Raw genomic sequence first — 49927 nt, 5'->3', positions numbered from 1 at the left:
GCTTACATTACCTGTATTCGTAACCGTCAACTCGTAAGTAATCTGCTCACCTGCCGCGCTGTACGTAGTAGGTGTCGCTACCTTGCTCAACGATATGCCTGGGCTTTGAATCGCAACGACAGATTTAGAAGCGTAATCTACTACTGTTTGCTTTTTAGGAGATTCACCACTAGCAGTTGCTGTATTATGAATAATTCCAGCATCTACATCCTGCTGAGTAACCGAATAAACTGCAGTCACAGTTTGAGTGTCACCTGGAGCCATAGAACCAAGCCCCTGTCCTAGGTTGGTCAATGGATCAACAATGTTAACCTTATCCAAGGTTACATTTCCTGTATTTTGAACAACTAGGGTATAGGTTATTGCCTCGCCAGCTGTAGTGTAAGTTTGTTTGTCTGCAGTTTTGGTCAATTCAATATCTGGACGACGTACAGATAGTAGAGTGACATCATCTGAATCCGTGATTGACTTGCTAGAAGGGTCTAGACCTTCAACATTTGCAGTATTTATCAAACTACCATTATCGACATCTGCTTGAGTGACATCATAAGTAGTACTATAAACATTTACATCCCCAGGATCCATATCCCCAGCATTTACAGTAAATGAAGTCAATGGATCAGTCACAATTACATCAGTAAGGGTGACATTTCCAGAGTTAGTTACGGTCAAAGTGAAGGTTGCTGTCTGATTGGCCACATTATATGTAGCGATATCAGATTTCTTGACAATAGTAATATCAGGATTTTGAACAGTCGTCACGGTGACTGTTCCGGTATCCTGAACTACATTATTGTTAGGATCTTCACCCACAACAGTGGCTGTATTTACTATGGAGCCAGCATTCAAATCAACTTGCGTTGCTTGATAGGTTTCTGACTTAGTAACCACCTCGCCTGGTTTCATGGTACCAATAGTGAGGGACAGGTTGGTAAGCGGATCGGTCAACACCACATTCGTCAAGGTCACATTACCCGTATTCGTAGCAACTAGTGTGTAATTAATTGCATCGCCATCCGCACTCACCTGATTCACATCTGAAGTTTTCTCCAGTTTAATATCAGGATTTTGATTAGCGTTAATAGTAACACTTGCCTGTCCATTCACTGAAGTTCCCTGAGGAGAGAATCCAGTCACTGTAGCAATATTAGTCAAAGACCCAGCATCCAATTCGGCCTGAGTGATCGCATGAGTAGCTGTATACACCCAAACTTCACCTGGAATCAATCCTGCTTTAACTTGAACAATTGGTATCTGCTTATCTACCAGGGTAACTCCTATCAGTGAAGTATTTCCTGTGTTAGTTACTGTTAAAGTGTATTCAATTAGGTCTCCTACATTTTGATAAGAAGCAACATTAGCTGTCTTAGTTATTCCAATGGCCGGTGAACTAGATGCTGTGATTCTCTCAGTATCGATAGCTCTGAAATCCTTGCCTTTTGGTCCTGTACCTACTGCTGTAGCTTCATTTAAGATATAGCCCCTGTTCAAATCTAGTAGCGTAACAGAATAAGTTGCGGTAGTAGTAACTGATTGTCCCGGTGCCAAAGTGCCCAAATTTTGATTCAAGGAAAGTGAGGCATCGGAAAGCATAATTGGATCCAAAGTCACATTACCTGTATTCTCTATTACGAAAGTATAGGTCACTACTTCACCTGGAACCGCATAAACCTGAGGGTTTGCAGTTTTGGTTAGAGAGATATCTCCACTCTGAATCACTGCAACTGTCGCATCGTCTGTATCATTTCTAGCTATACCATAATCTGTCACACCTTCGGCTGTAGCCACATTATGAATACTACCAGCATCTATATCTGCCTGAGTAGTAGTATAAGTAGTAGTGTAAGAAATACTAGCACCCGGAACCATAGACAGTTCATATTCACTTAGACCTGTCATTGGGTCATCTGTAGTCACATCATTCAGCGTAAGGTTGCCAATATTCGTCACTGTCAAGGTGTAAGTAATCACTTCACCGGCCATAGTGACGGAGGCCAGGTCTGCAGTTTTAACCAATTCAATGGCGCCATTTCTCTGGACAGTAACCAATGCTCTATCGTTAGCAGAGATTGATTTCTGATTAGGATCAGTAGCACTAACACGGGCAACATTTAGTATAAAGCCTCTATCTACATCAGCTTGAGTAGACTGATATACCTCCGTAATCACATTGGAATCTCCTGGATCAAGTGAGAAAGGAGCAGGACTAAATCCTGGCAGCATAGTATCTACTAGCTGAGCATCAGTCAAGGTTACATTTCCAGTATTTGTAATTGTAAATGTGTAAGTCAAATCAACACCAGGTGCTGCAATCACATCAGGACTCACTTCTTTTACTAACTCAATCTGCGGGTTCTGAGACGCCGATACAACAGCAGTTCCTGAATCAGATTGTTGCTTATTGTTGGAATCTGTACCTATTACGGTAGCAGAATTACTAATTGAACCTGCATCAATGTCAGCCTGATTCACTGAATAGCTTGCTGTGTACACCACAGTTTGCTGAGGAGCCATAGTTCCTACTAACTGCGTATAATTTAGTCTTGTATCTGTTAACTCTACATTGTCAATAGTCAGTGAACCTATGTTGGTAATGGTAAACTCGTATTCGATTACCTCATTCACCTGAGAATAAGTACCTGCAAGAGCTTTTTTGGTCAGCTGGATACCACCTTTACCATTTGAAACGGCAATGGCATCATCCTGCCCAGACACCTTACTTAGATCTGGTTTGACAGCCTCAGCTTGTACCACATTTCTAAACAAGCCATTGTCTACATCTTGTTGGGTAACAACATAAGTGGTAGTATATGTCAAGGTAGCTCCTGGAGCCAAAGTCGGCTCAGATTCAGCTAATCCTGTCTTAGGATCCTCGGTCTTAACTAGACTAAGCGTGACATTACCATTATTGATGACTAATATATCATAGGACAATACGTCTCCGGCGTTATCATAAATCACCGGACTTACAGTCTTCTCCACATCCAAAGCACTATACTGAATTGCAGTAGCAGTCCAAGAATCCGAGGCAGTCAAAGCAGGTCCAGAAGGTTGGCTTGCTCCTACTTTTGCAGTATTGACATAAGATCCTCTATCCAAATCAGCTTGAACAATTGTATGCGAACCTGTGTAGGTGAAAGTTTCACCAGGCTGCAGGGTGCCAGTCTCTGATATACCTAGTTGAGTATCTGTAGTATTGACATTGGTAAGTGTTACGTTGCCGGTATTTTCTACCACAATCGTATAGTCTATCGTTGCTCCTAACTGCGTGTAGTAAGCTGTACTACCCGTCTTAGTAAGTGTTATTCTAGCATCTTGGTCAACATCAACTGTCACCTGATCATCATCAGTTATAGTATGACCACTAGGATCTTCTCCAGTTACAGTGACTTTATTTACGATAGATCCACTATTAATATCATCCTGGCTTACCATATAAGTCGTAGTGTAGGAAACCGTAGCTCCAGGCAGCATCTGACCTATTGCCTGATTATATGAAATCCTAGGATCATCAAAGGCAACATTTTCCAAGGTAACATTACCCGTATTTTCTACTTCAAACGTATAAGTCACCACATCACCAGCATTGTACACCAACTTGGTGTCAGCTGACTTGCGAATTTCTATTCCTGGATTTTGTACTGCAACAGACTCTTCTTTATCTGTATCCGTTACTGTCACAGCGTTTGGATCAACACCTGTCACTGTAGCAATATTTGGAACTGAACCAGCATCCAAATCTGCTTGAGTAACCGTGTAAGAAGCTGTGGTAGTATAAGTATCCCCACCATCTAATGGTCCAACAGCTACATCCAGTGAAGTAAGCGGATCAACCAGTCTTACCGGATCCAAGGTCACATTGCCTGTATTTTCAACTATCAGTACATAGTTCAATACTTCGTTCAATGAATCATAAGAAACTGGACTAACGGTCTTGGTCACCTTGATTTTTGCATCCTGAACTGCTGTGACAGTAACCAAATTGGTCAATGCTCTAATATCTACATTGTTGACATCCACTCCATCCACAGTTGCAATATTTAATATTTGCCCTGTATTGATATCTGCTTGAGTCACCTGATGACTTGCAGAAACATTGGCTGTCTGACCTGGTATCAAGGTAGCAATAGGGCTACCAGAGTTCACCGTCGCATTTGCATCTGTTGTCACCAAATTGCTCAGGGTAACATTTCCAGTATTAGTCACTTCGATCAGATAATGAACAATCTCACCTACAGTACTGTAAGTTTGTACAGGAGATGATTTCACTGCAGCTAGGTTAGGGGTTTGAACCGCCGCCAGAACAACTGTATTAGAAATCGCTGAAGTCTGCTTGTTATTAGGGTCTTTGCCCTGAGCAGTCGCGACATTCACAATAGTTCCAGAATCCAGATCAGCCTGTGTTACTGTATGAGTAGCAGTCACCGTTCTTACATCCATAGGATCTAGTACAAAAGAATTACCCGCAACCACGGTATTTGCATCAATTACTTTCGTGTCGCTTATGGTAACATTTCCTGTATTAGTGACAACAAATTCATAATTGATCACCTCATTCAAGCTAGTATAAGTAGACTGTCCTGCACTTTTCACAATAGTCAAGCTAGGACTCTGAATGGCTGGAACTGTTACTTGATTAGAATTTCTAGAAACTACCTTGCTATTCGTATCAGTCGCTTTCGCAGATGCTGAATTATCGTATTGACCTGCATTAAGGTCAGCTTGTGTTACTACATGCTCTGCTGTGATAGTTCCTGTTTGTCCTGGGGCAAGAGTTGCAATAGGATTACCTGCAGTAATCTGAGCTTTTGGATCTGTTAAGCTCACATTTGTCAATGTCACATTTCCAGTATTCTCGACTACAAAAGTATAATCAATCACATCTCCTACGGCATCATAATCTGTTGTAGAGCTTGCCTTCGTCACTGTATAATCAGGAGTTTGGATGGCAGGAACTCTTACTTGATTGGTCTGTTTAGTGATTTTAGTACCATCTGGCTCAGTAGCTGTGACAGTAGCCGTATTCAGGTATTTTCCAGCGTCGATATCAGCCTGAACTACCACATGTTCGGCATCCACTATCACGGTCTGACCAGGGGCAATGGATGGGATAGGCAGAGTACTCGTAAAGGTCACTTGCGCATCCTCTACGATTACATCAGTTAATGTAAGGTTTCCAGGGTTCTTGATTGAAATATGATATTCAATCACGTCTCCTACCGCAGCGTAATTTTGGGTAGGGCTAGATTTAGAAACGACCATCTTAGGATCTGGAGTTCCTATCAGCAGTTTCGAATCTTGAGCAGTAAGTGCAAAATTGTTAAAGTCATGACCCTCTGCCGAAGCGATGTTTGTAATACTTCCAAGATCCACATCTGCCTGAGTGACCGTATAGTCTACTTCAAATTTGGCAAGTTCTAGTGGAGCGAATACAGCTATGGTAGTATCCAAGCCTACTTTATTATCCTGAACCCGCAGGTCGAAAATATTAATGTTACCAGGATTCTGAACATATATGGTATAATTCACCACTTCACCAGCTTGGTAGAAGCCGCTTTGTAGCACATCCTTGAATAGATTTAATCCTGGAGTTTGCGCTCCATTGATATTCTCAGTGGCATTAGTTACAATTGTCGAATTATCCGGTCTAGTCCCTGTAGCTGTAGCGATATTTTCAATGTGTCCTCGATCGATATCAGTCTGCGTTACTATATAACTTTCTTGGTAAGATTGGCTATCGCCTGGATTCATTACGGCTATCACATCAGAAAGACCTGTGTTAGGATCTTCTACCAGCACATCTGTCAATGTGATATTACTAGCATTTTTCACCTCGATCGTATAATCCAATATCTCTCCTACCTTATTGTAACCATTTTGAGCAACAGTCTTAATCAATTCTAATATGGCAGTCTGAACAGCTGGAATAATCTCATTATCAGTAGCAGGAGCAAGAGTACCACCTGCAGGTGTGCCTGTCGCTGTAGCTATATTTTCATATTCCCCTGCATCAATATCAGCTTGGCTAGTTGTATAGCCTGCAGTATATGTCCAGGATTCTGTTACCTCCAGCACCTTGTTATTATTCAGATCACCAGATCTGTAGGTAGGTGCTGCAGTAGCTGTTGGGTCCGTAACATCAACTGATCTAATACTTACGTTTCCAGTATTTTGAACATAAATATTGTAAGTAAGTCCCTGGCCTACCTTGTTGTAAGAATTCGGAACAGTAGTACTCACCTTAGATAGAGTCCAACTTGGAGTTTGATCTCCTTGAACAGTCTCAGAACCAGTAGCATTTGGGATGTTTCCAGAGCTTAGTTTACCAGCTGCAGTAGCCGTATTGGTAAATGATCCTTTATCCAAGTCAGTCTGCGTCACGGTATGATCAGCAGTATAGGTCCAAGTTTCAGTCAGATCTAGTAATTGATCATTATTAGTATCACCCGAAACATAGCTTGGCGCAGCATCAGCGTTTGGATCCGTTACGGTTACGGAGTTCACTCGGACATTTCCTGTGTTAGCTACCAAAATTTGATAAGAAAGCACATCTCCTACTGCATTATAGTTACCTGGGTTAGTGACAGACTTGTCAAGTGTCCAGCTTGCTGTTATATCAGATGGCACTTTGACCTTGGTATTATCCGATACATTGCCTGCAGTGGAAGTGGTTCCTGTAGCAGTAGCATCATTGGTAAATCCTCCATTATCCACATCACCTTGAGTGACTGCATAGGAGGTAGTGTAAATCCAAGTCTCACCTGGAGACATGATATTATCTGCATTTGTATCACCAGAAACATAAGTTGGTGCAGCAGTCTTCGGATCAGCTACATCAAGATTCTCAACTGTAATATTACCTGTATTCTCTACTTCAATGGAGTAATTGATTACATCACCAGCTGTGTCGAAAGAACTCACATCTGGAGTCTTAGTGATCACAATTTTAGGTTTCTGAGTTACTACAGTGGTAGTAGAAGAATTCTTATTGTAAGTATTTCCATTAACATCAGAAGCATCAAGCGCAGCTGCATTTACAATTTTCCCAGCATCCAAATCAGCCTGAGTGACAGTGTAAGTGGATGTATAAACTTGAACCTGTTTAGGATCAAGTTGGGCTATATTCTCATCCAGCTGAACCAAAGGATCAGTCACATGTACGTTCAGAAGTGAAACATTTCCTGTGTTGAGTATTCTGATGGTGTAATTGATTACATCTCCAACTGCATTCACCACTTTAGGAGTAGAGGTTTTCACAAAGACTACAGAAGGGTTTTGAGCTGCATCGACCACTGCATTATCCTGCGAGAAGACGCGCTGTCCCTTTGGACCTGTAGCTTCAGCTTGAGCAGTATTGGTAATAGCTCCTGTATTGATATCATCCTGAGTCACCGTATAAGAAACAACTCTAGTGATGGTGGCTCCAGGTGCCATATCTGGTACCACAATCGGAGTGGCACTGATCAATGGATCATTTACCCGGACATTGCTAAGAGTGACATTCCCTGTATTTACCAGTGTAAATTCATACTCCACAAGTTCCCCAGCTGTACTATAGCCTGTCGTTATTGCCCGCTTATTCAATTCGATTTTCGGAGACTGACTTCCGATGAGCAATTCATTATCAGCATCGGAAACAGTTACCCCCAAGCCAGTTTCGGTACCGTAAGCAGAAGCCAAATTTGATATTTCGCCTAGATCCACATCCTGTTGGGTAACGATATAGGTCAGGTTGAAACTTCTTCTTTCACCTGGATCAAGCGTACCTATCGCATTTTGGAAACTCAGTTTAGAGTCTGTAACATTCACATTATCCAATGTGGTATTTCCATTGTTGATTACCACTATGGAATAATTGATCACCTCTCCTGCATAGGAATAGCCATTCACCGTTGCATTTTTCTCTACCTGAATTCTCGGAGTAGGATTACTGTCAATCCAGTTGGTATCTGTATCATCCACATCAGTTCCACTTGGATCTTGACCTGTAGCCGTAGCAGTATTGGTGATTTGTCCATTATTGACATCATCCTGGGTCACAGTATAAGTGGCCGTTACGGTTGCCGACTCACCTGGATCCAGATCGCCTATATCAATTGTGGACGGAGTAGTCATTGGATCTTCTATTTCTACATCGTAAATAGTGAGGTTGCCCGTATTGGCAACTACAAACTGATACTGGACTACATCTCCGACTGCCGTAGGTGTATTCACATTGGTTTTTTCCAAGGTCAGCTCTGGATTTTGAGCTCCGCTTAGAGTATCATCATCTATATCTTCTACATCTCCACCATTTGGATCAAGTGCTTCTGCAGTGGCAGTATTAGTGATGGTGCCGTTATTGACATCATCCTGTGTAATGGTGTAATGGACAGTATAGGAAACCGACTGTCCTGGTGCCAAATTACCTACGGTAATATCATCTCCTGTCAAAGGATCTATGACTTCCACATCAGATAAATTGACGTTTCCAGAATTTTCTACCACCAATACATAATCCACCACATCTCCCGCCTGATCATAACCGGTGTTGAGCACAGTCTTATTGATATCAATAGCAGGTGTAAATGAACCATTAATCGTGATATCAGAGGTATCATCTACATGCATCCCATCGGGTGCAATAGCATCAATTTCTGCTGTGTTCGTAATTGAGCCGTTATCCACATCCTGCTGGGTGACTGTATACGTGGTATGTAAGGTATAAACTTGATTAGGAGCAAGTGTTGCTGTTCTAGTTGTATCAAGACCAGTCATTTGATCCGTAGCATGCAAATCACTTAAGGTTACATTACCATTGTTTACGATGATAAGTGTAAAGTCTATCACATCACCAGCATTGTCGTAGCCAGTAGAGGTACTTGTTTTTTGGATCGTTATATCTGGATTCTGATCAGCGTTCGCTATTACAGAAGTATTGTCATCTACGGTGTTGCCGTCAGGATCAGTACCAGTGGCAGTAAGCGTATTACTTAGTGTTCCATTATCAATATCTGCCTGAGTGACTGTATATGTTCCAGTAACAGATCTGGTTTGATCTGGGGCAAGAGAAGGAATGGTCACTGAATAGTTGATCTCAGGATCAGTTACCATAATACTCGAAAGTGTCATGTTTCCTGTATTCGTAACCTCTAGCTTATAGGTAATTACTTCACCAGGAGTATCGTAGGTTGTCGGTGTGACAGTTTTCTTAACAGCAATATCTGAGTTTTTATCCGCAGTGATCACTTCATCATCCGTCGCAGGTGTGATGGTACCCGTTGGTGGAGTACCAGAGGCTGTTGCGCTGTTGGTAAATGTACCGCTATCTATATCAGACTGCTGAATATCATAAGTAGCTGTATAAGTCCAAGTTTCTGAAGGCTCTAGTTTATTATTACTATTCGTGTCTCCACTTTGCAAAGTAGGGCCAGAAGTCAGATTCGGATCTGTGAGAATAACATTCGAGATCGTGACGTTGCCTGTGTTTTCTAATACAAAAGTGTACGTAATGGTCTGGTTAGCCTGATCATAAGTAGGCTGAGAAGCAGATTTATCCAGTGTCCAGCTTGGTGCGCTTGTAGCAGGAACCGTGATATCATCATCATTCTCTGGCATTGGGCCTACCACAGAGGTACCCTCGATAGTTGCAGAGTTGGTAAATCCACCAGCATCCACATCCGCCTGAGTCGCGGTATAGGTAACGAGATAAGTCCAGGATTCACCTACATCCAGAACTCCTGTGTTTGCAATATCCCCAGAATCATAAGTAGGTCCAGTACTTGCCTGTGGATCATACACATTTACTGTAGGTATAGAAATATTACCTGTGTTAGTTACTACTATATCATAGGTCAATACATCGCCAGCATTAGTGAATTCACTAGGCGTATTCGTATTTATTTTTTCTACATCCCAATCAGGAGTTTGATCACCAGGTGTGTCTACAGTAGATGTTTCTGGAGATAAAGTACCAGCCGCCGGTGTACCATCTGCTGTGGCAGTATTGCTGTAACTTCCAGCATCTACATCTGCTTGAGTAGTCACATAAGTAGCCTCATATGTCCATACTTCTCCCACATCCAGCACTCCTGTATTTGCCAGGTCTCCTGAAACGTAAGTTGGTCCGGTAGTCGCTCCAGAGTCAGTGACTACAGGATTATTGATGGTGATATTACCTGTGTTTTCTACAACTATAGTATAGGTAATCGTCTCCCCTGCCCCAGTGAACTGCGCTGTAGTAGTAGTCTTATCAATTGATACTCTTGGTGTCTGAGCTGCATTGATCACTAAGTCGTCTCCTTTTTCCAAGAGGTTTCCATTCGGATCTGTACCCGAAACGCTAGCTACATTGTCGATGCTACCAGAATCAATATCCGCTTGTGTCACGGTATAGGTGACAGTATACGTCTGGGTTTCACCTGGGGTAATGCTAGGGACATTAAAGGTATCCCCAGTATTCACATCCTCCACGGTAAACCCGTTGAGTGTCACATTACCTGAGTTATTAATATTGATGTAGTATTCAATAGTCTCACCGGCCGTCGCATAACCCGTCTTATTCGCAGTTTTAACCAAATTGATATTTGGATTAAGAACTGCATTGATCGTATTGCTTCCATCTGCAGGAACCAAGGTACCTGAAGCAGGATCACCATCTGCTGTTGCAGTATTTAGGATAGAACCAGCATCCAAGTCAGCTTGCGTTACCTGATGTGTCAACGTATAAACCCAGGTCTCACCTGGAGACATCACATCATCAGAACCTGTATCACCAGATACATAGGTAGGACCAGTAGTAGCCAATGGATCCGTTACTACTATATTGGAAACTGAAACATTACCGGTATTCTCCACCTCCACGGTATACGGTATAGAACTTCCCACCTGGCTATAGGTTGGATTCTGGCCGGTGGCAGACTTGTCCACCGTAAGCTCTGGGCTAGGAACGGCATCTACCGTCACCTCATTAGAGTTTTCGGGACTTGGCAGCGTGCCTGAAGGATCAGTACCTGTAGCCGTAGCGGTGTTACTATAGCTTCCTGCATCTATATCTGCTTGGGTAACCACATGCGTTGCTGTGTAAATCCAAGTCTCGCCTACATCTAATGTGCCAGTAGGAGCATTATCTCCGCTAGTGAGGGTAATTCCTGTAGTATTTGGATCAGTAAGAGCTATGCCAGAAATACTCACATTTCCAGTATTGGCAACCTCTATGGTATAGTCAATCACATCCCCTACTGCATCATAATCCGCAGTAGAACTGGATTTTGTGACAGTCCAAGATGGCATTTGATCTGCAGTGGAAGTAGCTGAACCAGTAGCATCTGCCAGACTTCCTCCTGCTGGAGTTCCAGAGGCTGTGGCAGTATTCGTAAAGCTTCCTGCATCGATGTCTGCCTGAGTAACTACATGCGTAGCTGTATAAGTCCAAGTTTCGCCAACATCCAAAGTGCCTACAGGAGCAGAATCGCCTGTAATAGTTCCAGATACCGCAGCATCAGGGTCTGTTACAGTTACCCCAGTGATGCTCACGTTTCCAGTGTTCACTACAACTATATCATAAGTAATGTCATCCCCTACTGCAGCGTAATTTCCTGAAGTATTTGTTTTTGTAAGCGTCCAAGATGGCAATTGATCTGCATTGGAAGTAACTGAACCAGTAGCATCTGCCAGACTTCCACCTGCTGGAGTTCCAGAGGCTGTGGCAGTATTCGTAAAGCTTCCTGCATCGATGTCTGCCTGAGTAACTACATGCGTAGCTGTATAAGTCCAAGTTTCGCCAACATCCAAAGTGCCTACAGGAGCAGAATCGCCTGTAATCGTTCCAGATACCGTAGCATCAGGGTCTGTTACAGTTACCCCAGTGATGCTCACGTTTCCAGTGTTCTCTACAACTATATCATAAGTAATGTCATCTCCTATTGCAGCGTAATTTCCTGAAGTGTTTGTTTTTGTAAGCGTCCAAGATGGCAGTTGATCAGCATTGACAGTTTCTGTATCTGTCTCATCTGGCAAAGATCCTCCTGACGAGGTCCCAGAGGCTGTGGCAGTATTCGTAAAGCTTCCTGCATCAATATCTGCCTGTGTCACTATATGCGTAGCAGTATAAGTCCATGCCTCACCCACGTCCAGCGTTCCTAAAGGAGCAGAATCGCCAGTAAACGTAGTAGATACCGTAGCATCTGGATCTGTTACAGTGACACCCGTGATACTCACATTTCCAGTGTTTGTAACTACGATATCGTAATCAATCACATCGCCTACTGCAGCATAATTTCCTGAAGTGTTGGTTTTAGTCACGGTCCAGGACGGTACAGAAGGACCTGTAGCAAAAGTCAGTACAGCTCCATTAGGCAGGTTCACCCCATTGATAATCAACTTAGGAGAACCGAAAGAGTTTGGCGTGATCTCTTGAATAGTACCTGTCGTGAAATCCCCATCTCCATCATCGTCAACGAGTAAGCGAAAATTAGAAATGTCAGTGGATCCACCTGTTACTGCCAATCCATTAAAATCAAACTCTAAATCCACAGTTCCTGGATCTCCAGTTCTTTGGACTTTCCACTCCCTTCCAATTCTAACTAGACCTAGCCCTGTGGGAATATCAGTGTCTTGCTCTGTCAATGCTCCTGCGTCGTGGCCTAGCATTAAAAAATCTCCATCATCGAGAGAAGATGGGTTTTTAATCAGAATATTCCCTTTTCCAGATTGGCCAGCTCCATCCCCAGAACCTGTATTTATACTATTAGAAGAAACTTGGTTCAGTTTATTTGCATCATCTTTCCCGACTCCAAACACATCATTCCAATAAGTAGTACTATTCCATACCGGATTACCAGAGGAATTGACATAGTTTGTAACTGAAGGGTCGAGGGTTATACCATATTTAATGGCAAGGTAACTAAGTACAACATTCCTCTCGGCTGATGTCAGGCTACTTGGATAAGTTAATATTTCTGCAACATCTCCATCAAACTGCCTCCATCTATTTCCATTACTAGCTGATTCATTATTTGTACCACCGATCCATGGAGTCAGGCTAATGCTATTGAATGCTGTATTTGTAGGACTCAGTGCTGAACCTAATCCATTTAAGAAGGCTTGAGCAGCTGTACCACCTGTGGATAAATTAGCATCTACAATAGTAGTGCTACCAGGTGCCAATAAGGGTGAGGTAGCGGAATAATATTGAGCTAAAGTACCCTCACTAACATAGAGGTCATTGCCATTGAATCCTCCTAAAACCTGTTTCCCGTTACCTCCTGAACTCACTACACTGCTTCCAAGCAGAGCCCCGCTATTATCATTTGCCTTTTTATAAACAGCAATTGCTTCTACCACATTTATAGGTGTAGAACCTTCTAGGTAATTTGTAGGATTAACAACTGGTGCATTACTAATAGAAACGACAGGGTTGAAATTGATGCTACTGTCTGAAACAGTGGCCGTTCCAACCATTGAAAAGTTATTTATTCCAGATTGATCAGTCCAGCCAGTAAGATTTGATCCATTCGTTGAAACTCCTTCATTCGCTTTCAGCCAAAGGTTCGCATTGAATAATCCTGATGGTGGTGCCGATGAAGTCAATAATGTAAAAACAGCTCCATCTGGCAATTGAATCCCTGTAAAATGCAGTACATTATTTATAATATTGCCTGCATTCACTTTAACAACCATGCCGTCTCCGAAGTCACCGTTTCCGTCAGTGTCAACTAGTAGGGTATAGTTGGAAGCAGTAGTGCCACCTGCTAGAGAAAGTCCAGTCAAGTCAAAACTCAGATTAACCGTTCCTACAGTACCTGTATGTTTCACTTTCCACTCACGTGAAATACGAGTACTATTCGGTAAATCAAAAGGCAAATCTGTTGTTTGTTCAGTTAGTGAGCCATTATCATGACCTGCCATTAAAAAATCTCCGTTTCCAAGCGAGGAGGCATTGCTTAGCACAACGTTTCCCTTACCAGATATCCCTACCCCATGGCCAGTTCCAGAATTAATACTATAAGATTCTATTTGATTTAATCCACTAGCATCATCCTTAGCTATACCAAAAACATCATTCCAATGTGCAGTATCGTTCCAAATAACGGATCCAGCGGAATTGACATAGTTAGTTACCGTAGGATCCAGGGTAATCCCATACTTAACTGCTAAGTAGGATTGAATTTTCAGCTTATCCATACTTGGCAAGGACTGTGGATAAAGAATTATTTCCGTCACTTGACCTCTGAAATGTTTCCACCCACTGGATGCTTGATTGCCTCCGTCGTTATTGATTCCTCCAATCATAGGGGTTAAAGATATGGATGAAAAATCCCCCCCGCCGCCATTGGCAACTGTCTGAACAGCTCCATTATAGGAGGCTGTCGCAAATGGAGCCGAAGTTAAGCTTACATCAAAATTAACTAGGCTTATGCCATTTGTTAATCCTGGATTATTAAAAGATTGATAAGTAAATCCTACGCCATTGGACACATAATTATCTGTACCTGTAAATCCGGAAAAAATGGCCTTGCCATAATTTGGTCCGGGGCTTGTTCCCCCAACTAAGGCTCCACTTGAATTGTTACTTTTCTGAAAGACCGCAAATCCATCTACAAAAGAGATTGCTGTGTTACCACTTAAACTTACAGAGGGGGGGTCCGTATTTAAATCTGTATTGTTAAAACCTATTGATGGATTAAAATTGACAGCTTCTGCATTAAAAGTCGGAGACCCAGTTCTCGTAAAAGTATTCGTGCCTGTCTGGTCAACCCAATCAGTCAGATTCGTTCCAGTCGAAGTTACACCAGCATCAGCTTTTAGCCATAGATTTGCACCCGAAACACCACCCGGGTTTTGAGCCATAACGCACTGAGCAAGCAGTCCAAACAGCAAAAGGCTAACTCCTGCTTTTGAACTAAAAGTATTTCTTTTTCCCAGCCCAGCTGCAAAAAACCTAGAAAAAAAAGATGAAGAATTAAGTATAGATCTTATCATATAAACTACTTAGTAAGTAAAATTCTCTGGATTTTCAATGGTAAAAATCCAGTTCTACAAAAACAAAAAAACCCAAAACTCAAGCTACAAAGCACTAAATAACAGATATTTAAAGTCAAATATTCTGCGCTTATCACTATTATGATAGGCTGTTTAGTACTAATTCGTCACGACAAGGGCGTACCGAAACGATACGCAATTTAATATTTTTTAAGATACCTATGACTGATTTCCAAGCTCATACCCTAAAAAAAATCATCCCTTACTAGAAGAGCATTTTACTAGATTTGGAAGCGACAGCCTACCACAAAACTACTTGTACTAAATACCATTTGTTTGGAACTCTGCTAGAGGGTTTTGACATTAAATCAAGAATGTAATAGTAAGATCCCAGCCATATCAAAAACTACTAATTGAAATTACGCTGTGGCCTGTGTCTCTGTGCCCTAGTCTGTATCTCTGCGCCCTGGTCTGTGTCCTCACAGACCACTCCTAAACACATCATAAATGGCGAAAAATGTTTCGCCCCTAGCAGCAACTAAAAAACATCCAGCTTCTAAAGAAGCAGGATAACAGCGGGACATATATAGCTGATGGATACATTAAACAAGCCCATTGCCGCCGTTCGTGCCTGCCTACTGGGAAGGTAGGTCGCCACGAACGGCAAAACAGCATCTGCCTTAGAAAAAAACTCACCCTCATTTACCTCCAAAAGCAATAGCCACAAAAAAAACCAGGTAGCTAATAAGCCACCTGGTTTTTTGAAGTAAGTAAACTCCCCTATTAGAAACGGAAACCTGCAGTAAGGTACAATCCTCTTGACTTACCTAGATCAATGTTACTAACATCCTTTTGGATATTTGTCAATGACCACTCATAAGATAGATCAACATAAATAAAGGTAATATCCACACCTGCTCCAGCGAATACCCCCCACTTAGTAGTTTCAATATCATCCTTGTTCAAGTTGTCAGATACTTTGGTTACAAAAAAACCAGATCCACCACCAAAAACTCGCAGACCAAATAAGGAATCGTTATTCCCAAGTACATCTAATCCAACAGCTACTGGAACTCTAATGCCATTAAATGTAGCAACATCATCATCAGCTGTTGTATTTTCATCCACTAAGGCTTGCTTTTGAAAAAATACACCAGGCTCAAAATAAAACTTTTCTCCAAAGGCAACACTGCCTCCCAATTGCCATCCGGCTTTCCCTTTGACTCCGTCATCAGCATCCGAGACACTGGAAAAATTAACGCCAACTCCAGGCTTAAAGGTAGCCTGAGCATTTACACCAAAGCTCACTATTAGTGCAACAACTAAACTCAAGATAATTTTTTTCATGGTCTTACTGTTTTAAAATTTGTTTGAAAATATAATAATGGGTTAAATGAAATATTACTCGTTTTTATCTATTGGTAAAAATCCAAATTTTATTTTTAAAAATTGTTAATTCTATTTGAAATATATGAGTATTTAATGCTTAACCCATATTTAACTAACACTATTAGACTATTTTCATGGATTATCGCATTATCTCAAATTTTAAGCCAATCTTACTTTTCGCTCTGCTAGCTAGAGCTAAATCAAGCACTTTGTAATAGTGCTATCTTGGTCTCCGCAGCTTGGTCTCTGATCTCACAAGGCAATTTAAAACCCACAATATTGTTGAGCGAAAAATATTTCGAGCCTACCTAGATTTGGATTATAGTACATGCTTCTATGAAGTAAACACCAACCTATCTTTGCGATATTCTTAGCGTCCCCACCGCCTCTGCGTTAAAAAAAAACGCCCCTGGTCTGTGTCCTCACAGACCAATCCTAAAAACATCATCATGGCCGCCCTTCGTGCCCGTCTGCCAGTTAGGTAGATCCTTACGAACGACATAACAGTAGCAGCGTAAAAAAAAGCTGGCCGCTGTTCGTGCCTGCCTACTGAGAAGGTAGGTCGCCACAAACGGCAATACATTAACATATACTCGAAAGGTTTTTCACCCTGGTCTATGTCCTCACAGACCAACTCTAAATCCTAAAAACATGATAATGGGCGAAAGATGTTCCGCCCCTACCAGCCACTGAAAAACATCAAGCTTCTGTAGAAGCATGACAACCCTAAAAAATCACCTTTTTTGAAGCGTCCAACCTAACTTCATCTCAAACACATAATCACGCTTAGCAGTCTCCACTGGCGGTTTGCTGTCAGTATTCAGCACATAGTGAATACCTATATTGAAATGGTGCAGAAAAATATACCGAATATCCAGGCTTATACTGTTTCGGTATCGCTCCCGGTCATTAAAGCTTTTGAAAAAAGTCCAATCTGAAGTCAGCTCCAAATGCTCAATCACTCTCCCATTAAAGTTCAGGTTAAACATCCCTTCAGTACTATTAAAATCATCGGGTGAGGTGCTATAATTTTCATAGTTAGAAACCAGACCTGTAGTAACAGAAAGATGCTGTGCCCGGCGATAAATCAGGTTTTTACCTAGTCCAAGCGTAAAGTTCCGTCTCAGATCCAAACTCTGTTCCGTGCTGGAATAGAGGAGTATTTTACCATTAAAAAACCATTCCTTTGGCAGAATATAGGAAAGATTATAGGCTAAGGAAGTCCTACCGATAACAGTTAAATCGACAATTGCGCCATAATCTTTGTATTCCAAACCAGTATCCCACCTCCTAGTCCTATAGCTAGCAGTTAATCCCAGAGAAAGCGATAAAGAACTGTTGGACTTGGCTCTAGTGTAGCCAGCATCAATTCCCAGCTTGAACTTGTCTTTGAATTTCTTCTTTTGGTCCTTGGTGAGTTCAAAAATCTCCTTGGGCTCAAAAAAGTAAACTGTATCAGGAGTCTTGATTCCTATTAAGTTGTTACTGAGTGAATCCAAAACCAAGCTCCCCTTCCAATTCTTATTTCGGATATCATTCAAGAGAAAATCCTCAGAGCTTGTCACATTGACAATTTCATTCAGTTTAATATCTACCGCTGAACTTCTGTAAGCCGTTTTAAAATAGAGTTTCTCGAAGGTGATTTTTTCGATTTTACCAATTAAGACATCCCCGTATTTGGTATAGAGCGTATCCTGGGCAGAAACATTGGTACAAAAGCCCATGCCCATAAAAACAAAGTAAAGTAGCAGTAGATGTTTTCGATTCATTGTGAAGAATGAGTTCCCCTATCAAAGATGCAAAAAGTATAATTCCTGTGATTTTGACAAAAAAGCGGGTTCAAAAGAAAAAGACCATTTAATGTTGGGTGAAAAATATTCACATCCTTCGCCTTAGTCGTCACCCTAGTCTGTGTCGTCACAGACCAGTTACTAATAGGAATGATGGGCGAAAAATGTTTGGCACCTACCAGCAACTGAAAAACATCCAGCTTCTGGAGAAGCAGGATAACATGGAGACATAAATGGCTGATGGATACAATAAACAAGCGTTGCGATATTCCTTGCGTTCTCGGCGACTTTGCGTTAAAAAAAACTAACGTCCTGATCTGTGTCCTCTCAGACCAATTACTACTAGGATTGATTCATGAACGATGTCCTACAAATGACTATTAAATCATGGAAATCCTCTTCCCAAACTCCCCCAACTCCTCATCCCCAAAATTCAGGTGAGTCACAAACCTCACCAGATCTGGTCCGAATTTTACGGATTTGATTTGTTGTTCGTCAAGCTTTTTCATGAACTCTTCAGGAGACATTCCTTCCAATCTTGCGATCACAATATTCGTCGCCACAGGAAAAACTTCTGAGACAAAGGACAAATTTCCAAGCATCTTTCCCAAAGCTCTTGCCCTCTCATGATCTTCTTTCAATCGCTTCACATGATTATCAAGTGCATAAATCCCTGCTGCAGCCAAAAATCCTACTTGACGCATCCCTCCACCAAAACCTTTTCTCACTCTTCTGGCTCGCTTGATATCAGCCCTGGAACCCAAAAGCAATGAACCAACCGGACAGCCCAAGCCCTTACTCAGGCATATAGAAATCGTATCAAATTGAGCTCCCCAGTCCGCTGGACTTTCGCCAGACTCTACTAAGGCATTAAACAATCTTGCTCCATCCAGGTGCAACTTCAGACCATGCTCATCACACATTTTACGAATCGGTTTAATCTCATCCAGTCTGTAAATACTCCCTCCCCCCTTGTTCATCGTGTTTTCCAAAGAAACCAAAGTTGTCTCGGGTGCATGAATATCATCTGGATTGATTGCAGCCTCGATCTGAGCTGCAGTAATTTTCCCCAAATTTCCCTCGAGCAGATTGACCGAGGCCAAAGAGTTTGACATAATTCCACCACCTTCATAGAGGTAGATATGGGAATATTTATGGCAAATCACTTCTGTTTGAATTCGGGTATGCAATCGGATTGCAATCTGATTGGTCATGGTACCCGATGGGCAAAAAATCGCGGCTTCCATCCCAAAGAGCTTGGCCGCTTTCTCTTCCAGCGCATTCACAGTAGGATCTTCACCAAAAACATCGTCACCCACAGGAGCAGAAAACATCGCCTCCTTCATTTCTGCCGTCGGCTTAGTGACGGTATCGCTTCTTAAGTCAATTATCATTTCTTGAAATACTTGGATTTAGAACTTGTTGATGGAGCCAAAGTCTTGATGGCAGCGGCAGCTTCAATAGGCCTATCCGTTGCCAGGATATCTGCGCCCTTCTGCACAAAACTAGCATATAACTGATCTCCACGGGCGATAGCTCTTCCATCTAGGTTGCCCAAAACACCCAAAATAGTAAACACTCCTTTTTCGTGTAAGGCTTTATTAAATTCCTGAGGACGCTCTGCTACTCCCGTAAAAGCAATCACTCGAGTCCAAGGAATGCCCGCTTCCTCAAATCTTTCAATCTCCTCCATATTCCGAATAGTCACCGACAGCATCAGCTCTGGTGCCATATAATGAAGCTTTTTGGCCGAGGCTATAGAATAAGTAATCAGGGCTGCATGAGCTTCAGACTCTGTACTTCGAACTGCCTCAACAATCTTTTCATAAGGCACCGACTGCTTGATATCAACAGTCAAAAGCGCTTTCCCCTTTGACCAAATCAAAGCTTCTTCCAAAGTTGGAACTTTGAAATCAGTAATATTCCCGTCTTCATCTTTCAGGAAAAGTTCTTGAATTTCAGGATAAGTTGAATTACTCACCAGCCCTCTTCCAGTCGTCGTTCTATCCAATTTATCATCGTGCATGAGCACCAAAACCCCATCTTTGGTCATCGCCACATCCAACTCAATAATCGTCGGAGTGTATTTCACCACGTTGGCGAAAGTCTCAATCGCATTTTCAGGAAAACCTGGATAAGGTCCTCCCCGATGTGCAGAAACCATCGGAATACGATCCGAAGACCAGGAATAAAAATCCCGAGCTTCATCTACGCTACTGAGTTGGATATGATTTCCAGACGTTTCTACTTCTGAATCTACGGCAAGAACTTCCTGTTGCTCTAGAGGTTTTTGGCTACATGAACCAAAAACTAGGAGTAGAAACGGAATCCACAATAACCTATTCTTCATCTTTCTTTGAGTCTTTTTTGAATATAAAATCTAGGCTTGAGCTGCCTTTTTTGTAAATCTGCTCCATGTCGCCCAACTCCAAAGTAAGTGCTTTGGTAGAGATCTGAATTTCAAACATGGAAATAGCCAAAGCGATCAATAAAGACCCCATGCTACCAACAAACACCCAGTTGGCTGCTTCAGTATAGCCTCGGAACACTAGATACATGCAGATGACACAGAGCAAAAAGCTAGCAACTCCAAAGAGTTGCATGTTTTTAATTAATCGCAACCTAAGTCTAAGATTATGTATTTGTTTGACAATGGAATCCTTGTCCTTTGCTTCCAGATAGGACTTGTGAAGTCCTCTGATTAGACTGGCTATCGCCAAAAATCGATTGGTAAAGGCAAGCATCAAAAGTGTAATCGCCGAAAAAAGTAAAGCAGGTGTAGAGAGTTCGAGTTCCATAGGTAAAATTGGTAGCCTAAAGATGCCTCTAATTCCTGAAAATGAAAAAATCTGCTCTTTTGAGAATCGGCCTTTCAATTCACACTCTTTTAGAAAAGCTAGTCCAAATGAATTTAACCAGAACTACTAAATAGTTAATCTATAAAAGCTTAGCTTATCCTCAGATTCTGTGACTCTCTTAATATAGATTCCAGATTTTAATACGAAATACTCTAAGCCCATATCTGGCTTATCTGTATTAATTAATTTTTCCCCAACCTTATTTAGTTCAGAATCAAATAGAGATATAAAAATACCTCCATCTAACTTGGTTCTATGGGAAGTTTTGCCTTTTATAAGTCTAAAATAGTTATCTGAATTCGGCACTTTATATATCGGTCCATATGAGACGTCATTATTCCACTCAGCAGACTTTGCTATGAAATCTTGGTGATTTGTAATCTTTTGATCTCTCGGTGAAAACACTTTTCGATTTGGAAATAAATTTGACTCAAACTCCTTTGTAGATTGGATCTCCCCATTTTTATTTAGCATGTGAATATTACTTTGAAAATCCCAGCTGGTTAAATACTTATCCCCGAATTCTTGAATATAAGTATGTGAATCTTTTACTACCTTACTTTTCTCCGATAAGGAAAACTCTAATTTAGATGATGATAAAACATCTGACAACTTGAATTCTAAATAGGTAATTTTCTGGTTATCAAAATTTTCCGGGGTTGCAAAATAAAATTTTTCTTGAGTTTCAAGAGTATTGAATAATAACAAGAGATTAGTTTGAGAACAACGAACGCAATTACCAAACTCCGAACCAAGCTTAACCTTATATATAGTTTCCTCTCCTGCTAATCCATACTGTTTTTTCTTCAACCCATTCAAAGGATTAAGATAATAGTAAAAATTACTTCCAAAATAATAATTGGCTTGAATTTCATCACTTAAAAATGAATCGAATCCTGTTATTGAATATGGCCCTTCAACATCTATTTCCTTTCCTTGCAAATAGCTTCCAGATGCAAAATTTAATGTATCTATACTATATCTGAATGGGTTTAAAACAAAAATTCTATTTCTGGCATAATCAACATTGTGGAAATATGAAACCTGACTTGAAAGTACTAGAGAATCAAAACGAAAATCAATCGTTTCGTATTCAATTTCAAAATCTGATTTTAATGTATTTTCTTTGCTACAGCTCAAAAAAATTGAGAAGGTAAGTAACCAAAGTGTTTTTTTCATAATTATCTTTAAAATGTGGGGGTTCCCCCCCAACTATTTACTAAAAAACTATAGTTCCGGTAACCCACAAGATGAATTAGGCCCATCTTCTTCATTAATTAGCCTATATGCTCCAGCATCACAGTCTACAATATCAATATAGCCTTTACAGCAATTCTGAGAAATCTGGATCCACACCTCCAATGTATTCTCACATGTTTGCAATGGGACCGGTCCATTACAGTTAGATTCTTCTTCCAATGCAAAAGCACTTATAAAGAAAAAACTAAAAACTAGGGATAAGAATGTTTTTTTCATGTTGTTATAAGTTTTAGTTTGAAATATAATTAAAAAAAAAAAACAAACTGAAAACCAAATAATCACTTAGTTTTTTTTTAAAAAACATTTTCTAAAAAAAGCCTACCCTTTTCAGAACGGACTAAATTGAGATCAAATCACGATCATAATTTATGATGTAAACTAAATTGCAATTGGCCTTTGCTCCAACTATCAGTGGTCTGCAACATCCAGCCTCCTTGTACTCTAAGGTTTGACAGAAAACCATAGCCTGCACCCAAGTAGAGTCTATTTCTATCAAAAACCTCAACTGTCCTTCCCTCACCAATATCACGTTGGCCATTCAAGAAAATCTCATTATACATCGCCAAATAAACAACTCCTTTTTCCAAAGCAGAACCATTTAAAGGGACATTAAGAAAAAGGTTATACCTATATCTGGTTCGGAGATCCTGGGTATCTACCCATCTTTGCTCATACCTAAATCGATGAGTGAAGAGAAATCTCCGACCTACTTTGGTGGGAAAAAGCGCTTCTTGATAAATCCTGTTTTCCATGACAGTTTCATCAGATTCGCCAAATACTCCAGTCGTAATATTGGCATATCCTAAGGTGAATAGAATGTCGGCATTTTCAGGTGTATAAGTTATGCCAGACCTGAGGAGCAATTGTTCCAAATCACTTACTGGACTCCATAGCCTAAATTGTACATCACCTTGAATACCGAATTGAGAATTGTTGAATGATTTGTTGAAAAAGTACATGTACCAAGCCCCCAATTGATCTTCATCAGGACCTGATTGAGCAAAGGAAAACAATGATAAAAAAGAAAATAAAATACTGAATACTAGTTTCTTCATAATGCTTGATTCTTTGATTTTTGTAGATGTACGGCATACACCCTATTAAATTTTGGGGATTGCCACTTTAAAATAAAGATTCAAAAGCAGCTTAAAAAAAGTTTAACTCTAAGTTTCTACTTAGGGTTACTTCCTTCCTATTTTTCTTTTGATAGAAATGGATTTTTCCTTTTCATGAAAAAACCTGCTCTTTTCAGAACAGGCAATTATAAATTAAATCATTTTCAATTTTAAGTTTCTACACCACTTCTCCCAGTACAACCAACTTCTCCATAGTAGGAGCTTTGGATCCTCCTTTTGGCTCAATAGTGATGGCAAATGCACCAGCTTGAGCTACTGCTTCCATTTGCTGCAGCGTCAGTTTTTCACCTGAGTTCACCAGTCCGATACCTACTGGCCCATCGTCTCCAATAGCCCACAACTGGTAATCAAACTCTTCACTCAAGTCATGTAGGTTATTTGCAGCCACGTAGACTTTACTTGCATTCTGATCCCAAAGCACATCGACTTTTGCATCCTTCTGCATATCAAAACCTTCGCCTCTCATCTCCACACGCTTGAAGTTTCCAGCCACAAATTCATTTAGCTGAGCATCCTTTTCATCGTAGGCCTGATTCACCTGATTCAGATCATCAGCCATTACGCTTTGATCCTGAAGTAAGGCTGTAAACTGGTCATTTCGCTCCTGATATTTGTCAGCATAATAGAATGCTGCCCCCGAAGCTACGATCGCCGCGATAGATGCTGCGATGGCAAAAGGTTTCCATGGACTAGAGATCGGCACCACTTTAGTTTGCTCAGGCGCAGAAGAAGCCTTAGGCGCTTCCTTTAGTATAAAGTCAGGCTCTAGTGTAGAGAAAATCTTATCCTTCAGATCCTGAGGTGGCGCTTTGCCAGTCATATTATCAAAGGCGAACATCGTCTCCTCCAGCTCATCCAATTCCTGCTGGATCTGAGGATGAGTCTTAGCAAGGCTCAAAACTTCCTCACGCTCTCGCTCCGTCAGCTCTCCGAGAAGGAAAAGCTCCAGTTTACCTGACGATATGTAAGATTGAATATCCACTAGATTCTTGCTACATTTTTTTTCAACACTTGTATGGCCGCCCTCACCCTAGACTTGACGGTTCCCAGAGGTATTTCGAATTCCTCCGAAATCTCCGAATGCGTATATCCTTTGAAGTAAATATACTCAACGATAAACTTTTGGTCATCATTGAGATCTTCCAAAAGCCCCTTCACGCCTATGCCGTCTATATGCTCTTGGGTGCCTGATTGGCTTTCCATCCCATATACGAGGTCATCAATTGTGTTGGTCTTAGTCTGTTGTGAAATTTCTTTGGAGCGCAGTTTGTCTATGGCAGAATTACGACAAATATTGGCCATCCAGGTGTATAGACGTCCTTTTGATTCATCGTAACGATCAATTTTCTTAGTGATTTTGACAAAGGCATCATGAAAAACCTCCTCAGCTATATCCTTGTCAAAGACGATTCTGGAAATCACCGCAAAGAGAGCCCGAGAATATTTGTCATACAAATACTCCGTGGTCTTTCTGTCTTTTGCCCTTAGTCCGGCGATGAGTTGAATTTCTTCCAAAAAAGCTGGTGGTTTGAAAAGTTCTTCCTTAAAAGTAAGACAGAAGACCAATTAGTTGTTGATCTTCTGTCTTTTATTATTATTTTTTTTTGATCAAAGGTGGATCACCTCATCATAAGCAGCAGCCGCAGCCTCCATGATTGCTTCTGACATAGTAGGGTGTGGATGCACGGTTTTGATCAATTCATGCCCCGTGATCTCTAGCTTACGAACAGCTACAATCTCAGCAATCATCTCTGTCACATTGGCTCCGATCAGGTGCGCACCAAGCAATTCACCGTATTTCTTATCGAATACAAGTTTCACAAAACCGTCTTTTGCGCCAGCGGCAGATGCTTTTCCTGATGCAGAGAAAGGAAATTTACCGATTCTCAACTCATAGCCTGCTTCCTTAGCTTTTGCTTCAGTCATACCTACAGAGGCAATCTCAGGAGAACAATAGGTACAACCTGGGATATTTCCGTAATCCAATGGCTCAGGATTTTGCCCTGCGATTTTCTCCACACAAATAATACCTTCAGCAGATGCTACGTGCGCCAAAGCCGGTCCAGGAATCACATCACCGATGGCATAGTAGCCCGGCATGTTAGTCTTATAGTACTCGTCAACTTTGATTTTGCCTTTGTCTACCAAAATTCCAACGTCTTCCAAACCACAATTCTCAAGGTTCGAAACAACACCAGCAGCAGAAAGCACGATATCACATTCTAGCGTCTCCTCGCCTTTAGCTGTTTTGACAGTTACTTTGCAACCTGTTCCTTTAGTATCTACTGCAGTCACTTCCGAAGAAGTCATGATGGTCATGCCTGCCTTTTTGTATAGTTTCTCCAAAGTCTTGGAAACTTCAGCGTCCTCCACTGGTACGATTCTATCCAAAAATTCTACGATAGTCACTTCTGTACCCATAGTAGCATAGAAATAAGCGAACTCGATTCCGATAGCACCAGAACCTACAACCACCATTTTCTTAGGCATTTTATCCAAAGTCATCGCCTCACGGTAACCGATGATTTTCTTCTTATCGATCTTCATAGAAGGAAGTTCACGGGATCTAGCGCCCGTTGCGATAATTACATTATCTGCAGCATAGACGGTTTTCTTTCCCTCAGCATCTTCTACTTCTACTTTCTTACCTGGCTGGATTTTACCCCAACCTTTGATCACTTCGATCTTATTTTTCTTCATTAGGAAGGTAACTCCCTTGCTCATTCCGTCAGCAACACCACGGCTTCTTTTGACGATGCCTGTAAAATCAGCACTGGCATCGGCGACAGTTATGCCGTAATCCGCAGCATGATTGATGTACTCAAAAACCTGAGCACTTTTCAATAAAGCTTTGGTGGGGATACAACCCCAATTAAGACAAATACCACCCAATTCCGCAGCTTCTACTACGGCAGTTTTTAGGCCGAGTTGGGAAGCGCGAATAGCAGCTACATAGCCACCTGGTCCACTGCCCACCACGATCACGTCAAATTTGGTCGAAGACATATCTATTACTTGTTTTTTAGAACGAATTGATTAACGCAAAAATAGGCCTTTTGACTTCAGAAAAAAATTTGGTTTCAATCACTATTTCAGGTTAAAAACTTGATTTCAGCAATCAGAGCACATGATTTCCAATCAATATTTTACCAGTCTATACAAACGTCAAATTATATTTTAAATAAGTGATATTTAACCAATGATTAATTAAGCATAGAATCTAAAGACAAGTGAAATCAATTTTAGAATCAAAAGTTTTGGGTTTTTTTCTATTTTTGGCCAAACAAAATTTTAAACTCCATGGGATTACTTTCAGGAAAAACGGCATTGATCACCGGCGCATCTAAAGGCATCGGAAGAGCAATTGCCATCAGATATGCACAAGAAGGCGCAAATGTCGCTTTTACTTTTTTGTCAAGTGTGGAAAAAGGCCAAGCACTAGAAGCAGAATTGGCAGAATTTGGCATCAAAGCCAAAGGCTATAGATCTGATGCTTCGGATTTCAAAGCTGCCGAAGAATTAGTTGCTGCAGTAGTAGCGGAATTTGGCGGATTGGATGTTTTGATCAACAATGCCGGCATCACCCGTGACAACCTATTGATGAGAATGACCGAGGAAGCTTGGGACGAAGTGATCGGAATTAACCTAAAATCCTGCTTCAATACCGTAAAAGCGGTGAACAGAACCATGATGAAAGCTAAATCTGGCTCCATCATCAACATCACTTCAGTAGTGGGCGTGAAAGGAAATGCCGGCCAGGCAAACTATGCCGCTTCAAAAGCAGGAATAATCGGGTTCACTAAATCTGTAGCACTGGAACTTGGATCGAGAAACATTAGATGCAATGCTGTAGCTCCGGGATTTATCGAAACTGAGATGACTGCTGTGCTGGACGAAAAAACTGTGCAAGGTTGGAGAGACGGAATTCCTATGAAACGTGGTGGCCGACCGGAAGAAGTGGCTGATGCCTGCGTATTCTTAGGGTCTGAGATGAGTAGTTATATCTCCGGACAGGTGCTGCAGGTGAATGGTGCGATGCACACGTAGGTGATCTGAGATTTTTGATTTACGATTTACGATTTACGAGCGGCTGGAGAGATTCAGCCGTTTTTTTTAGCCCCGAAGAACGCGAAGTGACGCAAATAGAAAGTGGTTTGAAAAGGATTAAAAATCCAAATGGTATTATTTCAATTGAAAAATAGACTTGATTTTTTCAGCTAAAAGCTTATCCATTATTAAAGGAAATGATCCAAGCTCTCTCATAATTAAACTTAGCGGAATAGAAACAATCTTATGAAGCCGAAGTACAGAAGCCACCAATAATCCAGTTCCAGCCCAATAATCCTCTTGAGGATCAATCAATATATCCGATTCTTCTAAAATCTCTGGAGCTTTACTTGAAATAAATGCAACTACAATATGTTCAAACTTCCCAATAGGGTCTGAGAGACAAAGCGCTGGTCTAACTTTGCGTAAAGAAAAATCATCAAATGGGAACGGGACTAGAACAATTTTTCCCCTAACGCTTAAATGGGTTCCCATCTTTTGTATTGTATATATCTTCTTCAGGTTCGTTTAAAAAATCAAAAGCAGGATTTCTCGAAATGGTTTTTAGATACCGCTTTTCTTCTTCTCCCTCCTCCTCTTCAGAAAGTATCAGAATTCTAACTAGCACTCCACCACTCAAACCAGTATGCTCTAGTTTGATGCTTCCATCTGCCTCGGTTCTAGTTCTTAATTCAACTGCCTTCATCTATTTATAATTTGATACTCTATCGTCAGATAGCCTGTCCCGAACTTAACTCGGGAGAATCTCACATGATCGAGAATTATCTCTCTACTTGCTGATTACATCATGCTCGATTTCATAACCTGAATTTAAGGAAATCATTTTTCAATCCTTTCGCTTTTAGCTATTTATCAATAAATTTTGATAAATCAATCTTCCAAAACTCATACGCATCCTCAGACTCCTGTTCAGGTTTGTTGATAAAAAGTCCTTCGGAAGTCAGGAACCAATTTTCAACTTCTAGCTCAGTTTCGAAATCGAAAAAGTATTCCCCTTTCGGCTCCCAATCCCCCGAGTAAATACTCAAAACATAATGCTTCGTGCGTTCAAATTTGGTTTCACCCGTGCCTGATTCATTGATTTTGGAACAGCGAATGTATAAATCCCGGTGAGAATCATACAACAGAAAAATATTTGCTGAAGCTTCTTTGGGTAAAGCCCAAACGGTATTAGTTCCCCACGGGATTATTTCAGATGGCAAAAATTTATATTCTAAATTTGACTTGGGAATCACTTTTCGCTTAAGCTTTAAATCCTTCAACTCATAAATTTCATTTGAATATGGCCAACCGAGCAAGAACTGATCTCTTTTACTATCGTAGGCTCCAAATAAAAAAGTAGCTGTCACATCTCCCTGAAAAATCTCGTATCCAGTTGGGATTAGGAAATCACTTGTTTCAATTTTACCCGTAGTGACATCGGTATAGGTCAACCAGTTTGAAAAGTCTAAAGCAAATTCATACCTGATTTCACCAGGTCCAGGTTTATCTTTGATATTTACAATATGGGAAGGGTTCTGACCGAATTGTAGATTAGGATATTCAACATAAGCCAATCCATTTCTAAACTCCACGCGCACCATATTGTCCAAAGTATGTGGAATATCAAGTTCTGAATCGATATAAGATATTTGATCACCTGCCGAATCATACCTTGCTACATCGCCCAAACTGCTAATTAAAAAAACTGAATTCTTTTCATGAACAACATAACCCATAATCCCTCCCTTCATAGAATTGGGACCTTCTATAGGAATCTCAATTAGGTGTTCTTCTTTGCCGGTTTGAGGATTTAGAAAAACAAATCCCCATCCTTTAAACTTTCTGGCACTGCGTGAATAAACTAGATAATCTTTTCCTGCATCCTTTATAACTTTTAGATTCCAAAACCCTGTTGTCAACGAGTCTTTTTCCAAGCTAAAATCCTCCAAAAGCAATTCTTCAAGCTTGCCTTGGTAGATTTCTTCAGCCCCTTTTTCAGCGCAGGAAATAATCATAAAAGTCACAAAAAGTAAGCTGAGGTTTTTCATTTACAAGATTTTAGAAGAATAACTAAAAATAAATAAAATCTCCAAAATAGGTAATAAGGCGCAAAAAATAAGAATAGAATTAAGAACTCAAACTAAACAGCGCTCTCCGCGCTACACTCTGCGTCCTCAGCGGTAAAAAAACAAAAGCCCCGAATCTAAATCCGAGGCTCTTACTAACCTTCGAGGAGTCACCCTGAGTATTAAATATTCTTTGAACACACAAAAATGAAATGACAGTAATTTGTTTTGGAACCCTAACCATGGTCACCTTGAGCACTTGAGAGACGAGAGTCTCGAAATCGAAAGGTTCTCGAACCTCTAGACTCCCGTCTCTCGGGTGCTCGAACTGACCAGCTTTTGATGTCCTCAAATCAATCTGTCATTGGTAGCGAAGTCGAAGGGTCCCCTCGAAGGTTTTATTTCATTAAATATCTAGTCCAGACCTTCGAGGAGATTCCTACTCCTTCGTCGTAGGAATGACACCTCAAAGGTCAATAGTGCTACTTGTCTTCTCCCAAAAACGGATACTTGTAATCCTCCGGAGAAACAAAAGTCTCCTTAATCGTACGTGGAGAAACCCAACGTAGCAAGTTGATCATAGAACCAGCTTTATCATTCGTTCCTGAAGCTCTAGCTCCACCGAATGGCTGCTGACCTACTACTGCTCCTGTTGGCTTGTCATTGATGTAGAAGTTACCCGCAGCATTTTTCAGCTTAATAGTGGCTAATTCCACCGCATAGCGATCCTGAGAAAATATAGCTCCAGTTAAAGCATACGGAGAAGTCTGATCGACCAATTCCAATGCCTCTTCGAATCGCTCAGCATCATACACATATATCGTCAACACTGGGCCGAAGATCTCTTCACACATGGTCGTGTACATAGGATCTTGAGTTACTATCACGGTTGGCTCGATGAAATAACCTTTAGACTTATCGTAATTACCGCCAGCGATGATTTCGACTGCTGGATTTGCTTTCGCATTGTCTATATACTTGGCAATTTTATCAAAAGATTTCTCGTCGATCACCGCATTGATGAAATTGGTGAAATCTTCCGTTCCGCCCATTTTCATGTCAGCAAGATCAGCGACTAAGCCTTCTTTTACTTCATCCCATATATTTGAAGGGACGTAAGCACGGGAAGCAGCAGAGCATTTTTGACCTTGAAACTCAAATGCGCCACGGGAAAGTCCTACAGCCACAGCTTTTGGAATGGCAGATTTGTGAGCAATCACAAAGTCTTTTCCACCTGTCTCTCCTACAATTCTTGGATAAGCTTTGTACTGGTGGATATTCGTTCCGATAGTTTTCCAGATATGCTGGAAAACGCCCGTAGAACCTGTAAAGTGAATTCCTGCAAAATCTGGATGCTTGAAAATAATATCTCCGGCAGTAGGACCATCCACGTAGATCAAGTTGATCACACCATCAGGAACTCCAGCCTCTTTGAAAACCTGCATTAGCACATTAGCAGAATAAATCTGCGTGTAAGCTGGCTTCCATACGATGGTGTTACCCATCATCGCAGCAGAAGTAGGTAGATTACCTGCTATTGCTGTGAAGTTGAACGGAGTCAATGCGAATACAAAACCTTCAAGTGGACGCTGCTCCAGTCTATTCCAAACGCCATTTCCAGAAACGGGAGGCTGTTGAGCGTAGATTTCAGTCATGTATTGAACATTGAAGCGCAAGAAGTCGATAAACTCACATGCCGCATCGATCTCTGCCTGCATCGCATTCTTGGATTGACCAAGCATGGTTGCTGCATTGATTTTGGCACGATATGGCCCAGCCAAAAGATCAGCTGCTTTCAAGAAAATCGCTGCTCTTTGTTCCCAAGCTAGGTTTTCCCATGCATGCTTTGCTCCAAGTGCAGCATTGATCGCCTGCTCTACGTGAGAAGCATCTCCTTCATGGAAATGACCCAATACATGCTGGTGATCGTGTGGAGGAGACATGGTCTGCGTATTGCCAGTTCTGACCTCATCCGAACCGATATACATCGGCACGTTAACTTGCTGAGATCTCGCCTCTTTGAGCGCTGCTTGCAATTCCTTTCTCTCGGAGCTTCCGGGAGCGTAAGCTTTCACCGGCTCATTTACCGGAGCTGGGACATTAAAAAAACCTTTGAGCATAATATCTGGGGTTATGATTTGCTGTTTGGCCAAAGATAACCAGAAGGTTTTATTGGCGCATGGATTTGAAGTAAAAGAACCCTAAAGTATGTCTTCTAGTTCTCTCAAATGTGAAATAGTATAAGTAGGCCTCAATTCAATTGCCTTTCCAAGCGGGTTGAAAAAAACCTGATCTATACCTGCACCATGCGCACCTTGCATATCTGAAATCGGGTTATCCCCTATCATCAAACTATTTTCTTTACTTGCACCAGCTTGCTCCAACGCGTATTGGAAAATCCTCGGATCCGGCTTCTTATGCCCTGTGGTCTCGGAAGTCACCACCAATTCAAAGTAATCACTCAAACCAGAAGAATTCATTTTTCTCGCTTGGCTCTCATCAAATCCATTTGTAATCACATATAGCTTATACTTGGGTTTGAGGTAATCGAGAATCTCGATGGTATGTGGAAAAAGATGTGGCTTGCTCGAGGTACGGTGCATAAAATCTCCTTCGAATTCTTCTGGAATGACAGCATCATGTACTCCTGCATGGGCAAATATTCTAGGAAAACGAGTAGTCCGCAACTCATCTTTATGCATTTCACCCTTGTCGTAAGCTGTCCAAAGCTGGAAATTCACCGCATAAAAGGAGTCTATGAAATGCTGAGGTGACAGAAGACCACTCTCCTCTAATTTGTAATGAAGAAACAATTCAGAAAGTGATTCTTGGACATTTCGATCATAATCCCAAAGTGTGTGATCTAGATCGAAAAACAGGTGTTGGTAGGTTTTCAAGGTATTAACGGCGGTACTGATTGTTTTGAATTTTATTGATGGCCAACTCACGGTTGGATTTCAGGATTTCGAAGGTTTCCTGATCCTTGAGAAGACTGGGGTCTTTCTGGATAAACTTAAAAATCTGCTGAATGATTTCCATGTACTCCTCCAAAATGTAATAAAACACCCATTGATCTACTCGCTTACTTCCTAGCAAACCTGCATTTTTCAGGTAAACCAAATGTCTGCTCGTTTTTGTCTGCGTAAAATCGAGGATCAACTCAAAATCGGAAATTGAAAGCTCCTTATTGAGCATAAGTAAATGAAAAATACGGACCCGAGGTTCCTCAGACAATGCTTTGAAAATTCTAAGCCCGTAGTTTAAACTGATATTTTTTAGCCGCATTTGTAAGTTTTAACGGAGTTTATGAGGGTAAAATAAAAAATCATCCGAAATTAGGGTAATATCGCATTAGAATTAAAATAGTCCGCTGTTCTATTAAGTCCCCCAATTTGTGAAGAAGCCATTACTCCTTAGTGCCACCTTTGTTTTCCTAATGGGAATATTTTTTTCCTCACTTGAAGTGAATGCTCAAGATGTGCAAGAAAAAAAAGTAATCCAACTTTCGGGTATTATCCTTAATGCAGATAGCACTGATGCTGTGGCAGGGGTAAACATTTATGTTCCTAAAAAAGGAAGAGGTACTAGTTCTGGTCGCTTCGGCTACTTTTCCATGCCTGTGTTAGAAGGTGATTCCGTTATTTTCAGCTTTATAGGTTTGAAAAAACAAACTTTCAAAATTCCAGACAACATGAAAGATGATCGTATCAGTTTGATATTGACCATGCAAGTGGATGAAATAGCGCTGGCAGAAATTGAAGTAATGCCCTATCCAACTGAGGAGGAATTCAAACAGGCGGTAATCGCCCTGAATATGGTAGATCCTTTATCCATCTCCCGCGCCAACATGAGCCCAGAAATGCTACTACGCTGGGCGGAATCCATGCCTGCCTCAGGCAACGAGAACTTCCGGTATTTCCAGCAAGGGCAAGCCATACAAAATCAAGATCTCTATGGGCCAAGAACACTCCGACTCCTGGATCCATTCGCCTGGGGGCAGTTTATTCGATCTATCAAACGGGGTGATCTGAAGAAGCAGGACTAGCTAATAAAAAAGCTCCTGCAAAAGGTGTAATTGTTGATTTTCTCGCGGCGACGCGGCGACACAGCGAATTCGTACGATTATTCTAAGCTCAACTATAAATTATTGGCAACTCTTTTAATTCCATCTTTCAATAAAGCCTCATTGAAATTTAATAGTAATCCTAGCTTCAATTTTGTAAGTCGTAGGTAGGTCATTAATTGCTTAGCATGGACTGGAGCAATCATTTGAACCGATTTAATCTCTATGATCACCTTATCGTCAACGATTAAATCTGCCCTAAACCCATTTTCAAAAGTAATATCATCCCACAGGAAAGGAATAAATACTTGATTCGCTACTTTAAGTCCAGACTTTTTCAACTCATGACTTAACACTCTTTCATAAATGGACTCTAGCAAACCTGGTCCCAACTCTTTATGAATCATAAATGCTTTATCCAGAACTAAAGTAACAATATCATTCTCAATCTTTTCCATATTCAGACAAAAATACGTTGCGTCGCCGCGCCGCCGCGAGGGTTTATTTCATCGAACTTAATCGATCTCAGGCAACACCCATTCCTCCAGCACAGAGGGAAGTCGCATCATCTCTTCAATGGCTGCAACTGAGCGTGGGGCATCCCCAGAGAGGTTCTCAGCACCATCTGCAGTGATCAAAATATCATCCTCTATTCGAACTCCTATCCCCCACCATTTAGGATCACAGTCGGATCCTTCAGGGATATAGATCCCCGGCTCAATCGTAAAAACCATACCTTCTTGCAATGGATTTCGCGTGCCTCGATCATGCACATCCAACCCGATATGATGACTAGTACCATGAGGAAAATACTGGTGGCTCGCTCCCTTTTTGATAATGCCAAGTTTGGCTAGTCCTTCATCAATGATTTTGCGTCCTGCAGCATCGATTTCCTGAAAAGTAGCCCCCGGCTTGGAAAGTGCAATTCCTGCTTCCTGTGCTTGGTAAACTAATTCATAGATCGCTTTTTCTTCTTCATTGAATTTGCCGTTGATAGGTATAGTACGAGTCACGTCTGCCGTGTACCCCCTCCACTCAGCGCCCAGATCCATCAATAACAACCTGTCTGTCAAATCACGCTTATCATTCTCGATATAATGAAGAATACATCCATTATTTCCAGCCCCTACAATAGAAGGATAACCCAATTCTTCTGCTCCGTAGCGTTTATAGATAAACTCATGTACTCCTTGGATCTCCCGCTCAGTCATGCCGACTTTCGCTGCTTTCATCACTTCGATCTGCCCTACTGCAGAGATTTTCACTGCTTTCTTCAGCAAGGCGATTTCCTCAGGGGTCTTCACTTCTCGTAGCGCAGCCATCAAGCTAGCTAGTGAAGATATATCCAGTTTTTGCTCTGGGATTTCCTCCTTCACCACCATTCTTTTTTCTGGAGAATCCGCATTCATAAAAGAACTAATCAAAGGATCATCCATCATATCTGGATATTGACGTTCGTATCTCTTCAGCATCTGAACCACTCGATCAGAGGTTTCTAGATCTGAGTTTTTGATCAATTTATATATTTGAGCGCTTGCTTCGTTGAGTTTCTCTGGGTAGGCAGTAGCAGTTTTAAACTCATCCACCATCTGAATCAGAGGCTGATTGGTGCTGCTCTCTTCAATGCCTTCGGAAAGACTAAAAGTCAAAATCTTATCAAAATCCTGAAGATTGATGCCTGACTTAGCAGCAAATTCAGAATTGAGTATGGCATCTTTGAAACCCAGTTCACTTTTCATTCCTTCGGTGCCTAGTCTTTTGCCATTCCACATTTCTGCCCTTGGATCTCTATTTTGTAAAAAGATCTGCTCGTTAGTCACATTCCCATTGACTTCCCGCTCTTCGCTGAAAATCACCAATACGGCATTTGGCTCACGAAACCCAGTTAGATAAAAGAAATCAGTATCGGGGTGGTAGATATAATCCACATCATTCGTTCGATTTTTTACTGGATTGTTAAAAAATACCGCTACAGAATTTGCTGGCATCAGTTTCCTCAGTTCATCTCTCCTCCCCTTATGCCATTCTGAGCTTAGTCCATCTTCGAAATAGGATTGAGAGAATACCGAAAGAGAGCAAACAAGTAAAAGCAGGGTCCAAAATATCTTTTTCATAGGAATCATATTGTTTAAGACTTCTAATGTCAAAGCTTTTGACCATTTAACAAAGTCTTAATCCACAGATTGAGTCATATCCTTATATTTGGATATCAAAAAAATCAAATCATGAATCGAGCACGACAAAATCGTCACATCCTGTGAGGATCAACTACAATGCGAGATTCCTCCCCATAGCTATCGGGAAAAAATAATTATAAACAGATGAAAAAACTCAGTATTGTATTTTTGCTTTTTATTTTGGCCACAGGCCCAATACTAGCACAGTCGGAAGCCGACAAGCCAAAACTCATCGTCGGTATAGTAGTTGATCAGATGCGCCAAGAGTATTTGTATCGCTTTGCCGACAGGTATTCAGATGGAGGATTCAAGCGATTGATGAATGATGGTTTCATGATGAAAAATGGCCACTACAATTATATTCCCACCTATACCGGACCTGGTCATGCTTCTGTTTATACGGGTACTACTCCCGCTACTCATGGTATCATCGGAAATGATTGGTACGTAGAAAGTTTGGACCGAATGTTATACTGCGCAGAAGATACTGCCGTGACTAACGTCGGAGGATCTAAAGACAATGGCTTTATCAGTCCTAGAAACTTACTTACTACTACCATCACTGACGAACTTCGAATTGCTTCCCAGAAGAGATCGAAAGTTGTAGGTGTAGCCATCAAAGATCGTGGAGCCAGCTTACCAGCTGGACATATGGGAGATGCCTATTGGTTTGATGCCAACACGGGTGAGTTTATGACTTCTTCTTATTATCACGAGAAACTACCAAACTGGGTAGATAAATTCAACAAACAAAAAGTTGTAGACAAGTATCTTTCTCAAACCTGGAATACACTTTACCCTATTAATACTTATACAGCAAGTATGGAGGATGACAATCCATTTGAAGGTAAATTCTCTGGTAAAGACAGTCCAACTTTCCCTTATGACCTAGCAGAACTGAGAAAGACGAACGGAGAGTTCGGAATGATTGCCTCCACCCCATTCGGCAACTCGATGACCTTGGATTTTGCGCTAGCAGCTCTAGAAGGTGAAAAACTGGGTATGGGAGAAGAAACGGATTTCTTGGCCTTGAGCTTTTCTTCGCCTGATTACATCGGACATAGATTTGGTCCTCAATCCAAAGAAGTTGAAGACAATTACCTACGCTTAGACAAGGAGATCGAAAGACTTTTGAACTACCTTGACAAGACTTATGGTAAAGACCAATATTTAGTTTTTCTTTCTGCAGATCACGCAGTAGCTGAAATAGCTACACACATGGTCAGTCAGAATGTACCTGGTGGAAATGTTAGGACTGGTGTAGTGAATACAGAACTTCTCAATTTCATCTCTTCTAAGTATGGAGAGGGTGACTGGATCAAAAACAGCTCAAATGGACAACTTTTCCTTAATCAGGAATTGATTCTAGAAAAGAAAATGAATCAGGAAGATTTTGAAAATGAAATAGCTCAGTTCCTGTTGAAATTTGATGGCATCAAGGAAGTTTATACTGGTACCGCTATGAGAACAAAAGCATTTCCTTATGGCCGGGCTAAACTACTTCAAATGGGTTATAACCATAAGGCTTCTGGAGATATCCTGATAATTCTTGAGCCAGGATGGCTTACTGGTGGCGCCACCGGCACCTCTCACGGCACAGGTTTCACTTATGATACCAATGTCCCAATTTTATTCTATGGATGGCATGTGCCCGCTGGCGAAAGCTCTCGCTATGCTACCATCACGGACATCGCTCCTACACTTTCCATGATGCTTGACATCAAGCTCCCAAATGGAGCTACAGGACAACCTATTTTGGAGATTACTGACAAAAAGTAAGTATCCAAATCCTACCAACATAAAGCCTCGACCTTCACAGATCGAGGCTTTTTAAATTTTAGGTAGCCCAAACTTTCTATTCCGTCCAGCTCATCGGGTAATTTTCATCTACGAATTCCAGGGCATCCGTCGTAATCTGCAGTGATTTGAATGTATCGAGCATTACCGCATATTCATCTGTTGCTTTAGCTCCGATAGATTTCTCCACAGTTCCTGGATGTGGACCATGTGGCAAACCTCCCATATGTAGGGTAAAGGATCCTCGATCTATTCCTTTCCTACTCATAAATTCTCCCTCCGCATAGTACAGCACCTCGTCCGAATCAATATTGGAATGATTGTATGGGGCAGGAATAGAAAGTGGATGGTAATCAAACAATCTTGGTACAAAGGAGCAAATCACAAATCCCCAAGCCTGGAACGTCTGATGAACTGGTGGTGGCTGGTGAATCCTACCGGTAATCGGCTCAAAATCATAAATAGAAAGTGCATAAGGGTATAAGTACCCATCCCAACCCACTATATCTAATGGGCTGTGTCCATAAGAATACTGATGTAGCATTCCCTGTTTTTTGATTTGCACAAGGTGTTCACCTTTCTCCTTTTCTACATGAAGTTCATGCGGCGGACGAATATCTCGCTCACAATAAGGTGAGTGTTCCAGCAGCTGTCCCACTTCATTTCTGTAGCGCTTGACCGTCTCAATAGCCCCCACAGACTCTATTATCAGAAGTCTGAGCGGACCTTCTTCTTCAAATTCAAATCTATAAATCGTCGTGCGAGGAATCACAATGTAATCGCCCTTATGCACTTCCAGTTTTCCAAACTGAGAATACATTACTCCTTCCCCATCGTGCACATAGATCAGTTCATCGCCATCTGCATTTTTGAAGAAATAATCCATTTTCCGCTGACGTGGTGAGCAAATCCCCATCATTACATCAGAATTCATCATGAGATTTCTTCTTGCGGACAAATAATCCTCCCCGGTGAATTCTACACCTGAGGTTTTCAAATGTGTCTGATTCAATCCATAGTCCTTAGCAGGCTTCCAAGAGTAGGGTTTTGGCTTGCCTATAGCTTTTACTTCGTTGGGATTGTAGATATGATAAAGTGTAGAGTAGATACCTGAAAAGCCCTTGGAGCTCACTACTTCTTCCTTGTATAGACTGCCATCAGGCTGACGAAACTGCGTGTGCCTTTTGGCTGGGATGCTTCCCATTCTGTGATAGTATGCCATTAGTTTTGGGTTTATTTCTTAGCTTAAATTTAAACATTCTAGCAAAAGGACTCAGCTTATCGCGAGAAATGATTGTGACAAGCATTAATGAATGAGGAATAAATACTAAGAAAGGACCTGTCCTATATAGACAAGTAAAACTAAAAACTGAATCGAAAAAAAGACCCTAGGAATGATTACGTAAAGATTAATCGATGATCTTTATGCTCTGCAAGCAAAAAATTTGGGAAGTTGAAAAGATATGGTTAAACTGATATGAGTTACAAACGCTAACAATTAATCATGCCCAACACTGTGTTTAGAAAAAGGAAAATAACCGCATTAGTGATCATAGGAATAGTAATGCTATTGATCTACAGCCAGAATCTGATCCAACGCCAGTCTTTCAAAGATCTGAGCAATACATTTACAGAGGTGTACAATGATCGCTTAGTAGTAGAACGCTATATTTTCCAGATTTCAGAGAATCTATTCACGATCCAAAAATTAGTGGACCATTGTGACAACAACTATGACTACTCCAAAGTGGTGGACGAAATTGCTACGCATGAACAAAACATCCTGGGGATAGTGACTGATTTTGAAAAAACAAAACTTACAGAACAGGAAGGACAATATTTGGCCGATTTCAAGGCCATCATAGAAAATGACCTACAGATCAAAAACTATGATCTCATATACTCAGCCTCTTCGGGGGTGAATTTGAGTCAAGTACAGCTCTATGATCAAAAAATAAGTAAAGCTCAGCAGGACCTAGACAACCTGAGTAAAATCCAATTGGAAGAGGGTGAAAAATTAATCAACAAAGCCAACATCGTAATAAATCGCTCCCAGATCTGGTCTCAATTCGAAGTCGCTTTGTTGATCATTTTGGCCTTAGCCTTATACTTACTTCTCTTCAGAAATAAGATATCCCCTAATTAAATTTATAGCCGCAATGATGCCAGTAGCAATACAATTTATGCTTCAACTCGGCACACATTGACAAGCTTAGTAACCGACCTCGAGGAACGGGCTGAGTTTTTAAGTAAAGGGAGCATGAGGGATTACGGCTCCACCGCAATTCCCCATGCTCCCAACGCTATACTTAAGCTGTGCTGGTCGAACTTGCCGAGACCATTCTACTTAATAGAATCTCCTGGCAAGATTTCGGCTAATTAATTTACACCTTCAATTTGCTTAAATAAGCAGCATTCTTCTCAGCAGCCTCCATAGGATTAGTCCCTACAAATCGCTCTTGCTCTACGATAAAGTATTTCATTCCGTATTTCTTGGACTTCTTGATGATATCCGCATATGGTATCTCGCCAGCACCAAGTAGCACTCCACGATCGTGTGAATCCCCTCCTTCGGCTTCTGCATCCTTTACATGACAAAGCTTGAATCTACCTGGGAACTTGGCCAGATAGTCCAGCGCGTCATAACCTGCCACATAGGACCAATACATATCCAATTCGAAGTCAACCAAATCCGGATCTGTATTTTCCATCAAAATATCCTGAGGCAATTGCCCTTCTAGCATTTTGAAAGTGTAATCATGATTATGATAGGCAAACTTTAGCCCATGAGACTTGAGTGTTGCGCCAGCATCGTTAAACTTGTCTGCAACTTTTTTCCAATCTTCCACTGATTTTTGTGCTCCGATGTATGGGCAAATCAAGTATTTCATCCCCACGGCTGCAGCTTGCTCAGCCTGCGAATCCAGATCCTTGAATACATTGGCATGAGAAGACACAAAATCAACCCCTATATCAGACAAGAGACTCTTGCATTCTGAAGGCTGCATCCCCCAAAGGATTCCTTTCCCCCCATCAAATCCTTCAAATTGCTTGTACCCAAATCCAGCCAGTTTGCGCATCGTTCCAGCAGCATCCTTAGCCATTTCTTCCTTGACGGAGTACAGTTGCAGTCCAAATTTGGAGAGTTTAGCCTTGTCAAGGGAATGAGCTGCTAGTTCATAAGGAAACAGTGCAGCGCCTACACCAAGCATACTGCCTATCTGTAGGAATTTTCTTCTTTGCTTGTTCATAAATAGGTAAGCCTGCCCCAAGAGGAGCAGGCTATAGTTATATGGTTGTAATAATTAAATCGCGTAAGTCTTGTCACCTTTATTGTAAGGAATACAAGCATCATATCTACCTGGTGTTTCCACATAATTCAAAGCTTGAGTAGCGCCGATTTCTGAAGAGAAATAACCCAAAACAGTCAAATCACGAAGCATGTTGATCACCTTCGGACTTCTGTCTTTTCCGCTAGCCCTAAACTCTTCATTCATGGCATTCAAAAACGCCAATCTCTCTTCGGCAGGAGCTCCTACAAAATCTTTTCCGTTGGCAGATTTGAAGTCTTTTCTCAATTTATTGACGCCATCGACAAACTCCTTCTGATTATCACCATCATAGCAGTCCTTGACCATCATTACTATAAATGAGCCTATTCCTACGGCTTTCGCTCCAGGTGTATCGGTCTCAGGAATAATGGTGTCACCGATCTCATCCAAGAAAGCAACATCATCTGGATCAAAATCTAATCCTTCTATTTGGTTTTCAGGGGTACAACCTGTCATGATCGTCGTAGCGCCAATCATCGTCCCTCCCATCATTACCATGACGCTTTTCAATGCGTCTCTTCTATTCATAGTCATAGTTTTGTCTTTTACGATTAGAGATTTTGCTTTTTCAATTCATCTACTGCAAAAGCTGCTGCTCTTGCTGTCAAGGCCATGTAGGTAAGCGACGGGTTCACCGCTGCAGCGGATGTCATACATGCTCCATCAGTTACAAATACGTTTTTCGCTTCCCAAACTTGGTTATTCCCGTTTAGCACAGACGTTTTCGGATCGCGTCCCATTCTTGCTGTACCCATCTCGTGAATCCCTTGCCCGAAAGTATATCCAGCGTCATATTGCTGAATATCTTTAAATCCAGCTACTTCCAGCATTTCTGCCGCATCAGCCATCATATCCTTTCGCATTTTGATTTCATTGTCTTTGATCTCAGCGTTCATCACCAATGCTTCCATTCCCCACTTATCTTTCACGGTATCACTTAGCTTTATGGTATTATCATGATAAGGAAGTATTTCTCCGAAAGCAGTTATCCCCATTCCCCATGGGCCTGGCTGCGTAAGCGCATCTTTCATCGGAGCGCCAAAATTCAATTCGGCAACATCACGAGTCCACCCGCTGCGGCTTGCTCCACCTTGATATCCAAAGCCTCTCAAATAATCTCGCTTATCCCCGTTCACATTTCTGAATCTTGGGATATATAGTCCAGTTGGTCTTCGACCAAAGTAATATTTGTCTTCGTATCCTTCCATAGAGCCTCTAGCACCCAAACGGAAATGGTGATCCATCACATTGTGTCCAAGCTCTCCAGAGCTAGATCCCAATCCGCCTGGCCATACATCCGTAGCTGTACGCATTAGAATAGCTGTCGAATTGAAGGCAGAAGCACAAAGGAAAATGATTTTCGCATCGTATTCTTTTACTTCATTTGTCTGCCCATCTACTACCTCTACGCCTGTTGCCTTCTTGGTATCCTTGTCATAGATCAGCTTTCTCACAATAGACCAAGGTCTCAAGGTCAAATTACCAGTAGCTAGAGCCGCAGGATAGGTCGAAGCCTGTGTACTGAAATATCCACCGAAAGGACATCCCAAGGAACACTTGCTTCTGTACTGACAGCCTGGTCTGCCTGGAAGTGGCTCAGTGATATTCGCCGGACGACCGATAGTCCAAGTTCTAGCCCCTTTGTAATGTTCTTTGATTTTGGCAGCACCATCTTCCTCCACACAGTTCATCGGCATAGGAGGCATAAATTCACCATCAGGAAGTACATCCAAGCCATCTTTAGAACCTGAGACCCCAATGAATTTCTCAACATAGGAATACCAAGGAGCGATATCCTTATAGCGAATTGGCCAATCTACTGCCACGCCTTCTTTTACATTTCCTTCGAAATCTAGATCTGACCATCTATACGATTGTCTTCCCCACAAGAGGGAGCGCCCTCCTACTTGGTACCCTCTAAACCATGTAAAAGGCTTTTCTTCAACATAAGGAGACTCATCTTCATGCGCCCACCAGTCTAGGTTCAGCTCATTGAGCACATAATCTCTCTTAAGATTTGGGTGATCAGCCATTTGCTGCTGCGTATCTCTTCCTCTGTGAGGAACCTCCCAAGGCGGCGTAGTAGCCGTTTTATAATCCTTCACGTGCTCTACCATTGGTCCTCTTTCAAGCATCAATACTTTAAGCCCTTTCTCTGTTAGTTCTTTTGCAGCCCAACCGCCGCTTATTCCTGACCCAACTACAATTGCGTCATATGATTCATTTGCCATAAATATGGAATTTTAATTTTCTATCTATTTATACGTCACACTCTTGAACTCCCTGAGCCAAAGCCGCTATCTTATCATCAGACTTTGGAATAAACTCGTGGGAGACATAGCCTTCGAAGCCAGTGGTTACTATAGCTCTCATCAGAGCTGGGTAATATATTTCTTGAGTATCATCCAATTCATTTCTCCCTGGATTGCCAGCAGTGTGGTAATGCCCAAAGTATTGGTGATTGTTTTGCACTGATCTGATTAGATCTCCTTCGTCTATCTGCATGTGATAGATATCGTATAGCAATTTGAAGTTTTCGCTTCCCAATCGCTTACATAACTCAACGCCAAAAGCAGATTTATCGCATAAGTAATCTTTGTGGTTCACTCTACTATTAAGCAACTCCATCTGAATAATAACCCCATGCTTTTCAGCTAATGGGATAATCTTCTCTAGTCCGATCTGGCAATTTTTTAAGCCAGTTTCATCGTCCATTCCTCTTCTATTTCCAGAGAAGCAAATCAGGTTTTTGTATCCTGCCTCTGCCACCTTTGGGATCATCTCAGTATAGTTTTTGATCAACTGCTCGTGGTACTTCACTTCACCAAAACCTTCGGTAAGGCTGATTTCAGCACCATTACACATGGAGGAATCTAGCCCATGTTTCTTCAGAATATGCCAATTGCTTGGACCAATTAAGTCTATTCCTTTAATACCGATTTTCTTCGCTTCTACACAAAATGCATCTAGTTCAATATCCCGAAAACACCAGTGACACACGCCATGGTTGATATTTCCTTTCAATTCATAGGGTTTTTCTTGCTTCATATCAAAGGAGGACAAAGTGCTAAACGCAGCGCCGCCAAGTAATACTTTCTTGAAAGATTCTCTTCTTCCATTGTCAATAGGTTTGGTCATAGGGGGTTTATTGAGGTGAATTTATTTGTTCTTTCTTGAAAAGAGCCATGAAAAGTAGCAAAACCAATACAGAAATACCAGCAGGAATCAACCAAATTGATTCCCAAAGATGTGCCCCGGCTTCATTCGTATAATATTTAGATATTAATCCAGCTGCCCAGAAGCCTATAAGCATCCCGACACCATAGGTAGCTAAGGTGATCAATCCCTGTGCAGAAGACTTGTATTTTGTCCCAGCATGGGAATCTGTGTAGATCTGACCGCTCACAAAGAAGAAATCATAGCAAATCCCGTGGAGAGCAATGCCAATCAATAACATCCAAACTCCTTCATTAGCATTGCCATAGGCAAAGAAGGCATAGCGAACTGCCCAAGCTAACATAGCTACCATCAAGGTTTTTTTGATCCCGAATCTGCTGAAGAAAATAGGTAGTGCTAGCATAAAGACTACCTCAGACACCTGACCCATGGCCATTTTTCCTGTGGAATTGGCCAAACCTATTTCAGTAAGAAAAGGCGAGGTATTCTGATAATAAAAAGCCAGAGGTATACAGATAAGAATAGAGGAGACAAAGAATACCGCGTAATTCTTATGTTTTAATAAGCCTAAGGCATCCAAACCCAATGCTTCGGAAAGCTTGAAATCCCCTGCCGATCTTGCTTGTGGTGGCGTATGGGGAAGAGTGAAACTGAATAAACCCAGCGCCAAAGAACTTGCCGCTGCCATCAGCCAAGTATTTCGCAACAGCCCTTCTTTCAAGCCCTCCTGACTATCCCATGACAGAAAACTAATTAATAGACCAGCAGTGATCCAGCCTATCGTCCCCCAAACTCGAATCGTAGAAAATTCCTTTGCTGGATCTTTCATCTGATTGAAAGAAATAGAATTAACCAGTGCCAACGTAGGCATGAATAGAATCATGTACAAAAAAAGGATGGGAAAAAAGCCTGAAAAATCAGTAGCGCTATAAAGCAAATACATCAATCCAGCTCCAATAATATGGATTACGCCGAGAATTCGCTGTGCATGAAAATAGCGATCTGCTATCAAGCCTACCACGAAGGGAGCTATAATAGCACCGAATGACTGAGTGGAAAAGGCAAGAGATATCTCCTGATCTTTGGCCAATAAGTTTGTTCCCAAAAAAGTACCTAAGGTCACAAACCAAGAACTCCAGATAAAAAACTCCAAAAACATCATAACGGAAAGTCGGAGCTTGGTATTGATATTCATAAGTACAAAATCAGATTTAAAAGGCTGTTAGGTTTAAGAACAAGCCAAAGTTTAAAGTTTAGCCAATTTGAAGTATTTTAGGCAGATCGTATGAATTTCCGAGGTACGGACTTATAGCTAAATGACAAAGCCACTCATACCATGATGGAGCTACTGATCAATTATTCGTTCAATTCAGCTAATTGGAGCAGGTTTTTCCACTCGGAATCAATTAATTCAAGTCTTTAATCCTGAATTTAAAATCTTTTTCTCTATGTCATCCCCACAAAAATTAAAGATCGGACTTATAGGTGGAGGCCCAGGCTCTTTTATTGGTGCCATCCATTTAAATGGTGCCTTGATGGACGGAATGTTTGAATTAGCGGCGGGAGCCTTTAGCTCGAAACCCGAAAAATCTCAACAACGAGGCGAAGAACTCATGCTCGATCCGAAGCGTGTCTATGCTTCCTATGATGAGATGTTTGCAAAAGAACTGGAGCTTCCAGTTTCCAAACGAATAGATGTAGTCGTGATCGTGACTCCAAACAACGTGCATTTGGACCCTGCTCTAAAAGCGCTTAAGCATGGCTTTCATGTAGCCCTAGACAAACCACTAACCTTAAACTATGCAGAAGCCAAAGAGCTATATCATGCTGTCAATGCTTCGGATAAGCGATTCCTATTGACTCACACTTATTCTGGCTATCCGATGATCAAGCAAGCCAAGCAAATGATCAGCGAAGGCAAGATAGGTAAGGTCAGAAAAGTCTATGTGGAATACCCTCAGGGCTGGCTTTGGAAACTGCTGGAATCAGAAAACAATAAGCAAGCAGCATGGCGAACTGATCCCAAGAGAAACGGCCTTGCAGGATGCATGGGTGATATAGGTACACACGCATTCCATTTGGCGGAGTACGTCTCTGGCGAGACGGTAGCCGCAATTTGCGCAGATCTCTACATCAAGATTGACGGCAGGCCAATTGATGACGATGGTGTGGTACTAATGAGATTCGAAAATGGAGCTTCAGGGGTACTAACGGCTTCGCAAACAGATACTGGAGCAGAAAACAATCTGAGAATTCGCATTTATGGTGAAAAAGGCGGATTGGAATGGCAGCAAGAATTAAACAACACTTTGATCGCTCGCTGGCCAGATGAACCTGCGCAGATATTGAGAGCTGGCACAGGCTATCTTGGTTCGCTAGCAAATGAAAATACACGAACTCCAGCAGGACATCCAGAGGGATATGTCGAGGCTTTTGCAAATCTCTATCGTAACTTCGCTAGATGTATTTATGCTGATCGAGCAGGAGAAACTCCAAAACCAGAATGGGAAGATTATCCCGGCGTGGAAGACGGGATCAGAGGCATGGCATTTATAGATCATGTTTTGAAAAGCAATGAATCAGAGCTCAAGTGGACAGCATTTGAAGTAAAAAAATAAACTCTTAAACCTAATAATTTAACCCAGTTAAAAATGAAGACAATTAAAGGACCTGCGATATTTCTCGCCCAATTTATAGACGACAAAGCGCCTTTTAACAACCTGAAGAATATTTGTAACTACATGGCTGATCTTGGCTATGCGGGAGTTCAGATTCCTTCTTGGGATCCACGCATGATTGATTTGCAAAAGGCTGCTGAGAGCAAAACCTATGCAGATGAAATCGTCGGCATAGTAAAAGAATCTGGGATGGAAATCACTGAACTTTCTACGCACCTTCAGGGACAGCTGGTAGCAGTGCATCCAGCATACAATGAGTTGTTCGATGGATTTGCTCCAGATAATCTGAAAGGGAATCTTCAAGGGAAAACTGACTGGGCAGTACAGCAATTGAAGTATGCAGCAAAAGCTTCCGAGCACATGGGACTTACCCAGCATGCGACTTTCTCTGGTGCGCTGATGTGGCATACCGTTTACCCTTGGCCACAAAGACCTGCAGGATTGGTAGAAACAGGTTTTACAGAATTGGCGAAAAGATGGACTCCTATCTTAGATGAATTTGACAAACACGGTGTAGATGTTTGTTATGAACTGCACCCAGGAGAAGATTTGCATGATGGAGTGACATTTGAAATGTTTCTAGATAAAGTCAATAATCACAAGCGTGCCAACATACTTTATGACCCAAGTCACTTTGTATTACAATGCCTAGATTACTTGCAATTCATTGATTTTTACCACGAAAGGATCAAAATGTTCCACGTAAAAGATGCGGAATTCAATCCTACTGGCAAGCAAGGAGTTTATGGCGGATACCAAGGATGGGTAGAACGTGCAGGTCGATTCAGATCTTTGGGCGATGGACATGTTGATTTTGGAGGAATTTTTAGCAAACTTTCGCAGTACGATTATGATGGCTGGGCCGTTTTAGAGTGGGAATGTGCCATCAAGCATCCTGAACAAGGAGCCGCAGAAGGCGCTCCATTTATAGCCTCTCATATCATCAACGTCACCGAAAAGGCTTTTGACGACTTCGCTGGCAGAGGTGCTGACGAGGAATTCAATAAAAAAATCTTAGGCATTTAAATACTCAATTTTAATATACAACTCAATGAAAATCACAAAACCTATAAATTTTGCCTTAGTAGCTCTGGCAGGATTTACCTTCGCTTGCGGAGGCGGAGAAAAAACATCCGAAAGTACCAGCAGCAGTCCCTCTGTAGCAGCACCTGCGGCAGCGCCAGAGCAGAATATCAGCCTTGAAGAAAAGTACAAAGACGACCCTATCTACATCAAAGGATTAGCAAAACTAAAAACCTCTGATTGTACATCTTGTCATATGGTGGAAAGGAAAATCGTAGGTCCTTCTTATGCAGATGTAGCTGCCAAATATGAAACTACGGATGAGAATATCGCTATGCTAGCCGATAAAGTAATCAATGGCGGCGTAGGTGTATGGGGAGAGATCCCAATGCCTCCACATGTTGGTTTGAGCGAAGAAGACGCTACCGACATGGTGAAATATGTACTCCTTTTGAAAAAATAAGATGAAAAAACAGTATTTAATCGTTGCAGCATTGGCGAGTATTCTCGCTTCATGCTCTGGCGAGAAAGCAATTGAAACAGAAGAAATAACTGTAACAGAAAGTCCTGCTGAAGAATGGACAGATCTCTTTGCAAATAACGATTTCTCCAACTGGCATAAATACGGTGGTGGAGAAGTAGGTTCAGCCTGGAAAATCGAGAATGGTGAAGCATACCTTGATGCTACAAACAAAGAGAATTGGGAAGAAGGAGCTGGTGGCGACATCACTACGAACGAGGAATACGATAATTTTCACTTGAAATACGATTGGAAAATCTCTCAGAACGGCAATAGCGGGTTGATATTTTATACGCACGAAGCGCCCGAATATGAGCGTTCCTACAATACTGGTCTGGAAATGCAAGTATTGGACAACGAAGGACATCCTGACGCTAAAATCATCAGCCATAGAGCTGGGGATCTGTATGACCTAATCGTAAGCAGTGAAGAGACCGTGAAGCCTTATGGAGAGTGGAACTCAGCTGAGATCATCGCTAACGATGGCCAACTTGAATTTATCCTAAATGGCACGACAGTGGTAAGCACTACACTTTGGACTCCAGAGTGGGAAGCGCTAGTTGCAGACAGTAAATTCAAAAACATGCCAAATTGGGGCACCTTCAAAAAAGGTAGTATCACCCTTCAAGATCATGGTGATCTAGTTTATTTCAAAAACGTATTGATTAAAAAACTTTAATCTCGTTACGACCAAATCCAAAAAAGAGTCCAGCAAATCTGCTGGACTCTTTTTTTGTTATAGCCTGGTTACATCTTCTTTTTTGATATAGGCTTTCTTATCCTTCCACTCCACTTCGTACCAGATATCCTTTGTAGACTTGATGCGCACACGATGACCTGGCTCCACCATATCTACCAGTTCTCCGCCAGCAGATGGCTCTGTGACGATAAATGTAGGGCTGCTAGTGACTAATCCGGTATGAGGTCCATCTAGGAAATTATTAGCTCCAAATATCAAAATGATTAATAGAATAGTCGGCCAGAAGGTTGGGGACTTCCCCGACTTCCTGCTAGTTACCCAACTAGTGATTATAGAAAGCACTAAGAACACTGCTAATAATCCGACTATATAATCCTGATATTCTGTAAGAAATATCATAAACCGCCGTCCATCGCTCACTTTATAGCCCTGGAGGGAAGTTTGCCCAGTTAGGCTTTTAATCTTAGTAATCGCCTGAGGATTGGGACTTAGGTCATAATATTTACTCAGGTACAGAGTTGCTCGTTCATTATCTCCAATCCCTTCAGTAATGAAAGCCATTTTCAGCAACATTGCAGGGGAATAAATCCCGGATTGGTAGCTAGAATCATAAATCTCCATGGCTTCTTTGTAGCTCCTCGTATTAAACAAAGAATCTGCTTTTTTCAGATCAATTACATCTGCTTGACAATGAATACTTTGTAGAGATATCGATAAAAATATCAAAAGTTTTGTGAGAAAGATTGATTTCACGTTTGGCATTTAAAATTTGTCCGCTTATTTTTGCAGTCCAATTACGGCAATGATCTGGCAAAAAGCAAGGCCAGGAAGTCAATTTGATAGGTTTTAAGACAGCATTTGTTGGTTAAATTTTCTGAAAATTTTCAGAGCAATATTGTGGATAACGACTCACTATAAAAATATTAGAGTAATGATTCCTTAGCTCAGCT

34 protein-coding genes are annotated in these 49927 nt (G+C 41.4%); 8 read left to right on the top strand and 26 right to left on the bottom strand.

Going from position 1 to position 49927, the window contains the following annotated elements; all coding sequences use genetic code 11:
• The 11 genes from LV85_RS18325 to lpdA form a co-directional block, all read right to left on the bottom strand.
• Nucleotides 1-14829: DUF7507 domain-containing protein (locus LV85_RS18325; protein ID WP_158531204.1), on the bottom strand; the 14829-nt coding region annotated here is incomplete at its 3' end.
• 915 nt (nt 14830-15744) lie between these two features.
• On the bottom strand, nt 15745-16308 hold the full coding sequence (locus tag LV85_RS18320) for an outer membrane beta-barrel protein (RefSeq protein WP_111322162.1): 564 nt from the start codon (nt 16306-16308) through the stop codon (nt 15745-15747).
• Between the two features lie 776 nt (nt 16309-17084).
• Nucleotides 17085-18119 carry a DUF481 domain-containing protein gene (locus LV85_RS18315; protein WP_111322160.1) on the bottom strand — a complete coding sequence of 345 codons (1035 nt, stop codon included), beginning with the start codon at nt 18117-18119 and terminating at the stop codon, nt 17085-17087.
• Between the two features lie 401 nt (nt 18120-18520).
• Nucleotides 18521-19534, bottom strand: a complete 1014-nt coding sequence (locus tag LV85_RS18310; RefSeq protein ID WP_111322158.1) for a threonine aldolase family protein — start codon at nt 19532-19534, stop codon at nt 18521-18523.
• On the bottom strand, nt 19531-20490 hold the full coding sequence (locus LV85_RS18305; RefSeq protein ID WP_111322156.1) for a glycerophosphodiester phosphodiesterase family protein: 960 nt from the start codon (nt 20488-20490) through the stop codon (nt 19531-19533). The genes LV85_RS18310 and LV85_RS18305 overlap by 4 nt, the downstream gene beginning before the upstream one ends.
• The gene (locus LV85_RS18300) at nt 20480-20938 is read right to left on the bottom strand and encodes a DUF2721 domain-containing protein (RefSeq protein WP_111322170.1); all 459 of its coding nucleotides are present in this window, start codon (nt 20936-20938) and stop codon (nt 20480-20482) included. Before LV85_RS18300 ends, LV85_RS18305 begins: the two co-directional genes overlap by 11 nt.
• A 126-nt stretch (nt 20939-21064) precedes the next feature.
• Entirely contained in the window at nt 21065-22177 is a 1113-nt protein-coding gene (locus LV85_RS18295) for a hypothetical protein (RefSeq protein WP_111322154.1), read from the bottom strand.
• Nucleotides 22178-22617: 440 nt separating this feature from the next.
• Nucleotides 22618-23313 carry a DUF2490 domain-containing protein gene (locus LV85_RS18285; RefSeq protein ID WP_111322150.1) on the bottom strand — a complete coding sequence of 232 codons (696 nt, stop codon included), beginning with the start codon at nt 23311-23313 and terminating at the stop codon, nt 22618-22620.
• 238 nt (nt 23314-23551) lie between these two features.
• Nucleotides 23552-24376 (bottom strand): anti-sigma factor, encoded by an 825-nt coding sequence (locus LV85_RS18280; protein ID WP_111322148.1) that lies wholly within the window; start codon nt 24374-24376, stop codon nt 23552-23554.
• On the bottom strand, nt 24376-24909 hold the full coding sequence (locus LV85_RS18275; RefSeq protein WP_111322146.1) for an RNA polymerase sigma factor: 534 nt from the start codon (nt 24907-24909) through the stop codon (nt 24376-24378). The genes LV85_RS18280 and LV85_RS18275 overlap by 1 nt, the downstream gene beginning before the upstream one ends.
• 93 nt (nt 24910-25002) lie before the next feature.
• Nucleotides 25003-26400: a dihydrolipoyl dehydrogenase gene (lpdA, locus tag LV85_RS18270; RefSeq protein WP_111322144.1), complete on the bottom strand. Its 1398-nt coding sequence runs from the start codon at nt 26398-26400 to the stop codon at nt 25003-25005.
• A gap of 294 nt (nt 26401-26694) precedes the next feature.
• Between lpdA and fabG the strand changes: the two genes are divergently transcribed.
• Nucleotides 26695-27441 (top strand): 3-oxoacyl-[acyl-carrier-protein] reductase, encoded by a 747-nt coding sequence (fabG, locus tag LV85_RS18265; RefSeq protein ID WP_111322142.1) that lies wholly within the window; start codon nt 26695-26697, stop codon nt 27439-27441.
• Between the two features lie 135 nt (nt 27442-27576).
• Here fabG and LV85_RS18260 read toward each other — a convergent pair whose 3' ends face one another.
• The 6 genes from LV85_RS18260 to LV85_RS18235 form a co-directional block, all read right to left on the bottom strand.
• Nucleotides 27577-27936, bottom strand: coding sequence for a type II toxin-antitoxin system PemK/MazF family toxin (locus LV85_RS18260; RefSeq protein ID WP_111322140.1), 360 nt, complete (start codon nt 27934-27936; stop codon nt 27577-27579).
• Nucleotides 27914-28147: a hypothetical protein gene (locus LV85_RS18255; protein WP_111322138.1), complete on the bottom strand. Its 234-nt coding sequence runs from the start codon at nt 28145-28147 to the stop codon at nt 27914-27916. The genes LV85_RS18260 and LV85_RS18255 overlap by 23 nt, the downstream gene beginning before the upstream one ends.
• Before the next feature lie 160 nt (nt 28148-28307).
• Nucleotides 28308-29492, bottom strand: coding sequence for a hypothetical protein (locus LV85_RS18250; RefSeq protein WP_111322136.1), 1185 nt, complete (start codon nt 29490-29492; stop codon nt 28308-28310).
• 500 nt (nt 29493-29992) lie between these two features.
• Nucleotides 29993-31630 carry an L-glutamate gamma-semialdehyde dehydrogenase gene (gene pruA / locus LV85_RS18245; RefSeq protein ID WP_111322134.1) on the bottom strand — a complete coding sequence of 546 codons (1638 nt, stop codon included), beginning with the start codon at nt 31628-31630 and terminating at the stop codon, nt 29993-29995.
• A gap of 81 nt (nt 31631-31711) precedes the next feature.
• On the bottom strand, nt 31712-32407 hold the full coding sequence (locus LV85_RS18240; RefSeq protein ID WP_111322132.1) for a YjjG family noncanonical pyrimidine nucleotidase: 696 nt from the start codon (nt 32405-32407) through the stop codon (nt 31712-31714).
• A gap of 4 nt (nt 32408-32411) precedes the next feature.
• The gene (locus tag LV85_RS18235; RefSeq protein WP_111322130.1) at nt 32412-32795 is read right to left on the bottom strand and encodes an ArsR/SmtB family transcription factor; all 384 of its coding nucleotides are present in this window, start codon (nt 32793-32795) and stop codon (nt 32412-32414) included.
• Between the two features lie 151 nt (nt 32796-32946).
• Between LV85_RS18235 and LV85_RS18230 the strand changes: the two genes are divergently transcribed.
• Nucleotides 32947-33555: a carboxypeptidase-like regulatory domain-containing protein gene (locus LV85_RS18230; RefSeq protein WP_111322128.1), complete on the top strand. Its 609-nt coding sequence runs from the start codon at nt 32947-32949 to the stop codon at nt 33553-33555.
• Between the two features lie 92 nt (nt 33556-33647).
• On the opposite strand, the gene LV85_RS18225 is transcribed toward LV85_RS18230, so the two are convergent.
• Together LV85_RS18225 and LV85_RS18220 are read right to left on the bottom strand one after the other, a co-directional pair.
• A complete protein-coding gene (locus tag LV85_RS18225; protein ID WP_111322126.1) occupies nt 33648-34031 on the bottom strand; it encodes a GxxExxY protein in 384 nt (127 codons plus the stop codon).
• Nucleotides 34032-34088: 57 nt separating this feature from the next.
• Nucleotides 34089-35687, bottom strand: a complete 1599-nt coding sequence (locus LV85_RS18220; protein ID WP_111322168.1) for an aminopeptidase P family protein — start codon at nt 35685-35687, stop codon at nt 34089-34091.
• Nucleotides 35688-35894: 207 nt separating this feature from the next.
• Between LV85_RS18220 and pafA the strand changes: the two genes are divergently transcribed.
• Nucleotides 35895-37529: an alkaline phosphatase PafA gene (gene pafA, locus LV85_RS18215; RefSeq protein ID WP_111322124.1), complete on the top strand. Its 1635-nt coding sequence runs from the start codon at nt 35895-35897 to the stop codon at nt 37527-37529.
• 76 nt (nt 37530-37605) lie between these two features.
• On the opposite strand, the gene LV85_RS18210 is transcribed toward pafA, so the two are convergent.
• The gene (locus tag LV85_RS18210; protein ID WP_111322122.1) at nt 37606-38769 is read right to left on the bottom strand and encodes a homogentisate 1,2-dioxygenase; all 1164 of its coding nucleotides are present in this window, start codon (nt 38767-38769) and stop codon (nt 37606-37608) included.
• A 282-nt stretch (nt 38770-39051) separates the two neighbouring features.
• On the opposite strand from LV85_RS18210, the gene LV85_RS18205 reads away from it, so the two are divergent.
• Nucleotides 39052-39693 carry an MCP four helix bundle domain-containing protein gene (locus tag LV85_RS18205; RefSeq protein WP_111322120.1) on the top strand — a complete coding sequence of 214 codons (642 nt, stop codon included), beginning with the start codon at nt 39052-39054 and terminating at the stop codon, nt 39691-39693.
• A 238-nt stretch (nt 39694-39931) separates the two neighbouring features.
• On the opposite strand, the gene LV85_RS18200 is transcribed toward LV85_RS18205, so the two are convergent.
• The 5 genes from LV85_RS18200 to LV85_RS18180 are packed head-to-tail and all read right to left on the bottom strand — an operon-like array spanning nt 39932 to nt 45251.
• The gene (locus LV85_RS18200; RefSeq protein WP_111322118.1) at nt 39932-40798 is read right to left on the bottom strand and encodes a sugar phosphate isomerase/epimerase family protein; all 867 of its coding nucleotides are present in this window, start codon (nt 40796-40798) and stop codon (nt 39932-39934) included.
• Nucleotides 40799-40852: 54 nt separating this feature from the next.
• Nucleotides 40853-41413 carry a gluconate 2-dehydrogenase subunit 3 family protein gene (locus LV85_RS18195; protein WP_111322116.1) on the bottom strand — a complete coding sequence of 187 codons (561 nt, stop codon included), beginning with the start codon at nt 41411-41413 and terminating at the stop codon, nt 40853-40855.
• Nucleotides 41414-41430: 17 nt separating this feature from the next.
• Nucleotides 41431-43110 (bottom strand): GMC oxidoreductase, encoded by a 1680-nt coding sequence (locus LV85_RS18190; protein ID WP_111322114.1) that lies wholly within the window; start codon nt 43108-43110, stop codon nt 41431-41433.
• 28 nt (nt 43111-43138) lie between these two features.
• Nucleotides 43139-44017 (bottom strand): hydroxypyruvate isomerase family protein, encoded by an 879-nt coding sequence (locus tag LV85_RS18185; RefSeq protein ID WP_111322112.1) that lies wholly within the window; start codon nt 44015-44017, stop codon nt 43139-43141.
• Between the two features lie 7 nt (nt 44018-44024).
• Nucleotides 44025-45251 (bottom strand): nucleoside permease, encoded by a 1227-nt coding sequence (locus tag LV85_RS18180; RefSeq protein ID WP_111322110.1) that lies wholly within the window; start codon nt 45249-45251, stop codon nt 44025-44027.
• A 253-nt stretch (nt 45252-45504) separates the two neighbouring features.
• Between LV85_RS18180 and LV85_RS18175 the strand changes: the two genes are divergently transcribed.
• The 4 genes from LV85_RS18175 to LV85_RS18160 are packed head-to-tail and all read left to right on the top strand — an operon-like array spanning nt 45505 to nt 48956.
• Complete coding sequence (locus LV85_RS18175) at nt 45505-46674, top strand: Gfo/Idh/MocA family protein (RefSeq protein WP_111322108.1); 1170 nt, start codon at nt 45505-45507, stop codon at nt 46672-46674.
• 33 nt (nt 46675-46707) lie between these two features.
• Nucleotides 46708-47760, top strand: a complete 1053-nt coding sequence (locus LV85_RS18170; RefSeq protein ID WP_111322106.1) for a sugar phosphate isomerase/epimerase family protein — start codon at nt 46708-46710, stop codon at nt 47758-47760.
• A 25-nt stretch (nt 47761-47785) separates the two neighbouring features.
• On the top strand, nt 47786-48220 hold the full coding sequence (locus LV85_RS18165; RefSeq protein ID WP_111322104.1) for a c-type cytochrome: 435 nt from the start codon (nt 47786-47788) through the stop codon (nt 48218-48220).
• Between the two features lies 1 nt (nt 48221).
• Entirely contained in the window at nt 48222-48956 is a 735-nt protein-coding gene (locus tag LV85_RS18160; RefSeq protein WP_111322102.1) for a 3-keto-disaccharide hydrolase, read from the top strand.
• Nucleotides 48957-49013: 57 nt separating this feature from the next.
• Here LV85_RS18160 and LV85_RS18155 read toward each other — a convergent pair whose 3' ends face one another.
• Nucleotides 49014-49703, bottom strand: a complete 690-nt coding sequence (locus tag LV85_RS18155) for an SH3 domain-containing protein (RefSeq protein WP_317046463.1) — start codon at nt 49701-49703, stop codon at nt 49014-49016.
• Nucleotides 49704-49927: the final 224 nt, after the last annotated feature.

It is taken from the genome of Algoriphagus chordae, from assembly GCF_003254055.1.
Classification (GTDB): Bacteria; Bacteroidota; Bacteroidia; order Cytophagales; family Cyclobacteriaceae; genus Algoriphagus; species Algoriphagus chordae.
The sequence above is the reverse complement of the archived record's forward strand: the minus strand, read 5'-3'. Positions and strand labels throughout refer to the sequence as shown.

What these genes read in the sequence shown, in the direction of transcription:
- LV85_RS18320 (WP_111322162.1), bottom strand. Translation starts at nt 16,308, where the DNA reads ATGAAAAAAATTATCTTGAGTTTAGTTGTTGCACTAATAGTGAGCTTT.
- LV85_RS18315 (WP_111322160.1), bottom strand. Translation starts at nt 18,119, where the DNA reads ATGAATCGAAAACATCTACTGCTACTTTACTTTGTTTTTATGGGCATG.
- LV85_RS18310 (WP_111322158.1), bottom strand. Translation starts at nt 19,534, where the DNA reads ATGATAATTGACTTAAGAAGCGATACCGTCACTAAGCCGACGGCAGAA.
- LV85_RS18305 (WP_111322156.1), bottom strand. Translation starts at nt 20,490, where the DNA reads ATGAAGAATAGGTTATTGTGGATTCCGTTTCTACTCCTAGTTTTTGGT.
- LV85_RS18300 (WP_111322170.1), bottom strand. Translation starts at nt 20,938, where the DNA reads ATGGAACTCGAACTCTCTACACCTGCTTTACTTTTTTCGGCGATTACA.
- LV85_RS18295 (WP_111322154.1), bottom strand. Translation starts at nt 22,177, where the DNA reads ATGAAAAAAACACTTTGGTTACTTACCTTCTCAATTTTTTTGAGCTGT.
- LV85_RS18285 (WP_111322150.1), bottom strand. Translation starts at nt 23,313, where the DNA reads ATGAAGAAACTAGTATTCAGTATTTTATTTTCTTTTTTATCATTGTTT.
- lpdA (WP_111322144.1), bottom strand. Translation starts at nt 26,400, where the DNA reads ATGTCTTCGACCAAATTTGACGTGATCGTGGTGGGCAGTGGACCAGGT.
- fabG (WP_111322142.1), top strand. Translation starts at nt 26,695, where the DNA reads ATGGGATTACTTTCAGGAAAAACGGCATTGATCACCGGCGCATCTAAA.
- LV85_RS18260 (WP_111322140.1), bottom strand. Translation starts at nt 27,936, where the DNA reads ATGGGAACCCATTTAAGCGTTAGGGGAAAAATTGTTCTAGTCCCGTTC.
- LV85_RS18255 (WP_111322138.1), bottom strand. Translation starts at nt 28,147, where the DNA reads ATGAAGGCAGTTGAATTAAGAACTAGAACCGAGGCAGATGGAAGCATC.
- LV85_RS18250 (WP_111322136.1), bottom strand. Translation starts at nt 29,492, where the DNA reads ATGAAAAACCTCAGCTTACTTTTTGTGACTTTTATGATTATTTCCTGC.
- pruA (WP_111322134.1), bottom strand. Translation starts at nt 31,630, where the DNA reads ATGCTCAAAGGTTTTTTTAATGTCCCAGCTCCGGTAAATGAGCCGGTG.
- LV85_RS18235 (WP_111322130.1), bottom strand. Translation starts at nt 32,795, where the DNA reads ATGCGGCTAAAAAATATCAGTTTAAACTACGGGCTTAGAATTTTCAAA.
- LV85_RS18230 (WP_111322128.1), top strand. Translation starts at nt 32,947, where the DNA reads ATGGGAATATTTTTTTCCTCACTTGAAGTGAATGCTCAAGATGTGCAA.
- LV85_RS18225 (WP_111322126.1), bottom strand. Translation starts at nt 34,031, where the DNA reads ATGGAAAAGATTGAGAATGATATTGTTACTTTAGTTCTGGATAAAGCA.
- LV85_RS18220 (WP_111322168.1), bottom strand. Translation starts at nt 35,687, where the DNA reads ATGAAAAAGATATTTTGGACCCTGCTTTTACTTGTTTGCTCTCTTTCG.
- pafA (WP_111322124.1), top strand. Translation starts at nt 35,895, where the DNA reads ATGAAAAAACTCAGTATTGTATTTTTGCTTTTTATTTTGGCCACAGGC.
- LV85_RS18210 (WP_111322122.1), bottom strand. Translation starts at nt 38,769, where the DNA reads ATGGCATACTATCACAGAATGGGAAGCATCCCAGCCAAAAGGCACACG.
- LV85_RS18205 (WP_111322120.1), top strand. Translation starts at nt 39,052, where the DNA reads ATGCCCAACACTGTGTTTAGAAAAAGGAAAATAACCGCATTAGTGATC.
- LV85_RS18200 (WP_111322118.1), bottom strand. Translation starts at nt 40,798, where the DNA reads ATGAACAAGCAAAGAAGAAAATTCCTACAGATAGGCAGTATGCTTGGT.
- LV85_RS18195 (WP_111322116.1), bottom strand. Translation starts at nt 41,413, where the DNA reads ATGACTATGAATAGAAGAGACGCATTGAAAAGCGTCATGGTAATGATG.
- LV85_RS18190 (WP_111322114.1), bottom strand. Translation starts at nt 43,110, where the DNA reads ATGGCAAATGAATCATATGACGCAATTGTAGTTGGGTCAGGAATAAGC.
- LV85_RS18185 (WP_111322112.1), bottom strand. Translation starts at nt 44,017, where the DNA reads ATGACCAAACCTATTGACAATGGAAGAAGAGAATCTTTCAAGAAAGTA.
- LV85_RS18180 (WP_111322110.1), bottom strand. Translation starts at nt 45,251, where the DNA reads ATGAATATCAATACCAAGCTCCGACTTTCCGTTATGATGTTTTTGGAG.
- LV85_RS18175 (WP_111322108.1), top strand. Translation starts at nt 45,505, where the DNA reads ATGTCATCCCCACAAAAATTAAAGATCGGACTTATAGGTGGAGGCCCA.
- LV85_RS18170 (WP_111322106.1), top strand. Translation starts at nt 46,708, where the DNA reads ATGAAGACAATTAAAGGACCTGCGATATTTCTCGCCCAATTTATAGAC.
- LV85_RS18165 (WP_111322104.1), top strand. Translation starts at nt 47,786, where the DNA reads ATGAAAATCACAAAACCTATAAATTTTGCCTTAGTAGCTCTGGCAGGA.
- LV85_RS18160 (WP_111322102.1), top strand. Translation starts at nt 48,222, where the DNA reads ATGAAAAAACAGTATTTAATCGTTGCAGCATTGGCGAGTATTCTCGCT.